At 59.8% G+C, this 56040-nt stretch carries 55 protein-coding genes and 1 pseudogene (1 of these 56 running past the window's edge); 30 read left to right on the forward strand and 26 right to left on the reverse strand.

The features are described from left to right. The 6 genes and pseudogenes from ACIP8I_RS05210 to ACIP8I_RS05235 form a co-directional block, all read left to right on the forward strand. A pseudogene (locus ACIP8I_RS05210) lies at positions 1–137 on the forward strand (arginase family protein); the annotation flags it as partial. Between the two features lie 10 nt (positions 138–147). Continuing rightward, positions 148–570 (forward strand): nuclear transport factor 2 family protein, encoded by a 423-nt coding sequence (locus ACIP8I_RS05215; RefSeq protein WP_095138602.1) that lies wholly within the window; start codon positions 148–150, stop codon positions 568–570. A 56-nt stretch (positions 571–626) separates the two neighbouring features. Beyond that, the gene (locus tag ACIP8I_RS05220; RefSeq protein ID WP_400759258.1) at positions 627–2138 is read left to right on the forward strand and encodes a purine-cytosine permease family protein; all 1512 of its coding nucleotides are present in this window, start codon (positions 627–629) and stop codon (positions 2136–2138) included. A gap of 185 nt (positions 2139–2323) precedes the next feature. After that, positions 2324–3703, forward strand: a complete 1380-nt coding sequence (locus ACIP8I_RS05225) for a sodium:solute symporter (RefSeq protein WP_047598203.1) — start codon at positions 2324–2326, stop codon at positions 3701–3703. An 85-nt stretch (positions 3704–3788) separates the two neighbouring features. Continuing rightward, positions 3789–4514, forward strand: coding sequence for an MBL fold metallo-hydrolase (locus tag ACIP8I_RS05230; RefSeq protein ID WP_400759260.1), 726 nt, complete (start codon positions 3789–3791; stop codon positions 4512–4514). A 42-nt stretch (positions 4515–4556) separates the two neighbouring features. Beyond that, a complete protein-coding gene (locus tag ACIP8I_RS05235) occupies positions 4557–4805 on the forward strand; it encodes an acyl carrier protein (RefSeq protein WP_400759262.1) in 249 nt (82 codons plus the stop codon). 203 nt (positions 4806–5008) lie between these two features. Here the strand turns inward: ACIP8I_RS05235 and ACIP8I_RS05240 are convergent, their stop codons facing one another. Then, a complete protein-coding gene (locus tag ACIP8I_RS05240) occupies positions 5009–5137 on the reverse strand; it encodes a PA1414 family protein (RefSeq protein ID WP_007914492.1) in 129 nt (42 codons plus the stop codon). A 142-nt stretch (positions 5138–5279) separates the two neighbouring features. Next, the gene (locus tag ACIP8I_RS05245) at positions 5280–6173 is read right to left on the reverse strand and encodes a putrescine utilization regulator PtrR (RefSeq protein ID WP_108589373.1); all 894 of its coding nucleotides are present in this window, start codon (positions 6171–6173) and stop codon (positions 5280–5282) included. Between the two features lie 104 nt (positions 6174–6277). On the opposite strand from ACIP8I_RS05245, the gene ACIP8I_RS05250 reads away from it, so the two are divergent. Then, positions 6278–7459, forward strand: a complete 1182-nt coding sequence (locus tag ACIP8I_RS05250; protein ID WP_400759266.1) for an MFS transporter — start codon at positions 6278–6280, stop codon at positions 7457–7459. On the opposite strand, the gene ACIP8I_RS05255 is transcribed toward ACIP8I_RS05250, so the two are convergent. From ACIP8I_RS05255 to ACIP8I_RS05265, 3 genes are all read right to left on the reverse strand, one after another. Beyond that, positions 7404–8336, reverse strand: coding sequence for a DMT family transporter (locus ACIP8I_RS05255; RefSeq protein ID WP_400759269.1), 933 nt, complete (start codon positions 8334–8336; stop codon positions 7404–7406). The genes ACIP8I_RS05250 and ACIP8I_RS05255 overlap by 56 nt on opposite strands. Positions 8337–8603: 267 nt before the next feature. Next, positions 8604–9008 carry a DUF2177 family protein gene (locus ACIP8I_RS05260; protein WP_400759271.1) on the reverse strand — a complete coding sequence of 135 codons (405 nt, stop codon included), beginning with the start codon at positions 9006–9008 and terminating at the stop codon, positions 8604–8606. A gap of 103 nt (positions 9009–9111) precedes the next feature. Beyond that, positions 9112–9948, reverse strand: coding sequence for a S1 RNA-binding domain-containing protein (locus tag ACIP8I_RS05265; RefSeq protein ID WP_400759274.1), 837 nt, complete (start codon positions 9946–9948; stop codon positions 9112–9114). 351 nt (positions 9949–10299) lie between these two features. Here ACIP8I_RS05265 and ACIP8I_RS05270 point away from each other — a divergent pair, with 351 nt between their 5' ends. The 3 genes from ACIP8I_RS05270 to ACIP8I_RS05280 all read left to right on the forward strand — a co-directional run bounded on the left by ACIP8I_RS05270 (position 10300) and on the right by ACIP8I_RS05280 (position 12352). After that, entirely contained in the window at positions 10300–10488 is a 189-nt protein-coding gene (locus ACIP8I_RS05270; RefSeq protein WP_016985943.1) for a hypothetical protein, read from the forward strand. Positions 10489–10694: 206 nt separating this feature from the next. Continuing rightward, entirely contained in the window at positions 10695–11411 is a 717-nt protein-coding gene (locus tag ACIP8I_RS05275; RefSeq protein ID WP_367083727.1) for a TorF family putative porin, read from the forward strand. A 71-nt stretch (positions 11412–11482) separates the two neighbouring features. Continuing rightward, on the forward strand, positions 11483–12352 hold the full coding sequence (locus ACIP8I_RS05280; protein WP_400759276.1) for a DUF6279 family lipoprotein: 870 nt from the start codon (positions 11483–11485) through the stop codon (positions 12350–12352). 78 nt (positions 12353–12430) lie between these two features. Here the strand turns inward: ACIP8I_RS05280 and ACIP8I_RS05285 are convergent, their stop codons facing one another. After that, positions 12431–12823, reverse strand: coding sequence for a hypothetical protein (locus tag ACIP8I_RS05285; RefSeq protein WP_007962546.1), 393 nt, complete (start codon positions 12821–12823; stop codon positions 12431–12433). A 176-nt stretch (positions 12824–12999) separates the two neighbouring features. Between ACIP8I_RS05285 and ACIP8I_RS05290 the strand changes: the two genes are divergently transcribed. The 6 genes from ACIP8I_RS05290 to ACIP8I_RS05315 all read left to right on the forward strand — a co-directional run bounded on the left by ACIP8I_RS05290 (position 13000) and on the right by ACIP8I_RS05315 (position 16560). Then, positions 13000–13734, forward strand: a complete 735-nt coding sequence (locus ACIP8I_RS05290) for a DUF899 domain-containing protein (RefSeq protein WP_400759279.1) — start codon at positions 13000–13002, stop codon at positions 13732–13734. A gap of 204 nt (positions 13735–13938) precedes the next feature. Further along, positions 13939–14109 carry a YhfG family protein gene (locus ACIP8I_RS05295; RefSeq protein ID WP_152546099.1) on the forward strand — a complete coding sequence of 57 codons (171 nt, stop codon included), beginning with the start codon at positions 13939–13941 and terminating at the stop codon, positions 14107–14109. Positions 14110–14165: 56 nt separating this feature from the next. Further along, positions 14166–14717, forward strand: a complete 552-nt coding sequence (locus ACIP8I_RS05300; RefSeq protein ID WP_400759281.1) for a Fic/DOC family protein — start codon at positions 14166–14168, stop codon at positions 14715–14717. 110 nt (positions 14718–14827) lie between these two features. After that, positions 14828–15103: a hypothetical protein gene (locus tag ACIP8I_RS05305; RefSeq protein WP_400759283.1), complete on the forward strand. Its 276-nt coding sequence runs from the start codon at positions 14828–14830 to the stop codon at positions 15101–15103. 262 nt (positions 15104–15365) lie between these two features. Continuing rightward, a complete protein-coding gene (locus ACIP8I_RS05310; RefSeq protein WP_400759286.1) occupies positions 15366–15950 on the forward strand; it encodes a papain-like cysteine protease family protein in 585 nt (194 codons plus the stop codon). A gap of 10 nt (positions 15951–15960) precedes the next feature. After that, a complete protein-coding gene (locus ACIP8I_RS05315) occupies positions 15961–16560 on the forward strand; it encodes a hypothetical protein (protein ID WP_400759288.1) in 600 nt (199 codons plus the stop codon). Positions 16561–16623: 63 nt separating this feature from the next. Here the strand turns inward: ACIP8I_RS05315 and ACIP8I_RS05320 are convergent, their stop codons facing one another. Further along, on the reverse strand, positions 16624–17964 hold the full coding sequence (locus tag ACIP8I_RS05320) for a DEAD/DEAH box helicase (RefSeq protein WP_027614555.1): 1341 nt from the start codon (positions 17962–17964) through the stop codon (positions 16624–16626). A 191-nt stretch (positions 17965–18155) separates the two neighbouring features. Here ACIP8I_RS05320 and ACIP8I_RS05325 point away from each other — a divergent pair, with 191 nt between their 5' ends. Further along, complete coding sequence (locus ACIP8I_RS05325; protein ID WP_095138585.1) at positions 18156–19454, forward strand: mechanosensitive ion channel family protein; 1299 nt, start codon at positions 18156–18158, stop codon at positions 19452–19454. 113 nt (positions 19455–19567) lie between these two features. Here ACIP8I_RS05325 and ACIP8I_RS05330 read toward each other — a convergent pair whose 3' ends face one another. The 3 genes from ACIP8I_RS05330 to ACIP8I_RS05340 form a co-directional block, all read right to left on the reverse strand. Continuing rightward, complete coding sequence (locus ACIP8I_RS05330) at positions 19568–20425, reverse strand: carboxylate/amino acid/amine transporter (protein ID WP_007965993.1); 858 nt, start codon at positions 20423–20425, stop codon at positions 19568–19570. Positions 20426–20758: 333 nt separating this feature from the next. Beyond that, complete coding sequence (locus ACIP8I_RS05335; protein WP_400759291.1) at positions 20759–21358, reverse strand: FMN-dependent NADH-azoreductase; 600 nt, start codon at positions 21356–21358, stop codon at positions 20759–20761. Positions 21359–21588: 230 nt separating this feature from the next. Beyond that, positions 21589–21903: a 3-phosphoglycerate kinase gene (locus ACIP8I_RS05340; RefSeq protein WP_202369388.1), complete on the reverse strand. Its 315-nt coding sequence runs from the start codon at positions 21901–21903 to the stop codon at positions 21589–21591. A gap of 49 nt (positions 21904–21952) precedes the next feature. Here ACIP8I_RS05340 and ACIP8I_RS05345 point away from each other — a divergent pair, with 49 nt between their 5' ends. The 5 genes from ACIP8I_RS05345 to aqpZ all read left to right on the forward strand — a co-directional run bounded on the left by ACIP8I_RS05345 (position 21953) and on the right by aqpZ (position 27228). Next, entirely contained in the window at positions 21953–22876 is a 924-nt protein-coding gene (locus ACIP8I_RS05345; RefSeq protein WP_007965998.1) for a LysR family transcriptional regulator, read from the forward strand. 14 nt (positions 22877–22890) lie between these two features. Further along, positions 22891–23694 (forward strand): alpha/beta fold hydrolase, encoded by an 804-nt coding sequence (locus tag ACIP8I_RS05350; protein WP_400759294.1) that lies wholly within the window; start codon positions 22891–22893, stop codon positions 23692–23694. A 3-nt stretch (positions 23695–23697) separates the two neighbouring features. Further along, positions 23698–24261, forward strand: a complete 564-nt coding sequence (locus ACIP8I_RS05355; protein WP_027614548.1) for a peptidylprolyl isomerase — start codon at positions 23698–23700, stop codon at positions 24259–24261. A gap of 88 nt (positions 24262–24349) precedes the next feature. Then, on the forward strand, positions 24350–26182 hold the full coding sequence (locus tag ACIP8I_RS05360) for an ABC transporter ATP-binding protein (protein ID WP_223007649.1): 1833 nt from the start codon (positions 24350–24352) through the stop codon (positions 26180–26182). Between the two features lie 350 nt (positions 26183–26532). Further along, on the forward strand, positions 26533–27228 hold the full coding sequence (gene aqpZ / locus ACIP8I_RS05365) for an aquaporin Z (RefSeq protein ID WP_400759296.1): 696 nt from the start codon (positions 26533–26535) through the stop codon (positions 27226–27228). Between the two features lie 111 nt (positions 27229–27339). Here the strand turns inward: aqpZ and ACIP8I_RS05370 are convergent, their stop codons facing one another. Then, the gene (locus ACIP8I_RS05370; RefSeq protein ID WP_400759298.1) at positions 27340–28464 is read right to left on the reverse strand and encodes a GNAT family N-acetyltransferase; all 1125 of its coding nucleotides are present in this window, start codon (positions 28462–28464) and stop codon (positions 27340–27342) included. Between the two features lie 278 nt (positions 28465–28742). Between ACIP8I_RS05370 and ACIP8I_RS05375 the strand changes: the two genes are divergently transcribed. Further along, positions 28743–30065 carry a putative porin gene (locus ACIP8I_RS05375; RefSeq protein ID WP_400759299.1) on the forward strand — a complete coding sequence of 441 codons (1323 nt, stop codon included), beginning with the start codon at positions 28743–28745 and terminating at the stop codon, positions 30063–30065. Positions 30066–30234: 169 nt separating this feature from the next. Here the strand turns inward: ACIP8I_RS05375 and ACIP8I_RS05380 are convergent, their stop codons facing one another. From ACIP8I_RS05380 to aceK, 5 genes are all read right to left on the reverse strand, one after another. Continuing rightward, on the reverse strand, positions 30235–30474 hold the full coding sequence (locus ACIP8I_RS05380) for an anti-sigma factor (protein ID WP_123586865.1): 240 nt from the start codon (positions 30472–30474) through the stop codon (positions 30235–30237). Then, complete coding sequence (locus ACIP8I_RS05385; protein WP_400759303.1) at positions 30468–31082, reverse strand: RNA polymerase sigma factor; 615 nt, start codon at positions 31080–31082, stop codon at positions 30468–30470. Before ACIP8I_RS05385 ends, ACIP8I_RS05380 begins: the two co-directional genes overlap by 7 nt. A 201-nt stretch (positions 31083–31283) precedes the next feature. Next, positions 31284–32405: a beta-ketoacyl-ACP synthase III gene (locus ACIP8I_RS05390; RefSeq protein WP_007969627.1), complete on the reverse strand. Its 1122-nt coding sequence runs from the start codon at positions 32403–32405 to the stop codon at positions 31284–31286. A gap of 402 nt (positions 32406–32807) precedes the next feature. Further along, complete coding sequence (gene hrpA / locus ACIP8I_RS05395; RefSeq protein ID WP_400759306.1) at positions 32808–36719, reverse strand: ATP-dependent RNA helicase HrpA; 3912 nt, start codon at positions 36717–36719, stop codon at positions 32808–32810. Positions 36720–36932: 213 nt separating this feature from the next. After that, positions 36933–38654 carry a bifunctional isocitrate dehydrogenase kinase/phosphatase gene (gene aceK / locus ACIP8I_RS05400; protein WP_400759309.1) on the reverse strand — a complete coding sequence of 574 codons (1722 nt, stop codon included), beginning with the start codon at positions 38652–38654 and terminating at the stop codon, positions 36933–36935. A 409-nt stretch (positions 38655–39063) separates the two neighbouring features. On the opposite strand from aceK, the gene ACIP8I_RS05405 reads away from it, so the two are divergent. Both ACIP8I_RS05405 and ACIP8I_RS05410 read left to right on the forward strand, forming a co-directional pair. Then, positions 39064–40689 carry a methyl-accepting chemotaxis protein gene (locus ACIP8I_RS05405; RefSeq protein ID WP_400759312.1) on the forward strand — a complete coding sequence of 542 codons (1626 nt, stop codon included), beginning with the start codon at positions 39064–39066 and terminating at the stop codon, positions 40687–40689. An 85-nt stretch (positions 40690–40774) separates the two neighbouring features. Then, positions 40775–41683: a DMT family transporter gene (locus tag ACIP8I_RS05410; protein ID WP_400759315.1), complete on the forward strand. Its 909-nt coding sequence runs from the start codon at positions 40775–40777 to the stop codon at positions 41681–41683. Positions 41684–41813: 130 nt separating this feature from the next. Here ACIP8I_RS05410 and ACIP8I_RS05415 read toward each other — a convergent pair whose 3' ends face one another. Continuing rightward, complete coding sequence (locus ACIP8I_RS05415) at positions 41814–42677, reverse strand: DMT family transporter (protein ID WP_400759318.1); 864 nt, start codon at positions 42675–42677, stop codon at positions 41814–41816. A 470-nt stretch (positions 42678–43147) separates the two neighbouring features. Between ACIP8I_RS05415 and ACIP8I_RS05420 the strand changes: the two genes are divergently transcribed. Further along, on the forward strand, positions 43148–43672 hold the full coding sequence (locus ACIP8I_RS05420; RefSeq protein WP_400759321.1) for a hypothetical protein: 525 nt from the start codon (positions 43148–43150) through the stop codon (positions 43670–43672). 260 nt (positions 43673–43932) lie between these two features. Here ACIP8I_RS05420 and ACIP8I_RS05425 read toward each other — a convergent pair whose 3' ends face one another. Further along, on the reverse strand, positions 43933–44871 hold the full coding sequence (locus ACIP8I_RS05425) for an aspartyl/asparaginyl beta-hydroxylase domain-containing protein (RefSeq protein ID WP_367083690.1): 939 nt from the start codon (positions 44869–44871) through the stop codon (positions 43933–43935). A 184-nt stretch (positions 44872–45055) separates the two neighbouring features. Next, positions 45056–46030 carry a cysteine synthase A gene (gene cysK, locus ACIP8I_RS05430; RefSeq protein WP_007969612.1) on the reverse strand — a complete coding sequence of 325 codons (975 nt, stop codon included), beginning with the start codon at positions 46028–46030 and terminating at the stop codon, positions 45056–45058. A 127-nt stretch (positions 46031–46157) separates the two neighbouring features. On the opposite strand from cysK, the gene ACIP8I_RS05435 reads away from it, so the two are divergent. Further along, positions 46158–47234 carry a DUF748 domain-containing protein gene (locus tag ACIP8I_RS05435; RefSeq protein WP_367083688.1) on the forward strand — a complete coding sequence of 359 codons (1077 nt, stop codon included), beginning with the start codon at positions 46158–46160 and terminating at the stop codon, positions 47232–47234. On the opposite strand, the gene ACIP8I_RS05440 is transcribed toward ACIP8I_RS05435, so the two are convergent. Continuing rightward, the gene (locus ACIP8I_RS05440) at positions 47215–47487 is read right to left on the reverse strand and encodes a DUF2442 domain-containing protein (RefSeq protein ID WP_400759326.1); all 273 of its coding nucleotides are present in this window, start codon (positions 47485–47487) and stop codon (positions 47215–47217) included. The two genes, ACIP8I_RS05435 and ACIP8I_RS05440, sit on opposite strands and share 20 nt — an antisense overlap. A gap of 289 nt (positions 47488–47776) precedes the next feature. Here ACIP8I_RS05440 and ACIP8I_RS05445 point away from each other — a divergent pair, with 289 nt between their 5' ends. Further along, positions 47777–48622, forward strand: coding sequence for a MoxR family ATPase (locus ACIP8I_RS05445; RefSeq protein WP_098967703.1), 846 nt, complete (start codon positions 47777–47779; stop codon positions 48620–48622). Positions 48623–48632: 10 nt separating this feature from the next. Beyond that, positions 48633–49811, forward strand: a complete 1179-nt coding sequence (locus ACIP8I_RS05450) for a VWA domain-containing protein (protein ID WP_007969609.1) — start codon at positions 48633–48635, stop codon at positions 49809–49811. 118 nt (positions 49812–49929) lie between these two features. Here ACIP8I_RS05450 and ACIP8I_RS05455 read toward each other — a convergent pair whose 3' ends face one another. The 4 genes from ACIP8I_RS05455 to ACIP8I_RS05470 all read right to left on the reverse strand — a co-directional run bounded on the left by ACIP8I_RS05455 (position 49930) and on the right by ACIP8I_RS05470 (position 53644). Continuing rightward, positions 49930–50844 (reverse strand): biotin-dependent carboxyltransferase family protein, encoded by a 915-nt coding sequence (locus tag ACIP8I_RS05455; RefSeq protein WP_400759330.1) that lies wholly within the window; start codon positions 50842–50844, stop codon positions 49930–49932. Continuing rightward, positions 50841–51545, reverse strand: coding sequence for an allophanate hydrolase subunit 1 (locus ACIP8I_RS05460; RefSeq protein ID WP_400759333.1), 705 nt, complete (start codon positions 51543–51545; stop codon positions 50841–50843). Before ACIP8I_RS05460 ends, ACIP8I_RS05455 begins: the two co-directional genes overlap by 4 nt. Then, a complete protein-coding gene (locus tag ACIP8I_RS05465) occupies positions 51542–52294 on the reverse strand; it encodes a 5-oxoprolinase subunit PxpA (protein ID WP_400759336.1) in 753 nt (250 codons plus the stop codon). The genes ACIP8I_RS05460 and ACIP8I_RS05465 overlap by 4 nt, the downstream gene beginning before the upstream one ends. Before the next feature lie 63 nt (positions 52295–52357). Continuing rightward, positions 52358–53644: an MFS transporter gene (locus ACIP8I_RS05470; protein ID WP_007969604.1), complete on the reverse strand. Its 1287-nt coding sequence runs from the start codon at positions 53642–53644 to the stop codon at positions 52358–52360. Positions 53645–53802: 158 nt separating this feature from the next. On the opposite strand from ACIP8I_RS05470, the gene ACIP8I_RS05475 reads away from it, so the two are divergent. Then, on the forward strand, positions 53803–54717 hold the full coding sequence (locus ACIP8I_RS05475) for a LysR family transcriptional regulator (protein WP_400759339.1): 915 nt from the start codon (positions 53803–53805) through the stop codon (positions 54715–54717). 152 nt (positions 54718–54869) lie between these two features. Here ACIP8I_RS05475 and ACIP8I_RS05480 read toward each other — a convergent pair whose 3' ends face one another. Continuing rightward, positions 54870–55412 carry a DUF2937 family protein gene (locus tag ACIP8I_RS05480; RefSeq protein WP_007969600.1) on the reverse strand — a complete coding sequence of 181 codons (543 nt, stop codon included), beginning with the start codon at positions 55410–55412 and terminating at the stop codon, positions 54870–54872. A 14-nt stretch (positions 55413–55426) separates the two neighbouring features. Further along, on the reverse strand, positions 55427–56040 hold the 3' portion of the coding sequence (locus tag ACIP8I_RS05485) for a class II glutamine amidotransferase (protein ID WP_007969599.1). Its footprint extends 163 nt past the window's final position; the window shows 614 of its 777 coding nt (coding positions 164–777); its start codon lies off the right edge, out of view — the gene reads right to left on this strand; it ends in the stop codon at positions 55427–55429.

Here is a 56040-nt window from a genome sequence, read left to right on the forward strand (position 1 = left end):
GCCAGGGCCTCGACCTGATCGGCTGCGATCTGGTAGAAGTCTCGCCCGCCTACGACACCACCGGCAACACCTCGCTGCTGGCTGCCAACCTGCTGTACGAAATGCTCTGCGTACTGCCGGGCGTGGTCCACCGCTGAGGGTTCGGCCATGAACGAACGTGATCAGGTGTTGCAAGCGGCTGCCGATCTGGTGTCCGCCTTCGCTCGCAACGATCGCGAAGCTTATTTCGGCGCGTTCAGCGCCGATGCAAGTTTCGTGTTTTACACCCTCGAACAGCCGCTGCTGTCGCGCGATGCCTATCAGGCCTTGTGGGACAGCTGGCGCGCCGAGGATGGCTTTGAAGTGCTGTCGTGCACTTCGAGCAACGCCTTCGTCAGCCTGCAAGGTGACGTGGCGGTGTTTATCCATGACGTGGCCACCGAGCTGCGCATGCAAGGGGAGCAACATTTCAGCCAGGAGCGCGAGACGATTGTTTTCAGGAAACAAGCGTCGAGCCTAGAACAACAAGGCCATTGGCTGGCCTGCCACGAACATTTGTCCGCAATGCCGGAAGGGCTGCCATCCCCTTAGCCAAACAGGTGACGCCTCACACACGATGAGGCGCGCCTTTATGATCGGAGCAGATCATGAATAACAACAACAACGACCAAAGCCTTACGCAAATTGAAACCCACGGGGTCGAGCAGATCCCGGACCACGAACGCACCGCAGGCCCGACGGACTTGTTCCGGATGATCTTCGGTGGTTCCAATACCTTTGCCACCGCCGTGCTCGGCAGTTTCCCGGTGCTGTTCGGCCTGTCGTTTCAGGCCGGTGTCTGGGCGATTGTGCTGGGCGTGCTGCTCGGCTCGCTGATCCTCGCACCGATGGGCCTGTTCGGCCCGATCAACGGCACCAACAATGCCGTGTCCTCGGGTGCCCACTTCGGCGTGCACGGGCGGATCGTCGGCTCGTTCCTGTCGCTGTTGACCGCCATCGCGTTTTTCTCGCTCTCGGTGTGGAGTTCGGGGGATGCGTTGATCGGTGGGGCGAAACGCCTGATCGGTCTGCCGGAAACCGACCTGACCCTGGGCCTGGCCTACGGTCTGTTCGCGATTCTGGTACTCACCGTGTGCATCTACGGCTTCCGCTTTCTGCTGTGGGTGAACAAGATCGCGGTGTGGAGCGCCAGCCTGTTGTTCCTGCTGGGCATCTTCGCCTTCGCCGGTCCTTTCGATGTGAACTACGCCGGCACGGTGAACCTCGGTCAACCGGGCTTCTGGGCGGCGTTCATCGGCGCGGCGCTGGTGGCGATGAGCAACCCGATTTCCTTCGGCGCGTTCCTCGGCGACTGGTCGCGCTACATTCCGCGTGACACGTCCAAGCAGCGGATCATGGCTGCGGTGGTGCTGTCGCAGATCGCCACGTTCATCCCGTTCCTGTTCGGCCTGACCACCGCGACCATCGTCGCGATCAAGGCGCCGGACTACATCGCGGCGAACAACTATGTGGGCGGCCTGCTGGCGGTATCGCCGAGCTGGTTCTTCCTGCCGGTGTGCCTGATTGCGGTGATCGGCGGCATGTCCACCGGCACCACCTCGCTGTATGGCACCGGGCTGGACATGTCCAGCGTGTTCCCACGGGTGCTGTCACGCGTGAAAGCCACGCTGCTGATCGGCGTGCTGTCGATTGCCTTCATCTTCATCGGGCGCTTCGCGGCGAACCTGGTGCAAAGCGTGTCGACCTTCGCCGTGCTGATCATCACCTGCACCACCCCGTGGATGGTGATCATGATCATCGGCCTCTTGATGCGTCGCGGCTTCTACTGCCCGGATGACCTGCAGGTGTTCACTCGCGGCGAGCAAGGCGGACGCTACTGGTTCAACCACGGCTGGAACTGGCGTGGCCTGGGCGCATGGATCCCGAGCGCGGCGGTCGGCCTGTGCTTCGTCAATCTGCCGGGACAGTTCGTCGGCCCGCTGGGTGAGTTGGCCGGTGGTATCGACATCAGCCTGCCGGTGACCCTGGGCCTGGCGTCGGTGGTGTACCTGACACTGCTGAGCCTGTTCCCGGAACCGCGGGAGGTGTTTGGACCGCAGGATGCGCGCAGCCAAGGCGCGAAGTCGCCAGCTAAATCGGCACTGCGCCAGGCGGCCTGATTCACCCAAAAAATTTGAAGGATTGGAGTTCTTGTGGCGAGGGAGCTTGCTCCCGCTCGACTGCGCAGCAGTCGCAATGAAGCTGTTGGGGCCGCTTCGCAGCCCAGCGGGAGCAAGCTCCCTCGCCACAGAGAGGCATTCGATTCAGCGTTCCACATAAAAAAGACAATCGGAGACACGCCATCATGGCTTTGGATTTATTCGTCGTCCTCATCTACGCCGCCGGCATGCTGTTGCTCGGCTACTACGGCATGCGCAAGGCCAAGACCAACGAGGACTTTCTGGTCGCCGGGCGGAACCTGGGCCCGAGCCTGTACATGGGCACCATGGCCGCGACCGTGCTCGGTGGTGCGTCCACCGTCGGCACCGTGCGTCTGGGCTACGTGCATGGCATTTCCGGCTTCTGGCTGTGTGCGGCACTGGGTTGCGGCATCGTCGCGCTGAACCTGTTCCTCGCCAAACCGCTGCTGAAACTGAAGATCTACACCGTTACCCAGGTGCTGGAAAAACGCTATAACCCGATGGCCCGCTCGGCGAGCGCGGCGATCATGCTGGCCTACGCGCTGATGATCGGCGTGACCTCGATCCTCGCCATCGGCACCGTGCTGCAAGTGCTGTTCGGCCTGCCGTTCTGGATCTCGGTATTGCTCGGTGGTGGCGTGGTGGTGATCTACTCGGCGATCGGCGGCATGTGGTCGCTGACCCTGACCGACATCGTGCAGTTCATCATCAAGACCGTGGGCCTGATGTTCATCCTGTTGCCGATCTGCCTGTACCGCGTCGGCGGCTGGGACGAACTGGTGCTGAAGCTGCCGGCAGCGGCGTTCAACTTCACCACCATCGGCTGGGACACGATCATCACCTACTTCATGATCTACTTCTTCGGCATCCTGATCGGTCAGGACATCTGGCAACGGGTGTTCACCGTCAAGACCGCCAAAGTCGCCCAGTACGCCGGCAGCATCGCCGGTATTTACTGCATCCTCTACGGTCTGGCTTGCGCGCTGATCGGCATGGCCGCTCACGTACTGATCCCGGATCTGGACAACGTCAACAACGCCTTCGCCGCCATCGTCAAACTGTCGCTGCCGGACGGCATCCGTGGCCTGGTGATCGCTGCTGCTCTGGCCGCGATGATGTCCACCGCCAGCGCCGGTCTGCTGGCAGCGGCCACCACCCTGACTGAAGACCTGCTGCCGAAATTGCGCGGCGGCAAACAGTCGAGTCTGGCGATCAACCGCCTGTTCACCCTGCTGACCGGTGTGGTGGTACTGGGCATCGCGCTGGTGGTGAATGACGTGATCAGCGCCCTGACCCTGGCGTACAACCTGTTGGTGGGCGGCATGCTGATTCCGCTGATCGGTGCGATTTTCTGGAAACGCGCGACCACCGCCGGCGCCATCGCCAGCATGGGCCTGGGTTTCGCCACCGCGCTGCTGTTCATGTTCAAGGACGGTCTCGACGCCAACACCCCGATCTACTACAGCCTTGCGGTAGGTCTGGTGAGTTTTGTGGTGGTCAGCCTGGTCTCCCCTCGCCCGGCGACGGTGGCGAGCGCGATCTAAGCTCTGATGTAACGACTTGATGCTTTCTTCGACGGGTGTGGCGTCGGTTGCCACACCCGTTTTTTTCGTCTGGAGAAAATGATTGATGAAGATTGTTTCTCGCGATCAATGGTTCGACGTTTTGAGCTTGAGCGATGGCATCCGGTTGATCCACGAGCCGTACATCCGCCCGTTCTACCGCTGCAACCTCTGGCACATCCAGGGCCGCAACAAGGATCTGCTGCTCGACAGCGGCTCGGGGCTGGTCAGCCTGCGCGAACAGCTGCCGTGGCTCACCGAACGGCCGCTGGTGGCCGTCGCCAGCCACTGCCACTTTGATCACATCGCCGGGCATCACGAATTCGCCGAACGCCTGGTACATCGCGCCGAGGCCGACATTCTTGCCGCGCCGGATGGTGATAATGACCTGAGCCGGGCCTTCGTCGGCGACGACATGTTCGAGGCGCACCCGGACTGCCCGCTGTGCTACGCCGAATACCGGGTCAAGGCCGCGCCGGCCACCGGGTTTGTCGAGGATGGCGACGTGCTGGATCTGGGCAATCGCACCTTGCAGGTGCTGCACACGCCGGGGCATTCGCCGGGCGGGATCAGCCTGTATGAAGCGGCGACCGAAACGTTGTTCAGCGGCGACATCATTTACGACGGGCCGTTGATCGAGGACGCCTACCACTCCAATCTGCAGGATTACGCCGCCAGTCTGCGGCGCTTGCAGGCGCTACCGATCCGCACGGTGCATGGCGGACATTTCGGCAGTTTTTCCGGCGAGCATCTGCGCTCGATGATTGACGAATGGCTGCGCGGGCACGCTTGAGGCCTGCTGTAATCAGTCAAAACAACAACGAAACTGTCTGCCATGAGAAGAGCTGCCGTGCGTGCCGCCGTGCATCGGTTCATCAAGCGCCTGCTGGAAAATCGCGACTTCAACGACAACACCAGTCTGGTGCAACTGGGGCTGGAGAAAGCGGATATCGAGGATCTGATCTTCCACCTGGAAGATGAATTCGGACTGACGGCATTCACTGCCGAAGAGGATCACATGCTCAAGACCGCGAAGACTGCGAATGACTTGAGCCAGTTTTTGCTGGAGATTGGACGGCATTGAGAGGGTTTGCCAAATACAACCATTAGGGTGAGCTGAAACCCTGTGGCGAGGGAGCTTGCTCCCGCTGGGCTGCGAAGCAGCCCCAAAACCATTCAGCCCGGTTGTGCCAGACGGACCTTGTTCGGTGACCTTACGACTGCTGCGCAGCCGGGCGGGAGCAAGCTCCCTCGCCACAACAAGCGTCACTCACTTGTGAGTCGTGCTTACCGGCGCCGTTGTTGACGCCGGCGCTGTTCGTCATCGGTGCGGATCGGTACGGGTTGCAGAGGCGGTTCGATCAAGCCGAGGGCAACACCCAAATCGTGCAGCCAGTTCTGAATTTTCTCTTTCATCGTCATGCCCCCTTCAGGGTAGTGCTGAGCGACCGGAATTCTGAGGCCGCTTCGCACTGATAATAGTCCGAAGTCCTACGCAATGCTCGGCCAAATCCGCAATGATCTGTTACTGAATTGAACAGAATTCGGATCGGTTGGTTCACGCCGTTTGCCGGGTTTCGTTCGCAGCCACGGGATAGAGCGCTTGCTGCTGTTCAATCCAGGCATTGAGGTTGGCCCCGACCATGCCCTTGCGCCACATGAGCCATGTTGTCGCACTGGCAAACGGCTCGGCCAACGGGTGCACCGCGACGCTTTCGCGCCCCGGCAGACTGGCGAGCATCGACTCCGACATCAGCGCCACACCGCTGCCGGCAATCACGCAAGCCAGCATGCCCTGATACGACTCGATCTCCATCGCCCGGCCCATCGCCGCCTGATAGTGGACGAACCACGCCTCCAGCCGTGCGCGATAGGCGCAGCCATGACGGAAGGTGAACACCGCCCTGCCCTCGACCTCTTTGGCGCTGCGGATCGGCGGGTGATCGGCTTCGCTGATCAGCACCAGACGCTCGTCACACAGCGGCACGCCGTCGATCCCGGCCAGTTGCGGCGGACCGTCCACCAACGCCGCATCGAGACGCCCGGAGACCAGGCCTTCGAGCAATTCGCCGCTGGGTCCGGACTGCACCTGCAGATTCACCGCCGGGTATTGCTTGTGATAGCGCGCGAGCAACGCCGGCAAGTGGATTGCTGCGGTGCTGTACAACGTGCCGAGGACGAAATCCCCCGCTGGTTGCCCGCCCATCACTGCCGCACTGGCCTGATCACGCAGGGCAAACAGCTTGCCGGTGTAGTCCAGCAGGACTTTTCCCGCAGGCGATAACTGCAAACGCTGACGCTCACGGACGAACAGTTCGACGCCCAATTGCTCTTCCAACTGCTTGAGCCGGGTCGACAGGTTGGACGGCACCCGGTGCAGGCGTTCTGCAGCGCGGGTGATCGAACCTTCCTCGGCGACTGCCTGAAAGATCCGCAATTGGCTGAACTCCACGAGCCTTCTCCATAACAGAACAAGTTGCTCACTATTATTCAATTTTAAAGAAAGTCAATCGCTTCTAGCCTGACGGTCATTGCTCGTTCAAAGGAATCCCGACCATGTCGCCACTGATTCGCTTATCCGCCTGCTTCGTCGCCCTGATGATGGCCATGGGCATCGGGCGTTTCGCCCTCACGCCACAACTGCCGCACCTGCTCAGCGAGGGCCAGGTAGACCTTACCGCCGCGGGTCTGATTGCCGCGGCCAACTACCTCGGCTACCTGCTGGGTGCAGTGGACGCGATGTTCGCCCACCGTCCGCAGCAAGTGCAGCGCCGTTTGCATGGCGGTTTGTGGCTGTGCGTGCTGCTGACCCTGGCGTCGTTCTGGGCTAACGGTTTCTGGGCGCATTTGCTGTTGCGCTTCGGCACCGGGGTGGCGAGTGCCTGGGTGCTGGTGATGATTACCGCGCTGAGTCAGCCACTGGCAGCGGCAGCGGGTCGGCCACGCTTGGGGGCGCTGGTATTCGCCGGTCCGGGGCTGGGGATTTTTCTGACCGGGTTGCTGGCACTGTTCTCACATCTGCTGAACCAGACTTCCGCCACGCTGTGGCTGATCTATGCCGCCGTGGCGCTGGTGATGTTGCTCGCCATCGTGCGAATCCTGCCGCAACCGGGTGTGCACACGCCGGTCGCCACGCTCAATGTCAGCCATTCGAATCGCGGCATCCCGCGACTGGCAGTGGTGTATGCGCTGTATGGCGTGGGTTACATCATCCCCGCCACGTTTCTTTCGCAAATGGCCAACGCGCAGTTTCACGGGCAATGGCAGGCTGATCTGTTCTGGCCGTGCTTCGGCCTCGGCGCGGCGATTGGCGTGCTGCTGGTGAGTCTGCGTCGCCACGATCCGAACACTACGCGTCACTGGCTGACGGCCACACTGTGGCTGCAGGCGCTGGGAGTCTTTGCGTGCTTGTTGGGCAGCGGTTATGGCCTGGCGCTGGGGGTGATGTTGTGCGGCATGCCGTTCCTCGCTTGCATGCAACTGGTGATGCAACGTTCGCGAGAACTGGCGCCCCACACCACCCAGCGCAACGCCGGGCTGCTGACCGCATGCTTTGCGGTCGGCCAGCTCAGCGGCCCATTACTCGCGGCGCTGAGCAGCCATTTCAGCGGCGGCTTGCAACCGGCGCTGATCATCGCCGGCAGCGGTCTGCTGATTGCCGGCGGGCTGGCGCTGCAATCGGTCAGCGCTGGCCGAGGGCTCTGCGCAAACGCCGACGCACCCACTGCTCAGCGCTGACAAAGGTGATGCCGAGCAACACCAACACCGCGCCGATGACGAAGTTCACGCTCAATTCTTCACCGAGCAGGACCACGCCGAACGTGACGCCGAACAACGGGGTCATGAACGAAAACACCGCCAGATTGGCCGCCAGATAGCGGCGCAGCAGCCAGAACCACGTCAGGTAACTGAAGAACGACACCACCAGGCCCTGGAACAACACGCTGGCCACCGCCACGGTGGTCAGGCTGACGTGGCTGATCTGGCCGCTGAACAACGCGATCAACAACAGCCCGACGAAGCCGACGATCAACTGATAGAACAGGGTCAAGGTTACCGGCGCTTCCGATAGCCGCGAAGCACGCACCACCACGGTGGTCGCGCCCCAGCAGGCGCCGGCAATGACCCCGAACGCATCGCCCAACAGCATGCGCCGGTCGAGGTTGTCCCACGACAGACCGCCAGCGAAGGCTATCGCGATGCCGACGAACGCGAGCAGAATCCCCAGCCACTGCAGCGGGCGCAGGCGCTCACTGGCCAGCAGGAAATGCACGCCCAGCGCGGTGAAAATCGGTGCGGTGTAAAGGAACACCGACATGTGCGCGGCGGTGGTCAGTTGCAGGCCTTCGGCGATGAAGAAGAACTCCAGGCCAAACAGCGCACCGGCCAGCAGGCCGCCGCGCCAGGTGTTGCCGACCTGATCCCAGCCACCCTTCCAGCACAGCAGCAGGCCCACCAGTAACGCGGAAATCCCCGAGCGCCCGGCGGCCTGCATCACCGGCGCGATGTCCGGCGCGGCCCACTTGATCATCACTTGCTGCACGCCCCAGATCAGGCACAGGCCGATCATCACCTGCAAGGCAAACCCATCGGCATTGCGCCGCTCGACACTCACCGCAACACCTCGAACACACACAACATGGCAGCCATCCACTGGTCGAAAATCTGTGTCGGGGATTATCAATCACTCGGGCAAAAAAAGCCGTCTGAAAAAGACGTTGTCTGCGTCAGGAACGTCAGCAGTGAATGGCCGTCGGCTGCGCCGCCATTCGCTGGCAAGCCAGCTCCCACAATGACCGGTTTGCTCATTGACTCTTTGTTCGACACAAAACTCTGTGGGAGTCTGGCTTGCCAGCGATGGCGTCAGTTTGAACAACGCAGATCAGGGTGGTGAACTCAGTAGTCGTTTCGTCACCAAAAATCCGACCGAGCAGGCAACAGCCGTCGCAAAGCCCCCCCACGCCCAATCCATCAAACTCACCTGCACCGACCACCCGCGCAATGTCGCCCAATTGGTCAGGTCATACGTGCCATACGCCACCAGCCCCAACAATGCGCCCATCTTTGCCGCCCGTTGCCAGCTCAGCGCCGGCAACACCACAAACTGCACGCAACCAAAAACGTACAGGCAATAAAAAACCGCTGCCGGAACCAGCAGCGGTTTTTCGAGCATCAGTGAACCGAGCAGCTCGCGGTAGGTCGGCGCCATCAATATGCCGAGCCAGAGACCGTCGAGCAACAGAAACGCCAGCAAGGTGGCGCCATAGGCAATCAACGCATTTTTCATCTGCGAACCCTCATGTAGGAGCTGCCGCAGGCTGCGATCTGTTGATCTTCAAAAGGCAAAAGATCGCAGCCTGCGGCAGCGCCTACATGGGGCCGGCGGTGGCTCAGGTTAGTTCAATGCGATCGGCGTGAATGACGATCTTGCCTTCCTTGTACAGCGAGCCGATGGCCTTCTTGAAGTTGCCCTTGCTGACCCCGAACAGGCTGCTGATCAGCGCCGGATCACTCTTGTCGCTGACCGCCAGCGTGCCGTTGTTATCGCGCAACTTGCCGAGGATCTTCGAACTCAGGCTGCTCGCCGCCTCCTGACCCACCGGTTGCAGGCTGAGGCTGATCTTGCCATCGGCACGCACTTCCTTGATGAAACCCTTCTCGCGCATGCCGGAACGCATGAACTTGAAGATTTCATTCTTGTGAATCAAGCCCCAGTGCTTGTTGTTGATGATCGCCTTGAAACCCATGTCGGTGGCTTCGGCAACCAGCAAATCGACTTCCTGACCGGCGCTGTAGTTGGCCGGGGTCTTGTCGAGGTAGCGATCCAGGCGCGCAGTCGCGGTGATGCGACGCGTGTGTTTGTCGAGGTAGACGTGCACCACGCAATATTCACCAGCGGTCATCTGGCGCTTTTCTTCGGAATACGGCAGCAACAGATCCTTCGGCAGACCCCAATCGAGGAACACGCCGATGCTGTTGATTTCAACAACTTTCAGACTGGCAAATTCGCCGACCTGAACTTTTGGTTTTTCAGTGGTAGCGAGAAGTTTGTCTTCGCTGTCCAGATAAATAAATACGTTGAGCCAGTCTTCATCTTCGCTGGGAATATCTTTAGGGATATAACGGTTGGGCAAAAGAATTTCGCCGTCGGCACCGCCGTCCAGATATAAACCGAAGTTAGTGTGTTTAACCACTTGCAAACTGTTGTAACGCCCGACTAAAGCCATTTTCCAGAACCCTCATTGCGTGGGCGGCATTCTACCCGGTTTTGCCCGTCTCGTTCGCTGGCTGAACGGCCGTCTCGGAAAAATCGGCGGAACGCCTTGATTTTCCTGTATCTGACGCGACTGGGGCGCCATTCGTCAGACCATCGCAGGCATTGCCACGCCTTTTCACCGCAGACAATCTCACTCGTGGCGAATAAATGTTCGTATTTAAAACAGCAGCTTAGGATGATATTTCGAATAATTGATCGAGAATACTCCACCCAGGCGCCCAGTTATTCCGGGGGATATTTATCAAGCAATTGTCAAGTTATTCCTGTACGATGCCTGGCCGAGTTACTTTTCTACAGGTTAATGGCCGCCATGCGTGTAAAAGCATCCACCAGCAAAGCAAAGCCAGCTCCAGCCGTTGAAACCAGCGAATCGATTAACGATCAGATCGCAGCGTTCCTCAAGTCCGGCGGTGAAATCCAGCAAATTGCCAAAGGCGTCAGCGGCCAGACGTTCGGCCCGTCCAAGCAGATCAGCCTGGGCAAGAAGTAATACCCGGTAATACACCCGTCCTGAGACGCTTTGAGCTTCGAAGCGTCTGGACTGGCACCCGCGCAACAGCCTCCATTCTGTTTAATCAATCTTTGAAAATCGACGAACGGCCATCATTGCCGAGCATTCGCCGGTATCCTTGCACGCGTCTGGATTAAGCGTTTCAGCAGGTTCAAGCCCTGCCCTCGCTGTTCATGGAGTGACGCATGCTCAAATCTTTCCGTTTAGTGCTTGTCGGCCTGCTGGTCTGCTCGTCCGCGCACGCGCAGATTTTCCAGCGCGAACTCGGCGACTTCGACCTCAAACTCGGTACCACGCCCAGCCGCAGCATGGCTCAGGGGCTGGTCAAACCTGCCGCAGTCGGTTCTTTCCACGGTGGCCTCGATCTGAGTCACGACAGCGGCCTGTATGTCGGCCAGTACGCACCGAGCATGGGCCTTACCCCGGGCAAGAATCTGGAAATCGACTCCTACGTCGGCTTCAAACAACCTTTCGATCAGTCGCTCGGCTATGAAGTCGGGATGATCCACTACAGCTACCCCAAAGTGGACACCCTCGACAGCCAGGAACTGTTCGGCGGCCTGACCCTGCTCGGCAGTCGTTTCGGCGTGGCCTTCAGCAACGACCCGGACAAACAGAACAACACGCTGTTCGCCGACCTTGGCGGCAATCAGCCGTTCGGCATCGGGATCAGCATGAAATACACCACCCATCAACTGAACACGCCGGTGTCTGTGGACGGTGGTTACGTCAGCAGTTTTACCGATTGGTCGGTGAAATTTTCCCGGCCATTCATGGGCGTCGACCTCGACCTGATCTATAGCAATTCCAACCTCAGTGGCAGCGATTGCTCGGCTTACTCCGGGCAAAACAGCGAGTGCGACGGCCTGGTCACGCTCAAGGCCGAACGCGCGTTCTATTGATCGGCTGAACTGCCGGGAGCCTCCTGCGTTCACATAGGAATCAGACGTCAGGCTCTCGCAAGGACTCGCTCATGTCTCGCTGGTTCAAGTACATCGCCACCCTGCTGATCCTCACCCTCGCCCTCGGCGCCTGCAGCCGTGTCGGCCTGGCCTACCGCAATCTCGACGTGATCATTCCGTGGACGCTTGGCGACTACCTGGACATGAACGGCGAGCAGAAGGACTGGTTCAACGAACGGCTCAAGGAACACCTGAACTGGCACTGCACCACGCAGTTGCCGGGCTATCTCGACTGGCTGGATCGCTTGCAGGCGATGGTCGAAACCAATCAGGTGACGGACGCGGCGTTGCAAGCGCGAACCGCAGAGGCCAAACAGGCCATCGCTGAAACTGCGCACCAGATCACCCCGTCGGCCGTCGAATTGCTGCAAGGATTGGACGACAAACAAGTTGCCGAGATGAACGACGCGTTCGCCAAGGACCTGCGCAAACGGGAAAAGGAATTCGTCAAACCGCCGCTGGCGCAGCAGATTGCTGAACGCGCTGCACGCATGGACAAGCGCCTGACCGACTGGCTCGGCCCGTTGAGCGTTACTCAGGAACAACGAGTGATGGCCTGGTCAACCGCACTGGGCGATCAGAACACTCAATGGATCGCCAACCGCGCGCATTGGCAGCAGCAGTTCAGTAACGCCGTTGCCCAGCGTAAAAGTCCGGAATTCCCACAGCGAATCGAGACACTTCTGGTCAACCGCGAGCGATTATGGACAGCGGATTACCAGAAGGCCTACGCCAACACCGAAGCGCAGGCGCGTTCGCTGGCGGTGGATCTGATGGCGGAGAGTACGCCGCAGCAGCGTCAGCGGTTGTTGAAGAAGATCGAGGGTGTGCGTAAGGACTTCAATGATTTGAAGTGTCTGAAGGCAGCAAAGCAGGAATAGAAGATCAAAAGATCGCAGCCTTCAGCAGCGCCTACAGGGTTATGTGCAGGCGCTGCCGGAGGCTGCGATCTTTTACTTTCAGGCAATCTGCGCCTTTGAAGCCACTTCATCGAATGTCGCTTCATCCAGCGCATCGTCCTGCTCATCCAGCACCTGCCGTGGATGATCATTGCCGGGAATGCTGCTGTCGATAAGGCTCAACAGGCTCGACCCACGCGGGGTCAGAATGAAATTGTTGCCGGTGCTGCCCATATGATCCGGACGCGGTTCGATAAATCCACGATCAAGCAACAAGCCTTCGTATTCGCAAGCCACCGTTTTCAGGTGATCCAGATTCTCGATCGGCTCACCGGCGCTGGCTTTCGCCGCAGCATAATCCTCGGCATATTTTCGCGGCGCGAAACTTTCGCCTGCACTGTTCTGCACTTCATGCAGCAAACGTTCAATCAAATCCCAGTTATAAGTCGTCATCCTGATTCAACCTCCGGTGCGCGTGATTTGGGGCGCTGTCATAGGTTGTGACCGGTGCCTGTCGCCGCCGTTCAGCCGCATTTCACGCCGCGACCGACCGGCGGTCTGTCGAATTGATCGTGGGTTAAACGACTAGTCTGACAAAGACGGTTTCAACCCCCGCAGGAGAAATCATCATGAACGTCGAGAATCATCCAGTGGTGTCGCGTGAAGAATGGCTCGCCGCGCGCAAACAACATCTGGCCGACGAAAAGGCCTTCACCCGCGAGCGCGATCGCCTTAGCGCCAAACGCCGGGCGTTGCCCTGGGTCAGAGTCGACAAGGACTACCGCTTCCACGGCCCGACCGGCGAACTGAAACTGGCCGACTTGTTCGGCCAACACAGTCAACTGATTGTTTATCACTTCATGTTCGCCAAGGACTGGAAGGAAGGCTGCCAGGGCTGCTCGTTCCTGTCCGACCACATCGACGGCGCGAACCAGCATCTGGCGCATCACGATATTGCGGTGGTGGCGGTCTCCCACGCACCGTTCGAACAGTTTCAGGCCTTCAGGCAGCGCATGGGCTGGAAATTCGACTGGGTGTCGTCAGACGGTTCCGATTTCAACTACGACTTTGGTGTTTGCGCCAGAGCCGAGGACGCCGAAGCCGGAAAGGCTACCTACAACTACGAAAAGACTGACGGCGCCGAGGAAGAAATGCCGGGGCTGAGTGTTTTCTATCGAAATGCGAAGGGCGACATATTCCATACCTACTCAACCTACGCCCGAGGTCTGGACATGCTGGTCGGCGCCTACAATTACCTCGACCTCACCCCCAAGGGCAGGAATGAGGACGACATCATGGAGTGGGTGCGGCACCATGATCGGTATGATGGAGGAACGAAGTCCATCTGCTGCCATAGTGATTGATATAAGTTTCTCGCCGATGTGGGCAGCTGAATTTTCGCCAGCTACATCAACCCTTTACCGCAGTCGGACCAGCAGCAAATCGAATCATTCGAGCGTTTCAGATACCGACAAGTGGACACAACAGTTTTTCTGAATGTGCGATGCTAGCGACTCCGAAGGCTTCGGCCCGCTATAATAACTGCAGACTGTCAGTAAGGTGCCAATATGGAAAAGCTCAGTTTGCAAGCCAAAAAAGTATGGTTTGCCAAGTACCGAAAAGGCAATTTCGCAGCGAGTTTGCGCTTGGAAGGTTTTGTACCATCGCCTTGTGAGGGTGATATCAAGCTGCCCACCAGAGACGCAGCCTTGAGGGCTGTGCGGCACGTGAAAGCTTGAGCACTGACAAGTACGGTACTGACCAGGCTCCGGATTGTTACCCCGGAACTGACGTTTTGATCAATTTGCTCAACCTGCAAAACGCGCAAGACCTTGATGAAGCCGAACGCTATATCAACGAGGTAGCCGCTGAAACCCTCGATTTCATCCTGCCTCCTTACAGTCTTGCAACGTTGAAACAAATCCATCGCACCCTGTTTGAACGAGTTTATTCTTGGGCAGGTGAAATTCGATCACTGGCAATTAGCAAAGGAACCACTCGATTCTGCAGCCCGGAGTTCATTGAGCGAGAGGTAGCGAAGGAATTTGAAAGGATCGAGGCTGCGAACTGGTTCGAAGGATACCGCCGCGATCAACTGGTGGTATCCGTTGCCGAGTCCTATGGGACACTCAACGTAGCCCATCCATTCAGGGAAGGTAATGGTCGAACTCAGCGCATTTTGTTCGAATACATTATCGTCAATGCGGGCTATTCAATTGACTGGAGTTCGATTGGCCGACAGGAATGGATAGACGCGTGCATTCATTCTTTCTACTCAAGTGACCAACCTCTTGCCGACATTTTTGATCGTTGCGTAGGTACTTCGCTGGTTGAATTGGACTACTGAGCGAGTATTTGGTGAGCAAGCCGGCGTGCAAAGGCAATCTTCACTGAACTTTTCCAGAATGTCCCCCTCCACCGGTTAACCCGCCTTAACCGGAACGGAGGCCCGCCCCCATGAAAACCCTGCTCAAGCTCACCCTCGCTGCCACCCTCGCCTGCGCCCTGCCTGTCTGGGCCTGCACACCAGAAGAGGCCACCGCCAAACGTGAACAACTGGCCAAGGAAGTGGCCAAGCTCACCGAACAGAATCCGGCCAAGGCCAAGGAGATCAATGCCGAGTTGCAGAAAATGGACCTGGGGTCGGCCAGCGCCGATCTGCCGGACAAGTGCCAGTTGATTGATCAGCGCTTGAAGGAATTGGGGACGGCTGAGAAAAAAGCCGAGGGTTAAAAGCAAGATCAAAAGATCGCAGCCTTCGGCAGCTCCTACACCGAACTCTGTAGGAGCTGCCGAAGGCTGCGATCTTTTGCCCCTGAAAATGCATCAATGCATTTATTTTCTTGCATAAACGCATATTCAGACTAAGGTTACCTCGAGCAAGGAGATCGGCACCGTTCATCGCAGATGAAAACCGTTAACCACCGATCGCTCGGCATTACCGCAATACAACCACAAGCTGGACGCTTGTTTTCATTCATGGAGGACTGAAAAAATGTTAACCACTCAAGCAACATCATTCACCGGCGAGAGCCTGCCAAGGTGCCTCATCGGCCACCTGCTGGACCCGCAACTGGTCGAGGTTGAAGCCACTGCGCAAACCGCGGCACCGGCCGCTGCCAACCTCAACTTCAGCATGCAGAAACAGACTCAGACCAACTGGTGCTGGGCCGCCGTTTCCGCATCGGTCGGCAACTACTATGGCACCGGAGCCTGGACTCAGTGCGGCGTCGCCAGCACCCAACTGGACCGCAATTGCTGCAGCCAGCCTGGCCCGTGCAACGTCTATGGCTACCTGGATTCGGCCCTGCAAACCACCCGCAGCTATAACGGGATGAATCAGGGTTCGCTGCAGATGTCGGCCATTCAGAACCAGATCAACATGGGCCGCCCGGTCGGCCTGCGTTGTGCCTGGTATGGTGGCGGTGCGCACTTCCTGGCGATCTACGGCACCAACGGCAACTACTTGCTGATCGCCGACTCGATCTACGGTTACTCGACCCGCGCGCTGAACTCATTCCCCGGTTCGTACAACGGCGGCGGCAACTGGACTCACACTTACTTCACCGCGAAAAACTAGGAGGGCGACAATGCAACTGACTTATCCAAAGGCGCCTTCCAACGGCGTACAGACTTTGCGTCCGGTGCTGCAAGCCGCGCTGCAAAACCAGGGCTTCGGCATCAACCGCCAGTTCGCCAACGCGACACCGGCCAAAGTCAGCCTCAGCGAAGCCTATCGCGGCTACTCGCTGACACTCGACGACCTGAGCCAAGGCAAGGGTCTGAAAGACGCACGTATCGGCGACTGGCATTACCTGGTGTTTGCCGACGGCGTAAGCATTGCCGATGCGCAACTGGCCGAGGTGCGTGGCCATGTCGAGTTCGCTTCGTTGAACCACGGCACCCGGGCCGCCGACACAGTGGGCGCGTTGAAACTGGCGGAACAGGCGCCGCAATTGCACGGCAAAAGCGTTGAATTGCGCGTGCTGTTTGTCTCGGCACTGCACGTCGTGGCGATCTGGCTGCACGCTGACGGTGAAGATGTACTGATCCCGATCGAGCCGACGCCGAAAGAGCTCGGGAACTTGCGGCTGTACAGCGAAGCTGCGTTGCTCGCGCAGCTCAAACCGGCGGCAGATCGCGCCAAACAGCGCTTTGACGCAGACACCAGCGGACAGTTGGGGAACTGACAAACCCTGGGCATAAAAAAACCCGGACACTGTCCGGGTTTTTTATTGGCCGCTTGAAACGACTTATTCAGCCGCAGGCTCTGCCGGCTTGCGGCGCTTGAGCGGGGCCATGCCGTCGCTGCTCACCAGAGAATCCGGCTTCGGCCGGTTGGCGCTCTTGCGCTTGGTCGGGGTCTTGGCGGCGGTTTTCTTCTTGTCGCCCTTGGCGTCGGTCTTTTTCTTCTTCACGCCAACGGCTTTGCCCGAGGCCTTGACCTTCTTCGGCCCGCCGTAGGTGCCTTTGACTTCCTTGATGGTGCGGCGCTCGAAGCTCTGCTTCAGGTAGCGCTCGATGCTCGACATCAGGTTCCAGTCGCCGTGGCAGATCAGCGAGATCGCCAGACCGTCGTTACCGGCACGGCCGGTGCGACCGATGCGGTGCACGTATTCGTCGCCGCTGCGTGGCATGTCGAAGTTGATCACCAGATCCAGGCCATCAACGTCCAGACCACGGGCCGCGACGTCGGTCGCTACCAGAATCTTCACGCCGCCCTGCTTCAGACGATCAATCGCCAGTTTGCGATCCTTCTGGTCTTTCTCGCCGTGCAGCACGAACGCCTTGTATTCCTGGGCCACGAGGCGGCCGTAGATGCGGTCGGCCATGGCGCGGGTGTTGGTGAAGACGATGGCCTTCTGGTAGGTCTCGTTGGCCAGCAGCCAGTTGACGATCTGTTCTTTGTGCTGATTGTGGTCGGCAGTGATGATCTGCTGACGAGTGGTCGAGTTCAGCTGGCTGACCGCGTTGAGCTGCAAGTGCTCAGGGTTGTTCAGCACCTTGCCGATCATCTCGCGCAGGCCGGAACCGCCGGTGGTGGCGGAGAACAGCATGGTCTGCTGACGGTTCGGGCATTCGTCGACCAGACGTTGCACGTCTTCAGCGAAACCCATGTCGAGCATGCGGTCGGCTTCGTCGAGCACCAGCACTTCGACTTCTTTGAGGTCGAGGTTGCCGGCGTTGAGTTGCTCGATCATGCGGCCCGGCGTACCGATGAGGATGTCCGGCACCTTGCGCAGCATCGCGGCCTGCACCTTAAAGTCTTCACCGCCGGTGATCAGGCCGGACTTGATGAAGGTGAACTGCGAAAAGCGTTCAACTTCTTTCAACGTTTGTTGGGCCAGTTCGCGGGTCGGCAGCAGGATCAGGGTCTTGATGCTGACGCGGATCTTCGCCGGGCCGATCAGGCGGTTGAGGATCGGCAGGACAAAAGCGGCGGTCTTGCCGCTACCGGTTTGCGCCGTCACCCGCAGGTCACGCCCCTGGAGCGCCAGCGGAATGGCCGCTGCTTGCACAGGCGTTGGCTCGACAAATTTCAGCTCGGCCACGGCTTTGAGCAGGCGTTCGTGCAGGGCGAATTGGGAAAACACGGGTGCTACCTCGAAGATATGCAAAAAAACAGCTGCATAGGTTACCGGTTTCGAGCGCTCAGGCCGAGTTTCTTTATACAAACGGGCGTAATCAGTGGCTTTTTTGTTGCTCGATTTGTCTCCAACGGTAATACACAGCGTCTTAAATGCTCTAATCGCCCATCGCGTCTTACAGAAGAATCGTTGCTCACATGGATTTCAAACAGCTCTGGCTCAACGCCCAAGACCTATGGGGTGCCCTCGAACAGCACCCATTCCTGCAATCCGGCCTGGCGCTGATGCTGCTATTGGTGATCGCGCTGGTACTCGGACGAGTGGCACGTTATCTGATCCTGCATGCCAGCCGCATGCTCGGGCGTCAGCCGGCGCTGCACTGGATCAACGACTTTCGCCACAACAAGGTGTTTCAGCGTCTGGCGCAGATGACGCCATCGCTGGTGATCCAGTTCGGCCTGCACCTGGTGCCGGAACTGAGCAAAACCGCGATGACCTTTCTCGGCAACGTGGCGCTGTCCTTCACCATCCTGTTCCTGCTGTTGTCGGTCAGCGCCCTGCTCAATGCGCTGCTGGACATCTACGCCCGCACCGAACACGCCCGCACCCGCTCGATCAAAGGCTATGTGCAACTGGCGAAAATGGTTCTGTACGTGTTTGGCGCGATCATCATCGTCGCCACGTTGATCGACCGTTCGCCGCTGTTGCTGCTCTCCGGTCTGGGTGCCATGTCGGCGGTGATTCTATTGGTCTACAAGGACACGTTGCTGTCGTTCGTCGCCAGTGTGCAACTGACCAGCAACGACATGCTGCGGGTCGGCGACTGGATCGAAATGCCGCAAGTCGGCGCCGATGGTGACGTGGTCGACATCACCCTGCACACGGTCAAGGTGCAGAACTTCGACAAGACCATCGTCTCGATCCCGACCTGGCGCTTGATGTCTGAGTCGTTCCGCAACTGGCGCGGCATGCAGCAGTCCGGTGGGCGGCGGATCAAGCGTAGTCTGTTCATCGACGCCAGCGGTGTGCGCTTCATCCGCGATGATGAAGAGGAAAAACTCTCCCAGGTGCACCTGCTGACCGGCTACATGGGCCGCAAGAAAGCCGAACTCAAGGCGTGGAACGAGGCGCAGGGTAACGTCGCGGCGATGTCAGCCAACCGTCGGCGCATGACCAACATCGGCACCTTCCGCGCCTATGCGCTGGCGTATCTGAAAAGTCACCCGGAGGTGCAGCCGAACATGACCTGCATGGTCCGGCAGATGCAGACCACGGCGCAGGGCATTCCACTGGAAATCTACTGTTTCACGACCACCACGGTGTGGGCTGATTACGAGCGGATTCAGGGGGATATTTTCGACTATCTGCTGGCGGTGCTGCCGGAGTTTGGTTTGAGCCTGTATCAGCAGCCGAGTGGTGGGGATTTGCGTACCGGGTTGCTGCCGGCGGTGCTCGGTTCGGCGCACATTCCGGAACCCCAGAAACACCTGATGTAACGCACGCTTACCGTGTAGGAGCTGCCGCAGGCTCGGGCCGCGTTCGGACGATCTTTTGACTTTGATATTTTGAAGAGCAAAAGATCGCAGCCTTCGGCAGCTCCTACACCGGGTTACGCGGTGCGTCTGATACCCAAACGGCTGATCCATACTGCGGCGAGGATGACGCTGCCGCCGAGCAACAATCGCCCCAGCTCTTCGTGCTGATTCCAGATCAGCAGATTCAGCAGCAGCCCCACCGGCACATGCAGGTTGTTCATCACCGCCAGCGTGCCGCCGTTGACCATGCACGCGCCCTTGTTCCACCAGTACATCCCCAGCGCCGTCGAGACCAGTCCGAGGAACAGCAACACGCCCCATTGCAGCGGTGCTTCGGGCAGGAAGTTGGCTTTGCCGAACAGCAGAAATGCCGGCAATACCACCGCCAGTGCGCCGAGGTAGAAGAAGCCGAAACGCCGGTAATGCGGCAGATCGCTCGGGTGTTTTGCCACCAGATGCTTGTACAGCACCTGGCCTGCGGCGTAGGTGAAGTTGGCCAGTTGCAGCAACAAAAAGCCCATGAAGAAGTCAGGGTTGATCCGGTCGAAGCGAATCACTGCTGCGCCACCCACCGCGACCAGTGCTGCGACCAGCGCCCATGGATTGAAGCGTCGGTTCAGCGCATCTTCGATCAACGTCACGTGCAGCGGCGTGAGGATGGTGAACAGCAATACCTCCGGCACCGTCAGCACCCGGAAGCTCAGGTACAGGCAAACGTAGGTGATGCCGAACTGCAACGCGCCGATCAGCAGCATGCCGCGCATGAACGCCGGCTCCACCGAACGCCAGCGGGTCAGCGGAATGAACACCAGCCCCGCCAGCACCACGCGCACCAGCACCGCGAAGTAGCTGTCGACATGACCGGCGAGGTATTCACCGATCAGACTGAAGGAAAACGCCTGGATCAGCGTGACAAAAAGTAGATAGCCCATGGTCGCCTCTGTTTCGAATGGCGGCGACGATAGCGGGTTTTACATTCCGCAACCAACACAAAATCCCACTGTAGGAGTGAGCCTGCTCGCGATTGCTGTGTGTCAGTCAACATCGATGTGATTGAACGACCGCTATCGCGAGCAGGCTCACTCCTACAGGGAATCCGTCGCTCACTGAATCCCAGGCAAAAAAAAGCCCGATCTCGCTAAAGCGTTCAATCGGGCTACAGCACTCAGGAGCAACAAGTGCAAAGGGAGGTTCGATGCGCGTAGAGCCTTGAAGGGTTGCGCCAGGTCACTTAAACAAGCGGCGATTATCTGGCGATTAACATATCAAGCGACCTGGGACAGTTTGGCGTTGGCCTGATTCAGGCCCTTCTCTTGGAAGTCGCCGCCCAGGTTCATGCCTTCAGCGTGAATGAAGGTCACGTCGTGGATGCCGATGAAGCCCATGACCTGACGCAGGTACGGTTCCTGATGGTCGGCCGGGCCGCCGGCGTAGATCCCGCCACGAGCGGTGAGCACGTAGGCACGTTTGCCGCTGAGCAGGCCTTGCGGGCCGGTTTCGGTGTACTTGAAGGTCACGCCGGCACGCAGCACGTGGTCGAGCCAGGCCTTGAGGGTGCTCGGGATCGCGAAGTTGTACATCGGCGCAGCCATCACCAGTACGTCGGCAGCGAGCAACTCGTCGGTCAAATCGTTGGAGCGCTCCAGTGACGATTGTTCGTTGGCGCTGCGCTGCTCGGCAGGCTTCATCCAGCCGCCCAACAGGTTGGCGTCCAGGTGTGGAACGGGATTCACGGCGAGGTCACGCACGGTGATCTGATCGTTGGGATGCGCCGCTTTCCACTGACCGATGAAGGTCTGGGTCAGTTGACGGGAAACCGAATCTTGCTGACGGGCGCTGCTTTCGATGATCAGAACGTGGGACATGGTGTGTAGTCTCCATCCGAGAATGTTGTAGGTCGATGGAGTGAAGGTTAAACAGGGATGGATCGATGAAAAAGCGCAAATAATTGCTGCAAAGCATCGAATAATTCGTTTAGATGCTGACACGCACCTTTGTAGGAGTGAGCCTGCTCGCGATAGCGGCGTGTCCGATACATCAGAGTTGACTGACACACCGCTATCGCGAGCAGGCTCACTCCTACAAGGGATCGGTGTTATTTCGGGCTGCAGCTCAGGTCGATGCGCAGCCTGATGATCTCGCGGGAGAACTTGGCCGTGGCATTCGTATGCTTGCGGGCCGGGATTTCGATGTTGCGCGTACGCGGTGCTTCCGGACCATTGTTGAAAACGACTTTGCAGGTCGCGTCGACATCACCGTAGTTGGCGACCCGGATGGAGCCGATGTCTTTGTCGGTGTCGAAGGTCTCGTAGTCGATCTTCAAGCCATTGAGGTTCTTCTGCACATCGATCGGGTAAGCAAACGCAGTCAGCGGCAGCAACGCGAGCACCACACAACAGAATTTTTTCATTCGCCAGTCTCCATGAGGGACGGCCAGCTTAGGACAAGAGGAGCTATTGATGAAAGCGCCCCGCGTGACCCTTGATCAATGGCGAACATTGCAGGCCGTGGTCGACCACGGTGGTTTCGCCCAGGCCGCCGAGGTTCTGCACCGTTCGCAATCGTCGGTGAGTTACACCGTCGCCCGCATGCAGGACCAGCTCGGCGTGCCATTGCTGCGCATCGACGGGCGCAAAGCGGTGCTCACCGAGGCCGGCGGCGTACTGCTGCGCCGCTCGCGACAACTGGTGAAACAGGCCAGCCAACTGGAAGACCTCGCCCATCACATGGAGCAAGGTTGGGAGGCCGAGGTGCGGCTGGTGGTCGATGCGGCTTACCCCAGCGCACGCATCGTGCGGGCGCTGACCGCGTTCATGCCGCAGAGTCGCGGCTGCCGCGTGCGTCTGCGCGAGGAGGTGTTGTCGGGGGTCGAAGAGGTATTGCTCGAGGGCGTGGCCGATCTGGCGATCACCGGTCTGAGCATTCCCGGTTACCTCGGCGCGGAATTGAGCGACGTCGAATTTGTCGCGGTCGCCCACCCGGATCACGCGCTGCATCGCCTCAATCGCGAACTGAACTTCCAGGACCTGGAAACCCAGATGCAGGTGGTGATTCGCGACTCCGGCCGCCAGCAACCACGCGACGTCGGCTGGCTCGGCGCCGAACAGCGCTGGACCGTCGGCAGCCTCGCCACGGCTGCCACGTTCGTCAGCAGCGGCCTGGGCTTTGCCTGGCTGCCCCGGCACATGATCGAACGGGAATTGAAGGAAGGCACGCTCAAGCTGCTACCGTTGGATCAGGGCGGCAGCCGCAACCCGAGCTTCTATCTGTATTCGAACAAGGACAAACCGCTGGGCCCGGCAACGCAAATCCTCATCGAACTGTTGCGTACCTTCGACACCTTGCCGCTGGACGCACCGTTCGCCGCCCCTGAGCAAGCCTGACACGGAGTTCACCGATGGCCTATTTCGAGCACGAAGGTTGCAACCTGCACTACGAGGAATATGGCCACGGCACCCCGTTGCTGCTGGTTCACGGGCTCGGTTCGAGCACCCTGGACTGGGAAATGCAAATCCCGGCGCTGTCGGCGCATTACCGGGTGATCGTCCCTGACATACGCGGTCACGGTCGCTCGGACAAACCTCGCGAGCGCTACAGCATCGCCGGTTTCAGTGCTGATCTGCTGGCGTTGATCGAACACCTGAAACTCGGCCCGGTGCATTACGTCGGGCTGTCGATGGGCGGGATGATCGGCTTTCAGTTCGGCGTCGATCAGCCGCACATGCTGAAAAGCCTGACCATCGTCAACAGCGCCCCCGAGGTCAAACTGCGCAGCCGCGACGATTACTGGCAGTGGTTCAAGCGCTGGAGCCTGATGCGCGTGCTGAGTCTGGCGACCACCGGCAAGGCGCTGGGCGGCAAACTTTTTCCCAAGCCTGAACAAGCTGATCTGCGGCAGAAAATGGCCGAACGCTGGGCAAAAAACGACAAACGTGCTTATCTCGCCAGCTTCGATGCGATTGTTGGCTGGGGCGTTCAGGAACGACTTTCCCGGGTGACCTGTCCAACCCTCATCGTCAGCGCCGACCGTGACTACACACCGGTGGCACTGAAAGAAACCTATGTAAAACTGCTGCCCGATGCGCGGCTGGTGGTCATCGCCGATTCGCGCCACGCCACCCCGCTCGATCAACCCGAACGCTTCAACCAAACGCTGCTGGAGTTCCTTGCCACAGCCGATACTCAATCTCAGGAACACTGACCCATGTTGAAAAAACTCGCCCTCGCCGCCGGCACCGTGCTGTTTGCTGCCAACCTGATGGCTGCCACGCCTGCAAAAGCACCGCACGTGCTGCTGGACACTACCAACGGCCAGATCGAAATCGAACTGGATCCGGTCAAGGCGCCAATCAGTACCAAAAACTTTCTGGATTACGTCAACAGCGGCTTTTACACCAACACCATTTTCCACCGTGTGATCCCGGGCTTCATGGCCCAGGGCGGCGGTTTTACCCAGCAGATGCAGCAGAAAGAAACCAAGGCGCCGATCAAGAACGAGGCCAGCAATGGCCTGCACAACGTTCGCGGCACCTTGTCGATGGCGCGCACCTCCAACCCGGATTCGGCCACCAGTCAGTTCTTCATCAACGTGGCCGACAACGCCTTTCTCGATCCGGGCCGTGACGCCGGTTACGCGGTATTCGCCAAAGTGGTCAAAGGCATGGACGTGGTCGACATCATCGTCAACTCGCAAACCACTACCAAACAAGGCATGCAAAACGTGCCTGTCGACCCTGTGATCATCAAGTCGGCCAAAGTCATCGACTAAGCTGTACAGGGCGTTTCGAGCGGCGCTGGCCTGACGCCACGCCGCTCACACCGATAAAAGGAGAGCCCGGCCTCCGGGCGGTTATCTGATGCTCTATCGCCGTTTCGAACAACTGATCGACATATTCCGCGACGCTCCGACCGCGTCCCCACCGGATCGTGTCTGGCCCTTCTACACCTATTACCTCAAGCAGGTCTGGCCAAGTTTCGCCGCCCTGCTGGTGGTCGGCCTGTTCGCCGCGTTGATCGAAGTCGCGCTGTTCAGCTACCTGAGCCGCATCATCGACCTGGCCCAGGGCACGCCCAACCCGAATTTCTTCAGCGACCACGCCCTCGAACTGACGTGGATGGTGGTGGTCGCCCTGGTACTGCGGCCGATCTTTTTCGGCCTGCACGACCTGCTGGTGCACCAGACCCTGAGCCCCGGCATGACCAGCATGATCCGCTGGCAGAACCACAGCTACGTGCTCAAGCAGAGCCTGAATTTTTTCCAGAACGACTTCGCCGGGCGCATCGCCCAACGCATCATGCAGACCGGCAACTCGCTGCGTGACTCGGCAGTGCAGGCGGTGGATGCGCTGTGGCACGTGGTGATCTACGCGATCAGTTCGCTGGTGCTGTTCGCCGAAGCCGACTGGCGCCTGATGATTCCGCTGCTGACGTGGATCGCCGCCTACATCGGCGCGCTGTATTACTTCGTGCCACGGGTGAAAGAGCGTTCGGTGGAGGCCTCCGACGCGCGCTCGAAACTCATGGGGCGGATCGTCGACGGCTACACCAACATCGCCACCCTAAAGCTGTTCGCCCACACCAACTTCGAACAACATTACGCCAAGGAAGCCATCGAAGAACAGACGGTCAAGGCACAGATGGCCGGCCGCGTGGTGACCAGCATGGACGTGGCAATCACCACCATGAACGGCCTGCTGATCGTCGGCACCACTGCGCTGGCGCTGTGGCTTTGGACCCAGTCGCTGATCACCGTCGGCGCGATCGCCCTGGCCACCGGTCTGGTGATCCGCATCGTCAACATGTCCGGCTGGATCATGTGGGTGGTCACTGGCATTTTCGAAAACATCGGCATGGTCCAGGACGGTCTGCAGACCATCTCGCAACCGGTCAGCGTCACCGATCGTGAGCAGGCCAAACCGCTGGCCGTGGCCCGTGGCGAAGTGCGTTTCGAGCACGTGGATTTTCACTACGGCAAGAAGAAAGGCATCATCGGCGACCTCAACCTGACCATCAAACCCGGAGAGAAAATCGGCCTGATCGGCCCGTCCGGTGCCGGCAAATCGACCCTGGTCAACCTGCTGCTGCGCCTGTATGACGTCGAGGGCGGACGCATCCTGATCGATGGGCAGAACATCGCCGAAGTCGGCCAGGAAAGCCTGCGCGCACGCATCGGCATGATTACGCAGGACACCTCCCTGCTGCACCGCTCGATCCGCGACAACCTGCTCTACGGCAAGCCTGACGCCACCGACGCCGAACTCTGGGACGCGGTGCATAAGGCCCGCGCCGACGAGTTCATTCCGTTGCTGTCGGACGCAGAGGGCCGCACCGGTTTCGACGCGCACGTCGGCGAGCGCGGGGTGAAGCTGTCCGGCGGCCAGCGTCAGCGCATCGCGATTGCCCGGGTGCTACTCAAGGACGCGCCGATCCTGATCATGGACGAAGCGACCTCGGCACTCGACTCCGAGGTCGAAGCGGCGATTCAGGAAAGCCTGGAAACCCTGATGCAGGGCAAAACCGTGATTGCCATTGCTCACCGTCTCTCGACCATCGCTCGCATGGATCGGCTGGTAGTATTGGAAAACGGCAAGATCGCCGAGAGCGGCACCCACGCCGAACTGCTGGCGCATCGCGGCTTGTATGCGCGGTTGTGGGCGCATCAGACCGGGGGGTTTGTCGGCATCGATTGATCACAAAAAATCTGACTTTGTGAACTTTTGTGGCGAGGGAGCTTGCTCCCGCTCGGCTGCGCAGCAGACGCAAAGCCCGCCAACTGTGCGAGTCTGACACTACCGGTGCAGATAGTGTTGGGACAGCTTCGCTGTCCAGCGGGAGCAAGCTCCCTCGCCACACAATGCCTGCCCGCCAGAAAACCGCCCCAGCCCGCCAAACACAGGCTCTGGCGGTTTTTTTGCGCCTGCTGGAAATCCATCCAAAGCCTGCTGTACTCAGCCAAGGTTCCAGCGCGGAACCTGTCGTAAATCGGCAAGGAAGCACAACGCAACACAGTCTCGATAGCACGCCTATCAAGGACTCTCTCATGTCTCTGTTCAAACGTTCAGTCACTGAGTTGTTGGGTACGTTCTGGCTGGTTCTGGGTGGTTGTGGCAGTGCGGTGCTTGCGGCGTCTTCGCCGTTGGGCATCGGGGTGCTGGGGGTGGCTCTGGCGTTTGGTCTGACGGTGCTGACCATGGCGTTTGCCATTGGCCACATCAGCGGTTGTCACCTCAATCCCGCAGTGTCAGTCGGTTTGGTGGTTGGCGGGCGGTTTCCGGCCAGGGAGTTGCCGGCCTACGTCATCGCCCAGGTGCTCGGCGGGATACTCGCCGCCGCGCTGCTCTATTACATCGCCAGCGGCAAGGAAGGCTTCGACATCGCCGCCGGCCTGGCCTCCAACGGTTACGGTGAGCATTCACCGGGCAAATACTCCATGGCGGCAGGCTTTGTCACCGAACTGGTGATGACCGGGATGTTCGTGATCATCATCCTTGGCGCCACCGACAGACGCGCCCCGGCGGGCCTCGCACCGATCGCCATCGGCCTGGGCCTGACGCTGATTCACCTGATCTCGATCCCGGTCACCAACACCTCGGTCAACCCGGCACGCAGCACCGGGCCGGCGCTGATGGTCGGCGGCTGGGCGATTGCGCAGTTGTGGATGTTCTGGGTCGCGCCGCTGCTGGGCGCGGTAGTGGGCGGGACGATTTATCGCTGGCTGGGTAAAGAGTCCACGTGAAACCACCGCCTCCCTGTAGGAGCTGCCGGAGGCTCGGGCCGCGATCGGACGATCTTTTGATCTTAAAAACAACATCAAAAGATCGCCGCCTGCGGCAGCTCCTACAGGGATCTAGGTTTGGCGATAGGGCAAGGCTGTTCTGGCTTCCTCGGCGTACGCAAGAACGCCGGCGCGTTCCTGTTGCAGGAAGTCTTTGACGGCGGCCTTCAGGCCCGGATGGCGCAGGTAATGCCACGAATGGGTGATCACCGGTTCGAAGCCGCGAATAAGTTTGTGCTCGCCCTGAGCACCGGCATCAAAGCGCTGGTAACCGTGGGCAATCGCATAGTCCATGCCCTGATAGAAACAGGTCTCGAAATGCAGCCGGTCAAACTCGGCCAGACAGCCCCAATAACGTCCGTAGAAGCTGTCGCCCCCGACCAGACTGAAGGCCATTGCCACCGGCCGTGAACCCTGTCTGGCGAAGACCACCCGAATCGCCTCCGGCATCCGCGCGGCCAGCAGGCTGAAAAACTCGCGCGTCAGGTACGGCGCCTGACGCCGCACCGCGTAAGTGTTGGCATAGCAGGCGTAGACAAAATCCCATTGCGACTCGTCCAGTTCGCGCCCCTGCAGCCATTCAAACTCGAAGCCCTGCCCCGCCACCTGTTCGCGCTCCTTGCGCATCTGCTTGCGCTTGCGCGAACTGAGCGCGTCGAGAAAATCCTGGAAGTCCCGATAACCGCGATTCTGCCAGTGATACTGACAGCCGATACGCTGCAGCCAGCCCGGCTGCTCGGCCATCGCGGTGTCGGTGAACGGATCGGTGAAGTTGATGTGCGCGCTGGAAAGTTCTTCAATTTCCAGATAACCCGGCAAGCTCTTGAGCAGTTCGAAACCGTCCTCGACCTTTGCCGCCAACAGCCGTGGGCCGCTGACCGGGCTGAACGGCACCGCCGTCAGCAGCTTGGGATAGTAATCGATGCCGGCCCGGGCGCAGGCATCGGCCCAGCCGTGATCGAACACGTACTCGCCGTAGGAATGCCACTTGCGATAACTGGGCAGCGCCGCGATCAGCCGATCGTCTTCAATGTGCAGCAGATGCTCGGCTTGCCACCCCGTATGCGGGCCGACGCTGCCGCTGTCTTCAAGGGCCGAGAGAAAGGCGTGCCGCAGAAACGGCTGGTTCTCGGGCACCAGCGCGTCCCATGTCGCCGGGGCGATTTCTGACAGGCTTTGCAGGCGTTGCAACGGCATCCACTGACTCTCCACTTCCGGGCTTCAAAGCCCCGCGAGTATCGCTTATCGCTGCCCTTTGCACACGAGCAATCGGACGACAGCGCGCTAGATCAATAGTTCAGGGCAACTTTGTATCGTCATCGACATGACATCACTTAGCCACTGCTCTGTCATAAACCATCGCGATACTCGCTCCTGTTTTTAGAGCGCCGGGTTCTACCCGGACACTGTTTTCCGACGTGCGCGTCGGTGTGCCCCGGATGGTTCTGCCATCCCTCTCATCTTCGGAGATTGCTATGCGTCTTGCTTCCACGAAAACTGCGGCGGCCCTGTGCGGTGGCCTGTTGCTGGCCATGAGCGTTCCGGCCAGTGCTGCAGTCGACGCCAAACTGCTCGACATGCTCAAGGCCAACGGTTCCATTTCCCAGGCGCAGTACATCGAACTGCAAACTGAACTGGCCAAGGATCAGAAGGCTCAGCAAATCGCGCAGCAGGCGCAGCAAGAGACCAACGAGCAGATCGCGGCGACCGCGAAGAAAACCAATGAGCTGAGCTCCTTCGACCAGAAACTCGCCTGGGCCGCCAAGACCCAGTTCAAGGGTGACGTGCGTATTCGTCAGGAGACCGTCAAGATCGACGGCGAATCCAACAACGGTGGCCGTGACAAGGATCGCCAGCGTATCCGCGCACGTCTGGGTGCCTACACCGAGATCAACCCGCAAGTGGACACCGGTATTCGTATCGCTACCGGCGGCGGCGACGATGCCCGTTCGACCAACCAGGACATGGACAACTACTTCGACAAGAAGCAGATCTGGCTCGACCTGGGCTACATCGACTACCACCCGGATGCGATCAAGAACCTGCACGTGATCGGCGGCAAGATGCTGCAACCGTGGGTCAGCATGGGTGACGTGATCTGGGACAGCGACATCAACCCGGAAGGTCTGGCCCTTACCTACAAATACCCACTGGGCAGCAGCGCCGAACTGTTCGGCAGCCTGGGTAACTACACCCTCAAGGACAACGTCGACGGCGAAGGCGTGCAATTTCGCCACGACCTGCGCCTGACCGCTGGCCAGTTGGGCAGCCGTTTTGCGATCACCGACAACCTGAAACTGACCCTGGGCGGCAGCGTCTACGCCTACCAGAACGATGAAGACAGCCGCTGCACCGGGACATCCACACCGTGCGCGCTGTCGGTCAACGGCAACTCGGCCAACAACGAGTTCCGCCTGTACGAAGGTTTCAGCCAGATCGACATCGGCGGTCTGCCGATGCCGCTGTCGTTCTACGGTCAATACGTGAAGAACAACGATGCCGTGACCGACGCCGATACCGCGTGGCTGGTCGGTGCCAAATCGAAAGTCTTCGGTCTGAACCTGGACTACAACTATCGTGACGTACAGCGTGATGCCGTGGTCGGCGCGTTTACCGACTCCGACTTCGCCAACGGTACCACCGGTTCCCGTGGGCACAAGTTCAAGGTCGGTTACGACATCGACAAGAACTTCGCCATCGGCGCCACGTACTTCCTGACCAAGGCCGACTTCTCCAGCCGCACCCAGCGCGACGCAGACACCAACACCCTGCAACTGGATGCGGAAGCCAAGTTCTAAAACGCGTCACCCTCTAGCCTGACGCGGGCGGGACGATCCCCATCATCCGTTCGTGTCGTCCGCGCCGGGCTATTTCTGCAGGAAGCAAAAAAAACCTGTAGGAGCTGCCGCAGGCTGCGATCTTTTGATCTTGTTCTGAGGATCAAAAGATCGCAGCCTTCGGCAGCTCCTACAGGAGATTATCTTTTCGGCGTTGCTCGGCCAGGCGTTCGGCCAACGCGTCAACACCCTCCTGGGGCTTCTCCGGCATCGCCTTCAGCGTGGCCTGCATCAAACGCATCTGACGAATGAAGCGCCGACAGTTGGGGCAGAACATCAGGTGATGGCGCACCAACAGTTTCTCGCGAAAGCTCAACTGGCCATCGAGATAATCGCTGGAGCGCGCTACTTGTTCCTTGCAGGTCAGCATTCGCCGGTCTCCTCAAAATGCTCCACCGTGGCGAAGACTTTCAGCCGCGCCCGATGCAGCAGCACCCGGACATTGGAGAGCGAGATCTCCAGAAGATTACAGATTTCTTCCAGCTCCAGGCCCTGACGCTCGCGCAGCAGCAGAACACTGCTTTGCAGTTCCGACAGGCTGAGCAAGGTGTGCTCCAGGCAATCACGCAATTCGCTTTCGGTGAGCAAGGCTTCCGGGGTGTCCTGATGCCAGGCGAACGGCGCCACCAGCCAATGACCGTCACCGGGCGAAAAGCGATCGTCATCGATGGTGCCGTGGGGTGACGGCAGATCATCCATCAACACTTCGCGACGATTTTGTTTGTAGCGGCTCTTGGCCGAGTTGGCGGTGATGGTCAGCAGCCAGGTCTTGAGACTGGAACGGCCCTCGAAGCTAGCGATATGGCGCACCACAGAGAGCCAGGCGTCCTGCACCACTTCTTCGACATGGCGCTGGCCAACAATCGCGTAAGCCACGGCGCGCATGGCGCTCTGGTAGGTGCTGACCAGTTCCTTGAAAGCCTTTTGCTCACCCGCGAGCAGACGTTCGAGCAGTTGGGTGTCGTCCATTGCGGCCATGCACGCCTCGTTTGCAAATACCGATTAACGTTAACGCACTCGACCCTGTGGCGAGCGAGCTTGCTCGCGCTCGGCTGCGCAGCAGACGCAAAACCGGCGATTGCGGTTCTTCAGCAAGACCGCAATCGCCGGTTTTGGGAGCGCTACGCACTCCAGCGGGAGCAAGCTCCCTCGCCACAAGGGCGATCTTTTCAGGCGCACTCAGCGTTTGCGCAGGATCACGCTGCCGATCGAGTAACCGGCGCCGAACGAGCTCAATACCGCCAGCGAACCACTGGCCAGATCGTCCTGATATTTGTGGAAGGCAATCACCGAGCCCGCCGAGCTGGTGTTGGCGTAGGTGTCGAGGATCACCGGGGCCTCTTCTTCAGTGGCTTCGCGGCCCAGCAGCTTGCGCACGATCAGGTGGTTCATGCTCAGGTTGGCCTGGTGCAGCCAGAAGCGCTTGACGTCGCCGACGTTGAGTTTGTTCTCCTCCAGGTGCTCGCCGATCAGCTCGGCAACCATCGGGCAGACGTCCTTGAACACCTTGCGGCCTTCCTGCACGAACAGCTTGTCGCGGGCACCGATGCCCTCTTCCGCGGCGCGGTTGAGGAAGCCGAAGTTGTTGCGGATGTTGTTGGAGAACTTGGTCAGCAGTTTGGTGCTGACCACGTCGAACTGGTACTTGGACGTCGCCAGGTCAGCGCGTTCGATGATCACCGCCGTCGCCGCGTCACCGAAGATGAAGTGGCTGTCGCGGTCGCGGAAGTTCAGGTGACCGGTGCAGACTTCCGGGTTGACCATCAGGATCGCCCGGGCCTGGCCCAGTTGCACGCTGTTGGCCGCGGCCTGAATGCCGAAGGTCGCCGAGGAGCAGGCGACGTTCATGTCGAAACCGAAACCCTGAATGCCCAGTGCTTCCTGGACTTCGATGGCGATGGCCGGGTAGGCGCGTTGCAGATTGGAGCAGGCAACGATCACGCCGTCGATGTCGGCGGCGGTCTTGCCGGCGCGTTGCAGCGCCTGTTCGGCGGCGCCGATGGCCATCTGGCAGAGTACCGACCATTCGTCGTTGGAACGCTCCGGCAGACGCGGGGCCATGCGTGCAGGATCGAGGATGCCGTCCTTGTCCATGACAAAGCGGCTCTTGATGCCCGAGGCTTTTTCGATGAAGGCGGCACTGGATTCGGTCAGCGCCTGGACTTCACCGCTGGCGATGGCGTCGGCGTTATCGGCGTTGAACTGCGCAACGTAGGTATTGAAAGACTGCACCAGCTCTTCGTTGGAAATGCTGTTGGCCGGGGTGTACAGGCCGGTGCCGCTGATGACGACGTTATGCATGGTCGTTTCTCTAATCTGTTCAGGCAGAAAGCGCTGGCACCGACGTACCAACACACAAAGGGTCTATTCCCGTCCGGGGGACGCTGATCTGGCATCGCTTTATCCGCCACGTGACCCGGCCGAAGGCTCTGGGTCACGAAACCGGCGTTTATGGTCGCGAAGTTTGCCATAAACCCGAGATTTTGGCGCCTTTCTCAAGCACAACCCAAATCCCGATGTGGGGCATATCTCTATCTATGTGGCGAGGGGATTTATCCCCGATCGGCTGCGAAGCAGCCGCCAAACCATCACCCGCATCAAAACTGATGGGCTGAGATGGTCGCTTTTGGGGCGGCTTCGCCACCCATCGGGGATAAATCCCCTCACCACAAATGCCCACAGCTGATCGAGCAGGGTTGGGGATCAGGCCTCGACCTGACTCCACTGCTTGCTCAGCCGTTTGTCCGAGATCGGCACTTTTGTCCCCAATTGCTGGGCGAACAGCGACACCCGGTACTCTTCCAGCCACCAGCGGTACAGCTCAAGCTGCGGATCGCGTTTGCCTTCCTGGGCATGCTTGGCGGCACGGGTCTGGTATTGCACCCAGAGGCCGGCCAGTTCACCGCTCCAGACCCGATCCTTCTGCACCTGCGCGCCGAGTTTCTCGAAACGCTGCTCGACCGCCTTCAGATAGCGCGGCAACTCCTTGAGCCATTGCATCGGCGTTTCCCGGACGAACCCCGGATACACCAGATTGCTGATCTGCTGCTTGATGTCGTTAAGCGCCACAGCCTGCGCCAGATCAATCTTGCCCTTGAAGCGTTTTTGCAGGCCGTGCCACAGCTTGAGAATCTCCAGCGCCAGCCGCGCCACGCGTTCGGCATGCTCGGTCCAGCTGCTGCGTTTGCGTTCGGCCAGTGCGGCAAGCCCGGCGCCGTCGCGGGGCAATGGGTCTTCGCCGTCCAGAATGCAGCTATCGAGGCTGGCCAGCAGAATGTCTTCGACCAGCGCATCCACTCGGCCCAGCTCGCGATACAACAGACCCAACTCGGTGATGCCCGGCAGTTTGCTGCGCAGGAATTTCGCCGGTTCCGCCAATTGCTGCAGCAACAGGCGCTGCAAGGCGCGACGATGCTGGAACTCGGCTTCGGCCGGGGTCGAGAACCGCCCTTCCTTGACCGTGCCACCTTCTTCCACCAGCGCCGGATAGACCGTCATCGACAGCCCGGCAATCTTCTGCTGGGTCTTTTCCGCCACCGGGGCGAAGACCTTGGCCTCCACCGGTTGCTGACTTTTCGCACTCTGCGGCACGGCCAATGCCGCTTGGCTGGCTTCGGCAAAACGCGCGGTCAGCTCGGCCAGATCGCGGCCCTCGCCGAGGAACTTGCCCTGGCCGTCGACAATTTCCAGGTTCATCCGCAGATGGCTTTCAACCTGCTGCGCGGCTTCTGCCCATGCTTCATCGCTGACGCGCGCACCGGTCATGCGCAGCAACTCGCGACCGAGCGCTTGCGGCAGCGAACCTTCGGCGAAGGTCATGCGCTGCAACGCCGCCTTGATGAAGTCCGGCACCGGCACGAAGTTCTTGCGCAGGGCTTTCGGCAGATTGCGCACCAGCGCTATGCACTTGGCCTCGATCAGCCCCGGCACCAGCCATTCCAGGCGTTCCGGCGGCAGCATCGGCAGCAGCGGCGCGGGCACGCGCAGGGTCACGCCGTCGCGCGGGTGATTGGGTTCGAAGTGATAACTGAGCGCCAGTTCCAGATCACCAATGTGCAGCGTGTCCGGGTAATCCCGGGCGGTGACTTCACTGGCCTCGCGAGCCAGTACGTCTTCTTCGCGCATGATCAGCAGTTGCGGGTCTTTCTGACTGTTGACCCGATACCAGCTGTCGAACGTCGCGGTCTGGTGAATCTCCGCCGGCAAGCGCGCATCGTAGAACGCGTACAAGGTTTCTTCGTCAGCGAGAATGTCGCGGCGCCGGGCCTTGGCCTCCAGTTCGTCGAGCTGTTCGAGCAACTGCTTGTTGGCGGTCAGGCATTTGGCCTTCGATTGAATCTCGCCCCGCACCAGCCCTTCACGGATAAACAGCTCCCGCGAAACCACCGGGTCCACCGGGCCGTAATGCACCGGGCGGCGACCGACCACGATCAGCCCGAACAGGGTGATCTGCTCGTAGGCCACAACCTGACCGCGCTTCTTCTCCCAGTGCGGTTCGAAATGGTTTTTCTTGATCAGGTGCCCGGCCAGCGGCTCGATCCAGTCGGCATCGATCTTGGCGACCATGCGCGCGTAGAGCTTGGTGGTTTCCACCAGTTCGGCGGTCATCAGCCACTGCGGACGTTTCTTGCCGATGCCCGACGACGGATGAATCCAGAAGCGCCGCTGACGGGCGCCGAGGTAATCGCCGTCTTCGGTTTTCTGGCCGATCTGGCTGAGCAGGCCGACCAATACCGCTTTGTGCAGTTTCGGATAATCCGCCGGCTCTTTATTGAGGCTCAACTGCATGTCGCGGCAGATCAGGCTCAACTGGCGATGAGAGTCACGCCACTCGCGCAGACGCAGATAATTGAGGAAATTCTTCCGGCACCAGTTACGCAGCGGACTGGCGGTCAGCGCCTGGCGCTGCTCTTCAAAACCACGCCACAGATTGACCAGCCCGGCGAAGTCCGAATCGCTGTCTTTCCATTGTGCGTGGGCCTGATCGGCTGCTTGCTGACGCTCCGGCGGACGCTCGCGCGGGTCCTGAATCGACATGGCGCTGGCGACGATCAGCACTTCCTGCAGGCTGCCGAGTTTTGCCGCTTCCAGCAGCATGCGGCCCATCCGCGGATCCACCGGCAGCCGCGCCAGTTGGCGCCCGAGCGGGGTCAACTGACTATTGCGATCCACCGCCGAGAGTTCTTGCAGCAGGTTGAAACCGTCGCTGATCGCCTTGCCGTCCGGCGGTTCGATGAACGGGAACGCAGTGATTTCGCCGAGGCGCAGGTGCAGCATCTGCAAGATCACGGCGGCAAGGTTGGTGCGCAGAATTTCCGGATCGGTGAATTCCGGGCGACCGAGAAAATCCTCTTCGCTATACAAGCGCACGCAAATCCCCGGCTCGACCCGGCCGCAACGACCTTTACGCTGATTGGCGCTGGCCTGAGAAATCGCTTCGATCGGCAGGCGCTGAACCTTGGCGCGATAGCTGTAGCGACTGATGCGCGCGGTGCCGCTGTCGATCACGTAACGGATGCCCGGCACGGTCAGCGAGGTCTCGGCAACGTTGGTCGCCAGCACCACGCGGCGCCCCGGGTGCGACTGGAAAATCCGCTGCTGTTCGGCCGGCGACAGGCGCGCGTACAGCGGCAGAATCTCGGTGTGTTTGAGCTGGGCCTTGCGCAGCATGTCGGCGGCGTCACGAATCTCGCGCTCGCCGGGCAGGAACACCAGCACATCGCCCGGGCTGCGGCGTTCGCTGCGTTCGTACGCGGCAATTTCATCGAGAGTGGCGAGGATCGCCTGATCCACGGTCAGGTCGTCTTCGACGCGGTTGCCCTCTTCGTCCTGCTCCAGGGTCAGCGGGCGATACCAGGTGTCTACCGGGAAGGTGCGACCGGACACCTCGACAATCGGCGCATCATCGAAATGTTTGGAGAAGCGCTCCAGATCGATGGTCGCCGAGGTGATGATGACTTTCAGATCCGGACGACGCGGCAGCAGGGTTTTCAGGTAACCGAGCAGGAAGTCGATGTTGAGGCTGCGTTCGTGGGCTTCGTCGACGATGATCGTGTCGTAGCGCTCGAGGTAGCGATCGTTCTGGGTTTCCGCCAGCAAAATACCGTCGGTCATCAGCTTGATCAGGGTGTTGGAATCGCTTTGATCCTCGAAGCGCACCTGATAGCCAACCAGCGAACCGAGCGGCGTACCGAGTTCTTCGGCGACCCGGCTGGCGACACTGCGCGCAGCGATTCGGCGCGGCTGAGTGTGGCCGATCAGACCATGCTGGCCGCGACCGATTTCCAGGCAGATTTTCGGCAACTGGGTGGTTTTACCCGAGCCGGTTTCGCCGGCGATGATCAAGACCTGATGCTTCTCCAGCGCGGCCTTGATTTCGTCGCGCTTGGCGGCGATCGGCAGGCTGTCGTCGTAACGAATCACCGGCAGGCTGGCACGGCGCGCCAGCACCTGATCACAGGACGCCTGCATGCGCGCCACCCACTGGGCCAGTTTGGCCTCGTCGGGTTTCTTGCGCAGCTCAAGCAACTGCCGCCGCAGCCGGTGACGGTCGGCGAGCATGGCGTGATCGAGGTTTTTCAGCAGTTTGTCGATGGAGGGCGATTCGTCGGTCATCGGGTACGCAATTCGGTCGTCTGTTTATGCAGGGGGGCGATTGTCGCAGATTTGCCTCCTACTGTGGCGAGGGAGCTTGCTCCCGCTCGGTTGCGCAGCAATCGTAATCCGGTTGTCGGGAGGTCACTGTCAGGACGCGGCGGATGGTTTCGGGGCCGCTTCGCAGCCCAGCGGGAGCAAGCTCCCTCGCCACAAATTCGTCATGCTCCGGGATTATTCGTTATCCAGTTCTTTACGCCGATAAGGAAAAACATCGATGACCTTGCCGGCGCGAATCGCCTCCTGCAAACCCTTCCAGTAATCGGCGTTGTACAGCTCGCCATGCAGTTGATCGAACAGTTTGCGCTGCCCGGCATCGGCGAACAGGAACGGCGGAAACTCTTCGGGGAACACATCCAGCGGCCCGATCGAGTACCACGGCTCGGAGGCCATTTCGTCCTCGGGCGTACGCGGCGCGGGGATGTGGCGGAAGTTGGCTTCGGTCAGGAAGCAGATCTCGTCGTAGTCGTAGAACACCACCCGACCATGACGGGTGACGCCAAAGTTCTTCAGCAGCATGTCACCGGGAAAGATGTTGGCCGCCGCCAGTTGCTTGATCGCCAGACCGTAATCTTCCAGCGCTTCGCGCACCTGAGCTTCGTTGGCGTTGTCCAGATAGAGGTTGAGCGGGGTCATGCGGCGCTCGGTCCAGCAGTGGCGGATCAGCACCGTGTCACCTTCGACCGAAACCGTCGACGGCGCGACTTCCAGCAACTCTTCAAGACACGCCGGATCGAACTTGCTCAGGGGAAAGCGGAAGTCGGCGAACTCCTGGGTATCGGCCATGCGCCCGACGCGGTCGACACTTTTCACCAGACGATATTTTTCGATCACCGTCGCCCGGTCGACGTTTTTCGACGGCGAGAAACGGTCCTTGATGATTTTGAACACGGTGTTGAAGCCCGGCAGGGTAAACACACTCATGACCATGCCGCGCACGCCCGGGGCCATGATGAACTGGTCGTCGGTGTTGGCCAGATGATTGATCAGCGCCCGGTAGAACTCGGATTTGCCGTGCTTGTAGAAACCGATCGAGGTGTACAGCTCGGCGATGTGTTTGCCCGGCAGGATGCGCCGCAGGAAGCCGATGAACTCTGCCGGCACCGGCACATCGACCATGAAATACGAACGGGTGAAAGAGAAAATGATCGACACGTCGGCTTCGTCGGTGATCAGCGCGTCGATCTGAATTCCGCGGCCTTCGCGGTGCAGCAATGGAATCACCAGCGGCCACTGCTCGTCACGGGTGTAGATGCGCCCGACCAGATACGCGCCCTTGTTGCGGTACAGCACCGAGGAAAACAACTCGACGCTCAGCTCCGGGTCTTTGCACACCCAGTCCGGCAGGTTCTCGCGCAGTTGCGACTCGAGGCGCTGCAGGTCGCCCGGCAAATCGGCGTAGTCCTCGCTGAAGCGATAGTCGGCAAAGATGCTCGCGAGCATCGATGACAACTGCCCTTGCGGCTTGTAGGTGCGGGTTTGCGCAGCCCGGGCGCGGCGCAGGCTTGGCCGGGTGGTGTGGATGAACATGCAGCCATCGCTGATCAGGTCATGGCTGAACAGCCCGCAGAAGATCGAGTTGTACCAGGTCTCGGACAGCTCATCGTCGAAGCGCAGGTCGATCACGCTGATGTAGGCGCTTTTCACCAACGGCCAGCTACTGACATTCATCAGCGTCTCATCGTCGAAGTACTCGCGCAGGCGGGCGATGGTTTCGCCGACCTTTTCTTCGTAAAGATTGATCCGCGCCGCCGACGCGGTCTGCGTCTCCTGCCAGCGCGCCTGCTCGAAGCGCTCGCGCGCACCGTCGGTGATCCGCCGGAAGTGCTCGCGGTAATCGTCAAAGCCATCGAGGATCATGCGGGCGATGTCGGTGGCTGGCCATTGCTGCGGCATAGAGGAGACCTCGGCGTGCAAGTGGAAATCTGTGCCTGAGCTTAGCCACGGATGCGTGCGCAGGAGAAGTGCAATTTTTGCCAAAAGCGCGGCAGGGTTGTACAGCGACACAGTTTTTATCAAAGTTTTTTGAGTCGACCGTTCGGTCAATTAACCGCCCTCTCAGTCTCGTCTGCCGCCCCGCGCAAGCCCGCGAATTCCCTGGGATTCGGATCCAATCCCTGCCCCACCGCTCTGGCTCGCGGTTTTACCGCTGCGTTCCCGCCTGTCGATGAAAGAGAAGAACTGCTCACAGATTGGTCTTACCAAAATAGTGGCACTTTGATATACAGCCCGCCAGTACCCGCCTCACAACAAGATCCTCGGCCCACGAGGACGACCTCTTCCTCATAGATCAAGGAGCACATTGATGTCTATCCGCAATCTGCGCATCGGTTTGCGCGCCAGTTTGAGTTTTGCCGTATTGGCCGCCCTGCTGGTGGTGGTCGGCCTGTTCGGCCTGGGCCAGATGAAAAATCTGCGTGAGAGCGCAACGGTGATCGAGGAATCGTGGATGCCCAGCATCGAGAGCATTCACGATGCGGCGGCGAACATCGCCAACATCCGCCTCGAATCCCTGCGCCTGATCACCAGCACCCAGCCGGCGGTACGCGACACAAGCAAAGGCATCATCAAGGTGCAGCGCGAAGAATTGTCGAAGCGCCTGAAGGACCACACCGCTCTGCTGGCCAGCGATGCGGAACGGGCGATGCTCGACGGTTTGAATAGCGACGTCGCCAAGTACATGAGCATCCTGGACCAGATCATCGCTCAGATCGACGCCGGGCAAAGTGAACAGGCCTATGCCCGTCTGAACAATGAACTGGCGCCACAGGGCCGGATCCTCGACAAGGCGCTGGAGCAGATGATCAGCTTCAACCAGCAAGGCGCCGACAGCGCCGCCGAGGCTGCTGCCGGGGTTTATCAGCAGGCGCTGTGGATTGTCGCGACGATCATCGTGGTCGCCCTGATCGCTACCCTGCTGCTGGCCTGGCTGCTGACCCGCAGCATCACCGCACCGATCAATCAGGCCCTGTCCGTCGCGCAAAAAATTGCCGCCGGCGACCTCAGCGGCCAGATTGCCGATCATGGTCGCGATGAGGCGGCGCAGTTGCTCAGCGCCCTCGCCGAGATGCAGAACAACCTGCGCTCGACCATCCGTGGCATCAGCGAATCGGCGCAGCAACTGGCCTCGGCCGCCGAAGAAATGAGCTCGGTGATGGAGCAAAGCACCCGTGGCCTGCAACAGCAGAACGATCAGATCGAACAGGCCGCCACCGCCGTCACCGAGATGAGCACGGCGGTGGATGAAGTTGCGGCCAATGCAGTGTCCAGCGCCGAGGCCTCCGAGGCCTCGAACGAGGACAGCAAACATGGGCATGTGCAGGTCAGCGAGACCATCAGCTCGATTCAGGAACTGGTCAGCGCAGTGCTGGGTGCGTCGGAACAGGCCGAAGGCCTCGCCACTCAGGCTCAGGACATCAGCAAGGTGCTGGAGGTGATTCGCGGCATCGCCGGGCAAACCAACCTGCTGGCGCTCAATGCCGCCATCGAAGCGGCGCGTGCCGGTGAGGCCGGACGCGGCTTTGCAGTGGTCGCCGATGAAGTGCGCTCGCTGGCGCTACGTACGCAGAACTCCACCGAAGAAATCGAGCTAATGATCAGCAGCATCCAGCAAGGCACCGGTGCCACCGTCGGTGCGCTGCAAAGCAGTGCCGAGCAGGCCAGCCACACGGTGCGTCGGGCCAACAGTGCCGGTCAGGCGCTGGAGAAAATCACCGCGTCGATTGCGCAGATCAACCAGCGCAACCTGGTGATCGCCAGTGCTGCCGAACAACAGGCACTGGTGGCGCGTGAGGTTGACCAGAATCTGGTGACCATTCGTGACCTCTCGACCCAGACTGCCGCCGGCGCTACCCAAACGTCCGCTGCCAGTCAGGAACTGTCGCGCCTGGCGATCGACCTCAACGGCCTGGTCACGCGCTTCGTGCTCTGAATGAAAAATTAAATGCCCGATTGACGGTTGCCATCGACGGGGCGCTCGGCAACACTCTCGTCCCGATCAAGGAAGGAGTGCCATCGTGAGCGCTGTCGATATTTTCCGCATGCTGTCGCTGGCAGCCATCTGGGGCGCGAGCTTTCTGTTCATGCGCATTATTGCGCCAGTGATCGGCACCATTCCGACCGCGTTCTTTCGCGTATCGATTGCGGCCGTCGGTCTGCTGGTGATTCTCGGGCTGATGCGCATCAGCTGGGATTTCAAGGGCAAGCTGAAGACCGTGATGTTGCTCGGGGTGATCAACTCGGGGATCCCGGCGACGCTGTATTCGGTGGCGGCGCAAGTGCTGCCGGCCGGTTACTCGGCGATCTTCAACGCCACTACGCCGCTGATGGGCGTGTTGATTGGCGGGCTGTTTTTCAGTGAAAAACTCACTGCCGCGAAACTGACGGGTGTGTTTCTCGGCCTGTTCGGTGTCGGCGTGCTGACGCGCGCAGGTCCGGTCGCGTTCGATCTGCAGTTGCTGATGGGCGCCCTCGCCTGCCTGCTCGCCACCACTTGCTACGGTTTCGCCGGATTCCTCACGCGGCGCTGGCTGGACCATAGCGGCGGGCTCGACAGTCGCCTTTCGGCGGTGGGCAGCATGCTCGGCGCCTCGCTGTTTCTGTTGCCCCTGTTCGGCTACAACGTGATCACCGCGCCACCGGCAAGCTGGGGCGGCTGGAATGTCTGGCTGTCACTGCTGGGCCTGGGCCTGGGCTGCACGGCGTTCGCCTACATCATCTATTTCCGCCTGCTCAGCTCCATCGGCCCGGTCAAATCGATGACCGTGACCTTCATGATTCCGGCGTTCGGCGTGTTGTGGGGCGCGTTGCTGCTGGATGAGCCGTTGTCGATGGCGCACCTGTATGGCGGGGTGTTGATTGCGCTGGCGCTGTGGCTGGTGTTGAAGCCGGCGGTGGTGAAGCCTGCTGCCGCAACAGTCCGCTGATTTTGCGGCGTTAACAAGTCAGCCTTCGCGAGCAAGCCCGCTCCCACACTGGATCTGGGCAACAGCATAAATCCCTGTGGGAGTGAGCCTGCTCGCGATGGCGGCCGAACAGCCGCCATCGGTTTACAGATCAGCTGGATTTACGGAACACAAACGCCAGCCCAACAATGATCAACAGCATCCCCAGCACACTCAACGCCGCCAGACGATTGCCGAAAATCAGGTAATCCATCACCGCCGTCACCGCCGGCACCAGATAGAACAGACTGGTGACATTCACCAGATTGCCCCGGGCGATCAGGCGGTACAGCAATAACGTCGCCAGTACCGACACCACCAGCCCCATCCACAACACCGGCACGATGAAACCTGCGCTGTGTTCAAAGTGGAACGGCTGAAACGGCACGAACATCGCGCACAACAGCAGCCCGGCCAGGTACTGCACCGGCAGCGTGCCGAGGGGATTGTCGGTGATGCGTTTCTGCATGATCGCCCCCAGAGTCATGCTCGCCAGCGCCAGCAGGCCGAACAGCATGCCCGCCCAGGACATCCCGGCCAGACCGATCCCCTGGTAAACCACCATGATCAGCCCGGCCAGCCCCAGCGCCAGGCCGAACATCCGGGTCGCCGAGCGCTGGCGCTCCATCAGCACCACGGTGAGGATCGGCTGTACGCCCATGATGGTCGCCATCACCCCCGGCGTGACTCTGGTGTTGAGGGCCAGCAGATAGAAAATCTGATACGCCCCCAACAACACCACGCCCGTTGCAATCGCAAACAGCATCGGCCTGCCGCCCTTGGGCAACTTCAACTTGAGCAACGGCGCCAACAGCAGCAACCCACACAGCGCAATCACAAAGCGAATCAGCAGAAAGGCAAAGGGCGAAGCGTGGGCCAACCCCCATTTGGAGAAGATCGCCCCGCTGCTCCACAGCAGAACGAACAGGCTCGTGGACGTCGCCGCGAGCGCGGACTTTTTCGAAAGGACAAACATGAATACCACCTGTAGTCAGGCAAATAGCCAACTCAGCCGTAGCTGAAATTCAGTAGTTGTTCTGGCGGGCGCAGGGGTCAGCAGAGAATGCCGATCAGCCCGAAACGCCAACGCCCGGCGGTGATACGACTGCGCACACCGACGTGCTACTGACAGGTGGAGGGTAATGACTGATCTGCCCGGGCTGCTGATTCCCGCACGGGACGACGCCAGCGTTGACCGCTGAATCGACTACCGCGTTGATGAGGAATGCAGGCATTGGGCTGATCTTTTTTGAAGGGTTTGGAACGTGAATCAGCTGATTCACGAGCGCCGACTATAACCAGCGCGGGACATGGATTGCAACGATTTGGACAAAGGGCCAGCAGGGACAGCTCAATGGCAGGCGCATAGGCTGATGAGCAACGGATAGGCCCACTGATGGGGAGACAGGGAATGCTCGGGATCACATGCCAAGGGAACGGACGAATTTGCGGTATCAGTTGTATCGGTCAGAGGCGAGGAAGCAGGCAGCTTTCGTTACTCTTCAACTACAGCTTCAGTTGGAACACCATGGTCCGACTGCCATCGATTTGTCGAAAGTACGTTTCGAACCTATCGACCAACAAGCACTACAGGCATCAACTCTCTGGAGAGACCAGCACTTTTGCTGGAATGAGGTCATTGAGTGGAAAGGTCGAGAGCCCTTATCTCTGGACATCGCTATCTGGTTTGGAGAGGAACTTTGCGGGCTGTGTTTCGCAAATCCAAATGCCAGCAAAAACAGAATACGAATTGTGCGTCTGGAGGGACGCCCCTATGAGTTCCATCCGTTAAAAAGACGTATCGGGGCGCTGGCGATGATTGTGATTGAACAATACGCCCAACTCATTGGCAGCAAGGTTCTCGAGATCCAAGAACCTTTGAAGGGCGCGATTTCCCACTATCAAGAGCTTGGCTTCGACTTCGACGCTGGTGGCCGCCTTGTCAAAACCCTGGAGAACCTAGTATCGTGAAAACTGTTCAATTAACGATCAACACTGGTGGAGAAATGAGCAAATCAACAAAAAAGCCTTCCTCCAGAAAAGACATACTTCCTCTCGGCAAAAAATCCGGCGAGATAACCCTTACTGCGAGTCAGAGGCGTCTGCTGCAGTTACTGATAACGGGCACTGAAAGCGAAGAGCCGAATGTACTCGCCGCTGGCCGACTATAGACTTATCAGCAAACAAAAAACCGCTCACAAGGAGCGGTTTTTTTATTTCAACATCCGGCCTCAACCAAACAGCCAATACCCCAGCAGCGTCAGCACCACCACCGCCAGCACCGGGCGCAGGACGCGGTAAGCCTTGGGATTGCGGCGCTTCCACTGTTTGACCACGCCGCTGAACCGGTCGCTGAAGTTCTTGCTCCAGGCGTAGGCCTGGTTGATGCCGCCGACACGTTCGTCGTCAAGGTTCTGCGGCGCAGTGGCGCGTCCCAGCCAGGCACTGATGGCGCGGTTGATGCGGGTCATCAGACGGTTGCTCAGCGGGCGTTCGACATCGCAGAACAGGATGACGCGGGTTTGTTCGGTTTCGTTCTTGACCCAGTGCACGTAGGTCTCGTCGAACATCACATCCTCACCGTCGCGCCAAGCGTAGACCTGACCGTCGACGAAGATCCGGCAATCGTCGGAATTCGGTGTCGACAGGCCCAGGTGATAACGCAACGAGCCGGCAAAGGGATCACGGTGCGGGTTCAGATGGCTGCCACCTGGCAACAGCGCGAACATTGCGCCTTTGACGTTAGGGATCGCACTGACCAGCGCCACGGTCTTCGGGCACAGGGTTTCGGCCGACGGCAGCGGTTTGTCGTACCACTTGAGGTAGAAACGCTTCCAGCCTTTCTTGAAGAACGAGCCGAAACCAGCGTCATTGTTCTTTTCGGCGGCGCGGATATAACCCTCGTCGAACAGATGCATGGCCTCGTCGCGAATGGTTTCCCAGTTATCACGCAGCACATCCAGTTCCGGAAACTTGCTGCGATCCAGATACGGCTTGGACGGCACACCGGAGAACAGGTACATCAGCGCGTTATACGGAGCGAACAGCGCCGAGTGGTTGACGAACTGACGCAGGACCGGCAAACGCGCCTTGCCGCGCAAATGCACATAGAGGATGCTGCCCACAAATAGCAGCAACACCAACACCTTGGCGGCTAACGAAAAGGTCATCAACGACTCCTTGAATAAAGACAACGCTGCGCAATGCCCGTTACCCGGCATGGCAGCCGGCCATGATAAACACTACCGGCCTCGGGAAAAACCCGCCCAACCCAAGATTCAGTGTTAAGAATTGCGCAACAAAGCATTTATTAGCATAACGATCCTGAACCCCGGCTGATCTGAGTCAATTCGACTACTGCTGATTCTCCTGTTCGGTGAACAGATCGCTGAACAACATGCTCGACAAATAGCGCTCACCGGAGTCCGGCAGAATCACCACGATGGTCTTGCCCTGCATTTCCGGCTTCTCGGCCAGGCGCACCGCTACGGCCATGGCCGCGCCGCACGAGATACCGCACAAAATCCCTTCTTCCTGCATCAGGCGCAGCGCCATGGCCTTGGACTCGTCATCGGTGACCTGTTCCACGCGATCGACCATCGACAAATCGAGGTTCTTCGGCACGAAACCGGCGCCAATCCCCTGAATCTTGTGTGGGCTCGGCTTGATCTCTTCACCCGCCAGCGCCTGGCTGATCACCGGCGAAGACACCGGCTCCACCGCCACCGACAGGATCGGTTTGCCCTGGGTGTTCTTGATATAGCGCGACACGCCGGTGATGGTGCCACCCGTCCCGACGCCGGCCACCAGCACATCCACCGCACCATCGGTGTCGTTCCAGATTTCCGGACCGGTGGTTTTTTCATGAATCGCCGGGTTGGCCGGATTGTCGAACTGCGACGGCATAAAGTATTTGTCGGCGTCGCTGGCAACAATTTCGGCGGCCTTCTCGATCGCGCCTTTCATGCCCTTGGCCGGTTCGGTCAGAACCAGCTCTGCGCCCAGCGCCTTCAGTACCTTGCGCCGTTCGATACTCATCGAAGCCGGCATGGTCAGCATCAATTTATAACCGCGAGCTGCCGCAACAAAAGCCAGGCCAATACCGGTATTGCCGGAGGTAGGCTCGACGATGGTCATGCCCGGTTTGAGTTTGCCGCTGCTTTCGGCGTCCCAGATCATGTTCGCGCCGATCCGGCACTTGACCGAATAACCGGGGTTGCGCCCCTCGATCTTGGCCAGGATGGTCACGCCACGCGGCGCGATGCGGTTGATCTGCACCAGCGGCGTGTTGCCGATGGAATGGGCGTTGTCAGCAAAAATACGGCTCATGGCTGGGTCCTTATGCAGCATTGAATTCAGCGTTCCAAGGTATGCCTGTTGCCGGGCGCAGTCCAGTCGGGTCGAACGTCTGCGCCGCGCCACAGTCAATCGCTTACATCGTCAGGGAATTTTTGCCATGAAGCGTCGCTATAGCTGGCCAATAGGGATCTTTGTCGTCGTCGTTGTGCTGCTGATCGCCCTGCACATTGCCCTGCCCTACGTGGTGCGCGATTACCTGAACGGCAAACTGGCCGACATGGGTGATTACCGCGGCCAGATCACCGATGTCGATCTGGCCTTGTGGCGCGGCGCCTACAAGATCAACGGGCTGAAAATCGTCAAGGTCGACGGCAAGGTGCCGGTGCCGTTCGTCAACGCACCCGTGATCGATCTGGCGGTCAGTTGGCACTCGCTGTGGTACGACCATGCCGTGGTGGCACAGGTGCAGTTCTTCAATCCCGAGATCAACTTCGTCGACGGCGGAGCCAACAAGCAGAATTCCCAGACCGGTAAAGGCACCGACTGGCGGGCGCAACTGGGCAAGTTGCTGCCGATCACCCTCGACGAGGTGCAGATCCATGACGGCAAGATCAGTTTCCGCAATTTCAACTCCAAGCCGCCGGTCAACATGAACGCCACCAACGTCGAGGCCAGCATCTACAACCTGACTAACGTGGTCGACAAACAGGGCAAGCGCGATGCCCGTTTCGAAGGCAAGGCCAAGCTGCTCGGCCACGCACCGTTGGAAACCACGGCCACTTTCGATCCGCTGAGCAATTTCGAGGACTTCCAGTTCCGCCTGCGCGCCCGCGACATCGAACTCAAGAGCATGAACGACTTCGCCTCGGCCTACGGCAAGTTCGACTTCAACGCCGGGCATGGTGACGTCGTGATCGAAGCCCAGGCGAAAAAAGCCCAGGTCAGCGGCTACATCAAACCGCTTTTGCGCGATGTCGAGGTGTTCAACTGGCAGCAGGACGTGGAGAACAAGGACAAGAGCATCTTCCGCTCCGTCTGGGAGGCCATCGTCGGCGGCACGGAAACCGTGCTGAAGAACCAGGCCAAAAACCAGTTCGCCACCAAGGTCGAACTCAGCGGCAACGTGCATCAGCAAAACATCAGCGCATTCGAAGCGTTTTTGCAGATTTTGCGCAATGGCTTCATTCAAGCCTTTAATGCGCGGTATGAAAGACCTAAGCCGGATGCGGGCTAGAGCGCTGCGCCAGCATTTCCAAATAGAGTGTATCAGCGCCGATCTGAATATCCGGTTCCGGCCATTCCACACACCAGCCATGATCACCCAGGATCACAGTGGCGAATATCTCAGGGTCCAGCAACGGCTGGAGCCCTGGAGCGTCTTGAAGATCCTGACTCAAATCGACCACCCATCGCTGATCATCGATAAAGGTCAGTTCCAGACAAAAACCAGACCAGACACGAGCCGCCGACAAGCGGGGGCGTTTCATCCGTAACATCAGTGCAAGTCCTCCATCAGATGATGGTGCTGCTACGCAGCCCGGCGGGAGCAAGCTCCCTCGCCACAGATTTTGTAAACATCCTGGAGGCTATCGTTAAATCAGCAAGGGCTGAATGCTGGCCATCAGCCGAAACCGAGTCAACATGTGACGCCCCATTCAGAGACTGAATAAGCCGTCTGCGTTCACAGTCGACCGGGCTGCGCGTTATAGTCGGGGCATCCGATTTTTCGCCCCGCCCTGCCTGTGCAGGTCGGCGTTACCGTTCGAGGATTAGCAGATGAAGTTCGAAGGCACCCAGGCCTACGTCGCCACCGATGACCTGAAGCTGGCGGTCAATGCCGCCATCACCCTGGAGCGGCCACTGCTGGTCAAGGGCGAACCCGGCACCGGCAAGACCATGCTCGCCGAGCAACTGGCCGAATCGTTCGGCGCCAAGCTGATCACCTGGCACATCAAGTCCACCACCAAGGCCCATCAGGGTCTGTACGAGTACGATGCGGTCAGCCGTCTGCGCGACTCGCAACTGGGCAACGAAAAAGTCCACGATGTGCGCAACTACCTGAAGAAGGGCAAGCTCTGGGAGGCCTTCGAGTCAGAGGAGCGGGTGATTCTGCTGATCGACGAAATCGACAAGGCTGACATCGAGTTCCCCAACGACCTGTTGCAAGAACTCGACAAGATGGAGTTCTACGTTTACGAGATCGACGAGACCATCAAGGCCAAGAAGCGCCCGATCATCATCATTACCTCCAACAACGAGAAAGAGCTGCCGGACGCCTTCCTGCGCCGCTGCTTCTTCCATTACATCGCTTTCCCGGATCGCAACACTCTGCAGAAAATCGTCGACGTGCACTACCCGGACATCAAGAAGGACCTGGTCAGCGAAGCGCTGGACGTGTTCTTTGACGTGCGCAAAGTGCCGGGCCTGAAGAAGAAACCGTCGACCTCCGAGCTGGTCGACTGGCTGAAGCTGCTGATGGCCGACAACATCGGCGAAGCAGTGCTGCGCGAGCGCGATCCGACCAAGGCCATTCCGCCATTGGCCGGTGCGCTGGTGAAGAACGAACAGGACGTGCAGTTGCTTGAGCGCCTGGCGTTCATGAGCCGTCGCGGTTCTCGCTGAGGCTGATGCCATGTTGCTCAACCTGTTCAATGAAATGCGTGCAGCCAAGGTGCCAGTGTCGGTGCGCGAGCTGCTCGACCTGATCAACGCGCTGAAGCAGCGCGTGACCTTTGCTGACATGGACGAGTTCTACTACTTGTCGCGGGCGATTCTGGTCAAGGACGAACGGCATTTCGACAAGTTCGACCGTGCTTTCGGCGCCTACTTCAATGGCCTGGAAAAGCTCGACGATCACTTGCAGGCGCTGATTCCCGAAGACTGGTTGCGCAAGGAATTCGAGCGCTCGCTGACCGACGAGGAACGTGCACAAATCCAGTCCCTCGGCGGGCTGGACAAGCTGATCGAAGAGTTCAAGAAGCGTCTGGAAGAACAGAAAGAGCGCCACGCCGGCGGCAACAAATGGATCGGCACCGGCGGCACCAGCCCGTTCGGTTCCGGCGGCTTCAATCCGGAAGGCATTCGGGTCGGCGATGCCGGCAAGCGTCAGGGCAAAGCGGTCAAGGTCTGGGATCAGCGCGAGTACAAGAACCTCGACGATTCGGTGGAGCTGGGCACGCGCAACATCAAGGTCGCCCTGCGTCGTCTGCGCAAATTCGCCCGTCAGGGTGCGGCTGAAGAGCTGGACATCGACGGCACCATCGACCACACCGCCAAGGACGCCGGCCTGCTGAATATCCAGATGCGTCCGGAACGGCGCAACACGGTGAAGCTGTTGTTGCTGTTCGACATCGGCGGCTCGATGGACGCGCACGTGAAGATCTGCGAGGAGCTGTTCTCGGCGTGCAAGACCGAGTTCAAGCATCTGGAGTACTTCTACTTCCACAACTTCATTTATGAGTCGGTGTGGAAGAACAACCTGCGCCGCACGTCCGAGCGTTTCTCGACCCAGGATTTGCTGCACAAGTATGGCGCCGACTACAAAGTGATCTTCATCGGTGACGCCGCCATGGCGCCCTACGAAATCACCCAGGCCGGCGGCAGCGTCGAGCACTGGAACGAAGAGCCGGGCTACCTGTGGATGCAGCGGTTCATGGAGAAGTACAAGAAGCTCATCTGGATCAATCCGTATCCGAAGGACACCTGGGGCTACACCTCGTCGACCAATATCGTGCGCGATTTGATCGAGGATCAGATGTATCCGTTGACCTTGCGCGGGTTGGAGGAAGGGATGCGCTTCTTGTCCAAATAATCCAATGAGTGCGTGGCGAGGGAGCTTGCTCCCGCTGGACTGCGTAGCAGTCCCATACTTTTTTCAGATTAGAGGGGGCCGCTTCGCGCCCCAGCGGGAGCAAGCTCCCTCGCCACATCTAAAACCGCTGTAGATATTCGATGTGCTCCCGGTGCGCGACGTCCTGCACCACCGGCCGCAACCGCACCTGCGCCCCCGGCAGACACTGCGCCAGCCGCGCCAGCGCCAAAGGTGTCAACGCTCCCAATCGCGGATAGCCACCAATCGTCTGCCGATCATTGAGCAAGACAATCGGCTGCCCATCCGGCGGCACCTGCACCGCGCCCAGCGGAATGCCCTCGGAAATCATCGGCCGGCCCTGATACTGCAACGTGGTGCCCAACAATCGAATGCCCATGCGATCAGCGCGACTGTCGAGCGTCCACGAACTGTTGAACACATCGAACAGACTCTGCCCGCTGAACTGGCCGATCTGTGCACCGAGCACCAGATCCAAAGGCGTATTCAGGCGCAAATCAGGTCGATGCGCCAGCGGCACTTCACGCACCTGCAGAACCGCACCGCGATAACTCAACGTCGCGCCCTTGGCCAACGGCAACCCCATGCCATCAAGACCACCGAGTTCTTCACGCACCACCGTGGCACTGCTGCCCAGCACCTGCGGCGCGTCGAAACCACCGGGCGCCGCCAGATAAGCCCGGGCGCCGAGCAGCGGTTGAGCGAACCTCAATGTCTGGCCCTTGCCCAGTTTGAAACTGCGCCACGGCGCCAGCGCCTGCCCGTCAATCTGCGCGCCGAGATCCGCCCCGGCCAGCGCCAGCAGGCAATCTTCCTGCGCCACCACGGCAAACCCGCCGAGGGTGATTTCGATCACCGGCGCATTTAATCCGTTACCCAATAACCAGTTGGCCCAGCTCATCGAGCACCAGTCCGCCGCGCCGCCCTGGGTCACGCCCAAATGGCGCACGCCAAAGCGCCCGGCGTCCTGCAACAGGCACAGCGGCGTGCTGGCTTCAATCGTCAGTCGGCTCATGCCAGCGCCTCCAGTGGTGTGTCATCGCCGCCCAGATTGATGAACTCGGCGTGGCTCACCGCTTCGAAGCGCACGGTGTCGCCGGGTTGCATCAGGCTGTAGCCGTCGCGATGGCGGTCGAACAGTTTCGCCGGGGTGCGGCCGATCAGGTTCCAGCCGCCGGGGGATACCACCGGATAAGCCGCGGTCTGCCGTTCGGCGATGCCGACGCTGCCAGCCGCGACTTTCTTGCGCGGGGTGTCCAGACGTGGCGCTGCCAGCACCTCTTCTACCAGCCCCATGAAGGCGAACCCCGGCGCGAAGCCGAGGGCGAACACCTGATATTCGCGAGCGCTGTGCCGACGAATCACCTCCTCCACCGCCAACCCGCTGCGCTGCGCCAGCAGGCTCAGTTCGGGGCCGACACTCAGGTCGTACCAGACCGGCAGCACATGACACTGGCCGCCGGTGCGCGCATTCGGCGACAGATCGATCAGCGCTTCAGCGATCAATTCACGCGCCTGACTCGGGCTCAGCGCGCTCAGATCGTAATGCACCATCAACGTGGTGTAAGACGGCACCAGATCGATCAACTGCGCGCCAAATACCGTGCGCAAACGCTCACTGGCGGCGAGCATCCACGGCATGTTGGTTTCGGCAATTTCATCGAACAGGCGCAGCATCAGGCAGTCCAGGGCCACCACTTCAATCCGTGGGTTCATGGCGCGCTCTGCTGATTCAGGGCCTCGCGAATGCGCTGCACGGCGGCCACCGAACTGGCGTTGTCGCCATGCACGCACAAGGTGTTGGCCTGCAGGTGCAGCGCCCTGCCGTCGCTGGCGACGAGGTCACTGCCACGGGCGATGATCAGGGCCTGTTCGATAATTTTTTCTGGCTGGTGATGCACTGCGCCCGGCAGTTGCCGCGAGACCAGTCGACCTGCGCTGTCGTAGGCGCGGTCGGCGAAGGCTTCGAACCACAGGGTCACGCCGTATTCGTCGCCGAGTTGCTGCGCCGCCGCGTTGTCACGGGTGGCCATCAGCATCAGCGGCAACGTGCGATCGTAAGCCGCCACAGCTTGAATCACCGCCCGCAACTGCGCCGGGTTGGCCATCATGTCGTTGTACATCGCGCCGTGCGGTTTGACGTAACTGACTCGCCCGCCCTGCGCCTTGCAGATGCCGTCGAGGGCGCCAATCTGGTAATGCAGGATGTCTTGCAGTTCCTGGGCGGAATAGACCATGGAACGCCGGCCGAAACCCACCAGATCCTGATAGGCCGGGTGTGCACCGATTTGCACGCCGTGGCTCAACGCCAGGCTGACGGTCTTGCGCATGATGCTCGGGTCACCGGCATGGAAGCCGCAGGCCACGTTGGCGCAGTCGATGAAGGGCATGACCTCGGCGTCCAGACCCATGGTCCAGCTGCCGAAACTCTCGCCGATGTCGCAATTCAATAGCAGGCGGCTCACGGTGAACACTCCTGTAGCTTCTTGTCTTTTTATCTGTAGGACGCTTGCCCGGCAGGTTATCAGTTACTGCGCATCCAGTTGCTTGCCACGGGTCTCCGGCAGGCTCAATGCGGCGAGGATCACCACGCCGTAGGACACCGCAGCAAACGCGCCGATACCCACACTCAACGGGACTTTCTGGCTGAGCAAACCAATCAACAGCGGAAACAATGCCGCCAGCGCCCGACCGATGTTGTAGCAGAAGCCCTGCCCTGAGCCACGAATCCGCGTCGGAAACAGCTCGGTGAGAAACGCGCCCATGCCGCTGAAAATCCCCGAGGCGAAGAAGCCCAGCGGAAAGCCCAACCACAGCATCACCCCGTTGCTGACCGGCATCTGCGTGTACAGCAGAACGATGGTGAACGAGCCGACCGCAAACAGGATGAAGTTCTTTTTCCGTCCCAGCAGATCGGTCAGATAGGCGCTGATCACATAGCCGACGTAGGAACCGACAATCACCATCGCCAGATACCCGCCAGTGCCCAGCACACTCAAGCCGCGTTCATTCTTCAGGAAGGTCGGCAGCCACGAGGTGATCGCGTAGTAACCGCCGAGCGCCCCGGTGGTCAGCAAGGAAGCGCGGAACGTGGTGAACAGCATCCCCGGGGCGAAGATCTCGTAGAACTTCGCCGGATTCTGCGGAGTTTGTGCAGCCTTGGCTTCGCGATAGATCTCCGGGTCTTTCACCAGACGCCGGACGAAGATCACGAAAATCGCCGGGACGATGCCGAGAATGAACAGCGCTCGCCAGGCATCTTCCGGTGGCAACACCGAGAACAGCAACGCATACAGAATCGCCGTCAGCCCCCACCCCAGCGCCCAGCCGGATTGCACCATGCCCACCGCTTTGCCGCGATCCTTGGCGCGGATCACTTCACCGATCAGCACCGCGCCGGCGGTCCATTCGCCGCCGAAACCGAAGCCCATCAGGGTGCGAGCAATCAGGAGCTGTTCGTAGTTCTGCGCGAAACCGCAGAGGAAGGTGAAGAAAGCGAACCACAGCACCGTCAGTTGCAGGGTGCGCACGCGGCCAATGCGGTCGGAGAGAATCCCCGCCACCCAGCCGCCGATGGCCGAGGCGATCAGGGTGCTGGTGTGAATCAGCCCGGCCTGCCCGGTGGTGATGCCCCACATGGCGATCAGGGTCGGCACCACGAAGCTGAGCATTTGCGTGTCCATGCCGTCCAGGCCATAGCCGATCTTGCAGCTCCAGAAGGTACGACGCTCTTGCTGATTGATGTTGCGATACCAGTCGAACGGGCCGGGGCGGGCCGTGCTCTTGGGGAGGTCGAGGGTGTCGGGCGCACGCATGGCAAGTCTCCGCAGGCTTTTATTGGTCTTGTTCGAAGTTCCGACGACGCCTATCGTGGGAACCGGATGCGCCGATTTTTCGTCGCTCGGCCCTGCTGCGTCCAACGAATAAAAACCCGCCTTAGGCATAAGAAAAATTTGTCACCCGAGCCGTTGCCATGAACCTGAAGTTTCTCGAGACCTTTGTCTGGGTCGCCCGGCTGAAGAGTTTTCGCCTGACCGCCGACAAGCTGTTCACCACCCAGGCGTCGATTTCCAGCCGTATCGCAGTGCTCGAAGGCGAGCTGGGGGTGAAGCTGTTTCTGCGCGATTCACGCGGCGTCAGCCTGACGCCCGAAGGCCTGAAAGTGCTGGACTATGCCGAGCAGATGCTCGATACGATGTCAGCCCTCAAGCAATCGATCGAGACCCGTTCGAGCAAGGTCGGCCGGGTGCGCATCGGTGTGATGGACACGGTGATCCACACCTGGCTCAGCCCGTTGGTGGCGCAGATGACCGATCTGTATCCACGGGTGGAAATCGAGCTGGTGGCGGATACCTCGCTGAACCTCTGCGATCAGCTGCAAAAAGGCTTTCTCGACATCGTTCTGCAAACCGATCTGGTGCGCCACGAAAGCGTGCGCAGCCTCGAGCTGGCCAGCCATCCGCTGGGCTGGATCGTCGCCAGCAACTCGATCTATAACCGCGACTACGCCGACCTCGCTGAACTGGCGCAGGAACGGATCATCACCTACTCGAAAAACTCCCGACCGCATCAGGATCTGCTGGCATTGATGCAGGCCAACGGTGTGCTGGCGCCGCGCCTGAACTGCGTGAATTCGGTGTCGGCGATTACCCGGCTGCTGCGCGATGGCTTTGGTATTGGCGTGCTGCCGCCGGTGCTGGTGGCCGAGGAACTGGCCCGGGGTGAGCTGACCTTGCTCGACATCGACCAGCGACCGCCGAATTTGCAGGTGGTGGTGTCGTGGCGGGTTGGCGTGGAGTGGGTGGAGGAGATGGTGACGTTGTGTCAGCAGGTGCTGGAGGGGTATGCGCGCAAGGTCGGTGAAAACTACATTGTCTTGAGTGCCTGACACCCTGTGGCGAGGGAGCTTGCTCCCGCTGGACTGCGAAGCAGGCCCAAAACCAGACATCCCAATCATTCAGGACAATTGAGTTCAAAGGTTTACGACTGCTGCGCAGCCGGGCGGGAGCAAGCTCCCTCGCCACAGGAATTTGGCCAGCCTTACAACCCGCGCACGTCGCGGTCTTCTATCGGCCGGCTCTGGCGCAAACGCCGGCCACCGAGCACCACCCAGTCGATCAGACGAATCAGGCACTCGATGCCGAACGACAGCAGCAACGCGCCGCTCATGCCCCAGATCATCGCTTCCGGGGTCAGCAGGATCTGGTAGCTGTAGCCGTTCCAGGTTTCTTTGCGGATGTCCGGGTCGGCGGCCAGCACCACTTGCAGGAAACGGATGTACCACGGGCCCTGCATCGCCTGGAACTGTTTATCCAGCGCTGTCTGGCGGTTGAGCAAGGTGCTCAGGCTGTCGGCATCGCTGCGAAATACCGGATCGTCACTGGCGCGGTAATGCGCGACCAGCGCCTGCAAATCGCCCTTGAAGAACTGCTCGGCAGTACCCTGAAAACCACGCAGACCGGTCTGCGCTTCGATCAGATGGGCTTCGACGCGTTTGGCGTAATCGTTGATGAAACCCGGCACCTGGACACCGATCAACAGGCCCGCCGCAAACAACACCAGCCGTAGATAACTGAGCAACATCGAGGAGAGATCCTTTATTCGGTCGTGCCCTGGCTGACGCATTCGCCGCGTCGCCACAGGCTCCATTGGCCCGGTTGGTAACGGGTCCAGGTTTCGTTTTCGGTCAAAGGCTCGGTGGCGATCACCGTGACCACGTCGTTTGGCGTGGTTTCCGCCTGGAAATCGACGATCACATCGACATCCTTGAGCCGCGCGGGGCCGAACGGTGCGCGCCGGGTGATCTGTGCCAGTTTGGTCGAGCAATAGCAGAACAGCCAGTCGCCGTCGCTGAGCAGGCAGTTGAACACACCTTTGCTGCGATATTCGGCGCAGGCAGCGACCAGATCCGGCAGCAGCACCTCTATATCGACCGGTTCGGGGAAGGCTGCACGCACGCGGTTGAGCAAATCGCAGAACGCCGCTTCGCTGTCGGTATCGCCCACCGGGCGGTAGAAACTCTTGATGGGGGTGAAATCGGCGAGCTGGCCGTTGTGCGCGAAACACCAGTTGCGCCCCCACAGTTCGCGGACGAACGGGTGGGTGTTGGACAGGCAGACCTTGCCGACGTTGGCCTGACGAATGTGGCCGATGACCACTTCGCTCTTGATCGGATAGCGCTGCACCAGGTTGGCGACTTCCGACTCGCTGC

The sequence above is a fragment of the Pseudomonas sp. NPDC088414 genome, assembly GCF_044753325.1.
Classification (GTDB): domain Bacteria; phylum Pseudomonadota; class Gammaproteobacteria; order Pseudomonadales; family Pseudomonadaceae; genus Aquipseudomonas.

Excerpts from the sequence above, each read along its gene's own strand:
- ACIP8I_RS05215 (WP_095138602.1), top strand. The coding sequence starts at position 148 with ATGAACGAACGTGATCAGGTGTTGCAAGCGGCTGCCGATCTGGTGTCC.
- ACIP8I_RS05220 (WP_400759258.1), top strand. The coding sequence starts at position 627 with ATGAATAACAACAACAACGACCAAAGCCTTACGCAAATTGAAACCCAC.
- ACIP8I_RS05225 (WP_047598203.1), top strand. The coding sequence starts at position 2,324 with ATGGCTTTGGATTTATTCGTCGTCCTCATCTACGCCGCCGGCATGCTG.
- ACIP8I_RS05230 (WP_400759260.1), top strand. The coding sequence starts at position 3,789 with ATGAAGATTGTTTCTCGCGATCAATGGTTCGACGTTTTGAGCTTGAGC.
- ACIP8I_RS05235 (WP_400759262.1), top strand. The coding sequence starts at position 4,557 with ATGAGAAGAGCTGCCGTGCGTGCCGCCGTGCATCGGTTCATCAAGCGC.
- ACIP8I_RS05240 (WP_007914492.1), bottom strand. The coding sequence starts at position 5,137 with ATGAAAGAGAAAATTCAGAACTGGCTGCACGATTTGGGTGTTGCCCTC.
- ACIP8I_RS05250 (WP_400759266.1), top strand. The coding sequence starts at position 6,278 with ATGTCGCCACTGATTCGCTTATCCGCCTGCTTCGTCGCCCTGATGATG.
- ACIP8I_RS05260 (WP_400759271.1), bottom strand. The coding sequence starts at position 9,008 with ATGAAAAATGCGTTGATTGCCTATGGCGCCACCTTGCTGGCGTTTCTG.
- ACIP8I_RS05265 (WP_400759274.1), bottom strand. The coding sequence starts at position 9,948 with ATGGCTTTAGTCGGGCGTTACAACAGTTTGCAAGTGGTTAAACACACT.
- ACIP8I_RS05270 (WP_016985943.1), top strand. The coding sequence starts at position 10,300 with ATGGCCGCCATGCGTGTAAAAGCATCCACCAGCAAAGCAAAGCCAGCT.
- ACIP8I_RS05275 (WP_367083727.1), top strand. The coding sequence starts at position 10,695 with ATGCTCAAATCTTTCCGTTTAGTGCTTGTCGGCCTGCTGGTCTGCTCG.
- ACIP8I_RS05280 (WP_400759276.1), top strand. The coding sequence starts at position 11,483 with ATGTCTCGCTGGTTCAAGTACATCGCCACCCTGCTGATCCTCACCCTC.
- ACIP8I_RS05285 (WP_007962546.1), bottom strand. The coding sequence starts at position 12,823 with ATGACGACTTATAACTGGGATTTGATTGAACGTTTGCTGCATGAAGTG.
- ACIP8I_RS05290 (WP_400759279.1), top strand. The coding sequence starts at position 13,000 with ATGAACGTCGAGAATCATCCAGTGGTGTCGCGTGAAGAATGGCTCGCC.
- ACIP8I_RS05295 (WP_152546099.1), top strand. The coding sequence starts at position 13,939 with ATGGAAAAGCTCAGTTTGCAAGCCAAAAAAGTATGGTTTGCCAAGTAC.
- ACIP8I_RS05305 (WP_400759283.1), top strand. The coding sequence starts at position 14,828 with ATGAAAACCCTGCTCAAGCTCACCCTCGCTGCCACCCTCGCCTGCGCC.
- ACIP8I_RS05310 (WP_400759286.1), top strand. The coding sequence starts at position 15,366 with ATGTTAACCACTCAAGCAACATCATTCACCGGCGAGAGCCTGCCAAGG.
- ACIP8I_RS05315 (WP_400759288.1), top strand. The coding sequence starts at position 15,961 with ATGCAACTGACTTATCCAAAGGCGCCTTCCAACGGCGTACAGACTTTG.
- ACIP8I_RS05325 (WP_095138585.1), top strand. The coding sequence starts at position 18,156 with ATGGATTTCAAACAGCTCTGGCTCAACGCCCAAGACCTATGGGGTGCC.
- ACIP8I_RS05330 (WP_007965993.1), bottom strand. The coding sequence starts at position 20,425 with ATGGGCTATCTACTTTTTGTCACGCTGATCCAGGCGTTTTCCTTCAGT.
- ACIP8I_RS05335 (WP_400759291.1), bottom strand. The coding sequence starts at position 21,358 with ATGTCCCACGTTCTGATCATCGAAAGCAGCGCCCGTCAGCAAGATTCG.
- ACIP8I_RS05340 (WP_202369388.1), bottom strand. The coding sequence starts at position 21,903 with ATGAAAAAATTCTGTTGTGTGGTGCTCGCGTTGCTGCCGCTGACTGCG.
- ACIP8I_RS05345 (WP_007965998.1), top strand. The coding sequence starts at position 21,953 with ATGAAAGCGCCCCGCGTGACCCTTGATCAATGGCGAACATTGCAGGCC.
- ACIP8I_RS05350 (WP_400759294.1), top strand. The coding sequence starts at position 22,891 with ATGGCCTATTTCGAGCACGAAGGTTGCAACCTGCACTACGAGGAATAT.
- ACIP8I_RS05355 (WP_027614548.1), top strand. The coding sequence starts at position 23,698 with ATGTTGAAAAAACTCGCCCTCGCCGCCGGCACCGTGCTGTTTGCTGCC.
- ACIP8I_RS05360 (WP_223007649.1), top strand. The coding sequence starts at position 24,350 with ATGCTCTATCGCCGTTTCGAACAACTGATCGACATATTCCGCGACGCT.
- aqpZ (WP_400759296.1), top strand. The coding sequence starts at position 26,533 with ATGTCTCTGTTCAAACGTTCAGTCACTGAGTTGTTGGGTACGTTCTGG.
- ACIP8I_RS05370 (WP_400759298.1), bottom strand. The coding sequence starts at position 28,464 with ATGCCGTTGCAACGCCTGCAAAGCCTGTCAGAAATCGCCCCGGCGACA.
- ACIP8I_RS05375 (WP_400759299.1), top strand. The coding sequence starts at position 28,743 with ATGCGTCTTGCTTCCACGAAAACTGCGGCGGCCCTGTGCGGTGGCCTG.
- ACIP8I_RS05380 (WP_123586865.1), bottom strand. The coding sequence starts at position 30,474 with ATGCTGACCTGCAAGGAACAAGTAGCGCGCTCCAGCGATTATCTCGAT.
- ACIP8I_RS05385 (WP_400759303.1), bottom strand. The coding sequence starts at position 31,082 with ATGGCCGCAATGGACGACACCCAACTGCTCGAACGTCTGCTCGCGGGT.
- ACIP8I_RS05390 (WP_007969627.1), bottom strand. The coding sequence starts at position 32,405 with ATGCATAACGTCGTCATCAGCGGCACCGGCCTGTACACCCCGGCCAAC.
- hrpA (WP_400759306.1), bottom strand. The coding sequence starts at position 36,719 with ATGACCGACGAATCGCCCTCCATCGACAAACTGCTGAAAAACCTCGAT.
- aceK (WP_400759309.1), bottom strand. The coding sequence starts at position 38,654 with ATGCCGCAGCAATGGCCAGCCACCGACATCGCCCGCATGATCCTCGAT.
- ACIP8I_RS05405 (WP_400759312.1), top strand. The coding sequence starts at position 39,064 with ATGTCTATCCGCAATCTGCGCATCGGTTTGCGCGCCAGTTTGAGTTTT.
- ACIP8I_RS05415 (WP_400759318.1), bottom strand. The coding sequence starts at position 42,677 with ATGTTTGTCCTTTCGAAAAAGTCCGCGCTCGCGGCGACGTCCACGAGC.
- ACIP8I_RS05425 (WP_367083690.1), bottom strand. The coding sequence starts at position 44,871 with ATGACCTTTTCGTTAGCCGCCAAGGTGTTGGTGTTGCTGCTATTTGTG.
- cysK (WP_007969612.1), bottom strand. The coding sequence starts at position 46,030 with ATGAGCCGTATTTTTGCTGACAACGCCCATTCCATCGGCAACACGCCG.
- ACIP8I_RS05435 (WP_367083688.1), top strand. The coding sequence starts at position 46,158 with ATGAAGCGTCGCTATAGCTGGCCAATAGGGATCTTTGTCGTCGTCGTT.
- ACIP8I_RS05440 (WP_400759326.1), bottom strand. The coding sequence starts at position 47,487 with ATGAAACGCCCCCGCTTGTCGGCGGCTCGTGTCTGGTCTGGTTTTTGT.
- ACIP8I_RS05445 (WP_098967703.1), top strand. The coding sequence starts at position 47,777 with ATGAAGTTCGAAGGCACCCAGGCCTACGTCGCCACCGATGACCTGAAG.
- ACIP8I_RS05450 (WP_007969609.1), top strand. The coding sequence starts at position 48,633 with ATGTTGCTCAACCTGTTCAATGAAATGCGTGCAGCCAAGGTGCCAGTG.
- ACIP8I_RS05455 (WP_400759330.1), bottom strand. The coding sequence starts at position 50,844 with ATGAGCCGACTGACGATTGAAGCCAGCACGCCGCTGTGCCTGTTGCAG.
- ACIP8I_RS05460 (WP_400759333.1), bottom strand. The coding sequence starts at position 51,545 with ATGAACCCACGGATTGAAGTGGTGGCCCTGGACTGCCTGATGCTGCGC.
- ACIP8I_RS05470 (WP_007969604.1), bottom strand. The coding sequence starts at position 53,644 with ATGCGTGCGCCCGACACCCTCGACCTCCCCAAGAGCACGGCCCGCCCC.
- ACIP8I_RS05475 (WP_400759339.1), top strand. The coding sequence starts at position 53,803 with ATGAACCTGAAGTTTCTCGAGACCTTTGTCTGGGTCGCCCGGCTGAAG.
- ACIP8I_RS05480 (WP_007969600.1), bottom strand. The coding sequence starts at position 55,412 with ATGTTGCTCAGTTATCTACGGCTGGTGTTGTTTGCGGCGGGCCTGTTG.